We start from the raw sequence: 57671 nt of genomic DNA, 5'->3' as shown, positions 1-57671 counted from the left end.
ACATGGAGGAAAACCGGAAAAAACACCGCCGACATCACGTTAGCAGGCAAGAAGTATAACGGGGTATTTTTACGCCAGTGGGATTCGGTGAGAGAGAAGAACGTCATGACGTTTAGTGTGCTGAATACCAGCGGTGAGGCTGTATGGGGATCTAAATAAGATGGAGAAGCGCCTTCGAGGGAAGGTGTTTTTTTATGAGCTTTATTGACTATAAGAAACAGTTAAGTGGGAGGAAAAATTAGAACTGGAGGAGAGATTAAAGGCTTAAATAAAAAGTCCCTACTATGATTGTTTTCTCCTTTCATAGGGTGATGAGATCGTATTTTTAGCAATTTAGAACCAGTTCTATACCTCTCAAGACAATCCTTTTTACCTTTTTATCCAATATGACCCATCATGTAATATGAAAATAGTCTGTATTGTAAAGAATTTACACAGTTTGATAGAAACACGAGGTGTTGCGGCATGCATAGTGAAATGTTGTTACATTCGGTAAAAGCCGACTTACATGAAAAGCAGGAACAGATCCATCAATTAAAACGAGTGCTGCACGAAATTAGGCAAATCAAACACGATTTCTCTGAGGCCCAGCATCTCATTCACCGGCCTCATCTTAACCGGGAGGCATGGAGAGGAACACATGCTGAGCGGTTTGAAGATATTCGTGAAGGAATGAACAAAGCATATCAGCAAATCAAAAGCGATCAAGTCAGCGGAATCATCGAAAGCATAGAAGGAAAAATCCACTCATTAGAGGGCGATGTGTATTCTATAAGACGCCAAATCACGAGGATAGAGCATGAAATAGAGAAGGAAAAACATAAAAAGTGAGGTGAGCACAAATGGCACAGGAAATTAAAATGGTGTATGACACAGTGAAGCAAGGGCTTTCTCAGCTCAAGAATTCAGCTGAACTCAAGTCCTCATTGCCCGGTCATCTCTCAGGCAGAAACCATTTGAATGTTGTGAAGTCCATCGAGCAATTAAATAAGGACATCAAAGAGCTCACTGAAGCATATGCGTCTGTTCTGGCCAAGCATATCGCACAAACGGAAAGCGCGGTAAACGCCATGAAGGAAACGGACGAAAACATATCATCTTCCATGAAATAAAGCGCGGGAGGACAAGGGATTGAAAACATTAGATGTCCACGCTCTTCACGAGGGCATTCAGCATACGATTGAGAAACTGGACAAGCAAAAACAACAGCTGGAGAAGCTGGAAAAAAGCGTTGAGCATCTGGCAGGCATGAAGGATGCGCTGAAAGGAAAAGGCGGAGATGCCATCCGGACCTTTTACGAGGAGTGCCACAAGCCTTTTCTCCTTTTCTTTGGCATATTTATCGACGAATACAAAAAAGTGCTGAAACAAACACAGCATGCGATTTCCTCTGTAGAATCTAACTCCCACGGCATGATCGCAGAGGCTTTTCTCTCACACGATGCGAGACATGGGGTCAAGCATGCACGAGAAGTGACAGAGCAGCTCACTGACGCAGTCAATCGCCAGACATCAGCCATAGATCACATCGTCAGCCTGCCGACAGTCAATGATTCCTTTTTTCGGATGGAAACAGAACAGGCTGAGCGGCTGATTTCAGACACCCTGAATAAGCTCTTTCAATTTGACGGCCAGCAAACCCAAGCACTAGAAGCCGCAAAATCAGATTTTCAAACGATGAAAAAATACATTGATCAGCTCGAAACCATGTACACCGGCCCGAAAATTGAAATCACAGGCTACAAAAGCGGCTCCATCCTGAAATCACAGGAAGAAGAAAACATCAACCAAATCTTCGGCGCGATTAACCCGCAAATGAAGCAGGCGGATGATTCACCGATGGAGATGATGCTGAAGAAATTAGCCGAGAATGAAAAGTCTAAAGTGGATTCAGTTGTCAAAACGGGTGATTCTAAAAAGGTAAGTAAAAATATCATCGTTATCAATGGTAAAGTGTATAATACGAGTGAACATAGAGAACATATAAAAACTGATTTCTCAAATGCAGAGGTTAAGCAAGTCGTTTATAATGATACACTTTACAATGTATACATATCTGGTAATGACATGAAGCTTGAACCTGTCGTCTCGCTTTCGGACATTAAAGTGGATGAGAATGGATATGTGAAAATTTTAGAGACGGCTGTAGAACTTACCGGCGTGTATGATCTATTTAAAGCAGCCACGGGCAGAGATCCGGTATCAGGCGAAAAAGTCACAGGGAAAGACCGTGTTGTTGCCTCCATAAACTCAGTACCATTTGCCAAAATAGCTAAGTTAGAAAAGTTAATAGATATTAATAAACTTATTAATAATGGGAAAAAGGCTAAGAAGGCTTCGGAAGTTAAAAACGTTGCTAAGGATAAAGGGAAAATTGCGAATGATGTAAGTGGATCTGCTAATAAAATTAATTCTGATTTAATAAAAAAGTATGCTAGAGATATAGAACAACGCACAGGTAGAGAATTACCTAAAAATCAAATAGATAAATTAAAGGAAGCATTAAGAAATAAAGAATATAAAAAAATGTCACCAATAGAGACTGCAAAACACAGGACTAAATTTGATAAAGTAAAAAATAAAGTTATAAAAGAATGGGAAGAAAACACTGGACAAAAATGGCCTGTTTATAAGGAAAATGTTGTATCTGAAAAAACAGGTAAAATTATTAGAAAAAAAGGGGATAAGTATGATGCTCACCATATAATTGAAAATACTTTTGGCGGAGAACATGAATGGTGGAATATGCATCCAGCAAAATTTCCTAACGAGCATCAAGCTGGGATTCATGGTACAGGCTCACCAGCAAATGAATTATTTAAAGGAGGCAAAAAAAAATGAGTTATAATTTTATAAAATCAAACAAAGAAAATGATTTTTATCCAGTGAATCAAAGTGAGATTGAAGAGGTTGAAAAAAATTTAAACTTAAAATTACCTAGTGAATTAGTGAATTTTTATTTAGAAGTTGGCTATGGGTTTATTAAAGGATCAGAGTTTAATACTAATCGCATTTTGGATCCATATTCTGTAAGAGACTTTCGATTGAGGATAAATGACTTTGAATTTTATCCTGACATAGAAATATATGATGAGTTTGAGAATGATAAATTAATATTTTTTGAAGGTAGTGAATCGGCATTAATGTCAATTGAATTAAATGATAATAATAAAAATCCGATTTACTATTATGATATTCAAATTGCAACTTCTCTTACCGAGTTCTTAAGAAAAATAGAAGAGAATGATCAGTATTATCTTGATTTATTAGATGATGAATGATTTTAACATTATCCCGTTACCTCTCCCTTAAAGGAGCAAGATGACATGTTATTGATCAATAAACAGAAGGACCCTGTTTTTCAGTTTTTAGCTGGAACATTCCATCAAGATATTGAAACTCCTGATGACGCTATACAAGAGTTATTAATAGAGGAAAGTAAGGAATATTTGGAGGATGCTATTGTCTTTTTAACGGATTTTATTGAAAGTGAGCATTCAGACAATAAGAAAAACGATTACATTCAATCTTGCGCAGATGGCGTGTATCTTCCTGCGTTTAATTTAGAACCAATAGATTGGCTAAAGAATGTAATAGTACAGATAAAGAAGTCTTTAAAAAAATTTAAACGGTAACGATTCATAACCTTGATTGGAAAAAATGCCTTTCAAGGTTTTTAATTACAATAATTTTTTATTGAAGTTAATACTAAGTTCAAATCTTTATGATTACTTTTGTTCTAGAAACGATAGTCAACACCAAAAATGAAAGCGTTGACATCTCACGAATCTAGTGCTAAAGTATACCTACAAACAAATAAAACGACCCGTCAGGATTGTTACTGCGAAAGCAGGCAAAACCTAAATGGTGCAGGTGCAGGAGGAGACTCTCGCAATCTGTGTCATTTAGGTTTTTTTTATTCTCTTTTAGGAGGTGATGCAGCATTTGATACAAAAAAAGCTGGAAGAAAGGCGGCCACCTTTCTCCCAGCAGTCCCCCCATAAAAAGGAGGTATACACATGGATTATGATAAATTATCGAAGGACATATTACAACTCGTAGGCGGTGAAGACAACGTTCAGCGCGTGATTCACTGCATGACGAGGCTGCGTTTTAATCTTCATGACAATTCGAAGGCGGATCGCAGTCAGCTGGAGCAGCTGCCTGGAGTGATGGGCACCAATATCAGCGGCGAGCAGTTTCAAATCATTATCGGAAACGATGTGCCGAAGGTGTATCAGGCGATTGTGCGGCACAGCAATCTCAGTGATGAGAGGAGCGCTGGTTCATCCTCTAAGAAAAAGAATGTGCTGAGTGCGGTCTTTGATGTGATTTCTGGTGTGTTTACCCCGATTCTGCCTGCGATTGCGGGAGCGGGGATGATCAAAGGGCTTGTTGCGCTGGCAGTTACGTTTGGCTGGATGGCGGAGAAGAGCCAGGTTCATGTCATTTTGACGGCTGTCGGTGACGGTGCGTTCTACTTCCTGCCGCTCCTGCTAGCGATGAGTGCGGCGAGAAAATTCGGAAGCAATCCGTACGTAGCGGCAGCCATTGCGGCGGCGATTCTGCATCCGGATTTGACAGCCCTGCTCGGTGCGGGGAAACCGGTTTCCTTTATCGGGCTTCCTGTAACCGCTGCCACTTATTCGTCAACGGTCATCCCGATTTTGCTGGCGATTTGGATTGCTTCGTACGTAGAAAAATGGATTGACCGTTTTACACACGCATCTCTCAAATTGATTGTGGTTCCGACGTTGACATTATTGATTGTCGTGCCGCTGACATTGATTACAGTCGGTCCGCTTGGCGCTATTTTAGGAGAATACTTGTCTTCTGGGGTCAATTATTTGTTTGATCATGCAGGGCTTGTGGCGATGATTTTGCTGGCGGGTACATTCTCTTTAATCATTATGACGGGCATGCACTATGCCTTTGTGCCGATCATGATCAACAACATCGCTCAAAACGGCCACGATTATTTACTGCCGGCTATGTTTTTGGCGAATATGGGGCAGGCGGGAGCATCATTTGCCGTCTTCCTTCGCTCCAGAAACAAAAAATTTAAATCACTCGCGCTTACCACAAGCATCACGGCGCTGATGGGGATCACAGAACCTGCGATGTATGGCGTGAATATGCGATTGAAAAAGCCGTTTGCAGCCGCTTTGATTGGCGGTGCAGCCGGTGGCGCGTTTTACGGCATGACGGGTGTTGCTTCCTATATCGTCGGGGGGAATGCAGGTCTCCCGAGCATCCCTGTCTTTATCGGCCCAACGTTTATTTACGCGATAATCGGCCTTGTGATTGCGTTTGCGGCGGGAACAGCAGCTGCGTATTTGCTTGGATTCGAGGATGTGCCTTCTGACGGCAGCCAGCAGCCGGCAGTGCATGAAGGCAGCAGAGAGATCATTCACAGCCCGATTAAGGGAGAAGTGAAAGCATTAAGTGAAGTCAAAGACGGAGTGTTTTCTGCCGGGATCATGGGAAAAGGATTCGCCATTGAGCCTGAAGAAGGAGAAGTTGTGTCGCCTGTTCGTGGAAGCGTTACCACCATTTTTAAAACAAAACACGCAATTGGCATTACGAGTGATCAGGGAGCTGAAATACTCATACACATTGGATTGGACACGGTGAAGCTGGAGGGACAATGGTTCACGGCTCACGTCAAAGAAGGCGACAAGGTCGCACCGGGAGATCCGCTCGTGTCCTTTGATCTGGAGCAAATCAAAGCCGCGGGATATGACGTCATTACCCCGGTGATCGTGACCAACACAGACCAATATTCATTTTCGCCGGTAAAAGAGATCGGTAAAGTGCAGACAAAAGAAGCGCTGCTTGCTTTATCTTGAAAAAACTAATGGGGTGATCAATATGAGTTCAAACGCAAAACGATTTCCAGAAGGATTTTTATGGGGCGGCGCAGTTGCTGCCAACCAAGTGGAGGGTGCTTATAACGAGGGTGGTAAGGGGCTTTCGACAGCTGACGTATCGCCGAACGGGATCATGTCTCCATTTGATGAATCAATGACTTCCTTGAATCTGTATCACAACGGGATTGACTTTTATCATCGTTATAAAGAGGATATCGCCTTATTTGCAGAAATGGGATTTAAGGCGTTCCGCACATCGATTGCGTGGACGAGAATTTTTCCGAATGGCGATGAAGAGGAGCCCAATGAAGAAGGCCTCAGCTTTTATGATGATCTGTTTGATGAGCTGTTAAAGCATCATATTGAGCCTGTCGTAACCATCTCTCATTATGAAATGCCGCTCGGTTTAGTGAAAAATTATGGCGGCTGGAAGAATCGTAAAGTCATAGAGTTTTATGAACGCTATGCCAAAACGGTTTTCAAACGCTATCAACACAAAGTGAAGTATTGGATGACGTTTAATGAAATTAACGTGGTGCTCCATGCGCCATTTACCGGGGGCGGTCTTGTTTTTGAAGAAGGAGAAAACAAATTAAACGCGATGTACCAGGCGGCACACCACCAATTTGTGGCCAGTGCTCTTGCTGTCAAAGCGGGCCACGACATCATTCCTGATTCGAAAATCGGCTGTATGATAGCGGCAACGACAACCTATCCGATGACTTCTAAGCCGGAGGATGTCTTCGCGGCAATGGAGAATGAGCGCAAAACACTTTTCTTCTCAGATGTTCAGGCAAGAGGCGCATACCCGGGATATATGAAACGCTATCTGGCAGAAAACAATATTGAAATTGAAATGGCTGAAGGCGATGAAGAGCTCTTGAAAGAACATACGGTGGATTATATTGGATTCAGCTACTACATGTCGATGGCGGCGAGCACAGATCCGGAAGAGCTTGCAAAATCAGGGGGCAACCTGCTGGGCGGAGTCAAAAACCCTTACCTCAAATCATCAGAATGGGGCTGGCAGATTGATCCGAAAGGCTTGCGCATCACGCTCAACACCTTATACGACCGTTATCAGAAGCCGCTGTTCATCGTTGAAAACGGCCTTGGCGCTGTAGACAAGGTTGAAGAGGACGGCACGATTCAGGACGATTACAGAATCAACTATCTGCGTGATCATTTAATTGAAGCGCGCGAAGCCATTGCGGACGGCGTTGAATTAATCGGATACACATCATGGGGGCCAATTGACCTTGTCAGCGCATCTACTGCGGAAATGAAAAAACGCTACGGCTTCATTTATGTGGACCGGGACAATGAAGGACATGGAACATTTAACCGTATCAAGAAAAAAAGCTTCAACTGGTATCAGCAGGTTATCGCCACAAACGGAGAGAGTCTCTGACAATTTTTTGAAAACTCATGCGCTTCAATTGACAATAACGAAATGCAGGCGGACAATAAAAGAGAAAGATGAACCACCCACAGTCCGAAAGGCGGGAAGAGCATGTTTAACAAAATGTTAGTAGCGATTGACGGATCAGACATGAGTGCAAAAGCGCTTGATGCCGCAGTGCATTTGGCAAAAGAGCAGCAAGCGGAACTAAGCATTCTTCATGTGGGGAGAGAAGCCGTCGTCACGACTTCTTCTCTGACGGGAATTGTCTATGTGCCAGAACACTTTATTGATGAAATCAGGAACGAGGTTAAAAAAGAGGGCCTGAAAATCCTTGAAAATGCAAAAGAAAAAGCAGCCGAAAAAGGCGTTCAAGCTGAAACCATTTACGCGAATGGCGAGCCGGCGCATGAGATACTAAATCACGCAAAAGAGAAAGGCGTCAGCCTGATTGTAGTTGGCAGCCGGGGGATCAGCGGCCTGAAAGAAATGATGCTTGGAAGCGTCAGCCATAAAGTGTCTCAATTATCAACATGCCCGGTTTTGATTGTTCGATAGATTTGTAAAAAAAGCGCCCTTGGGCGCTTTTTTTTATTTAGAATAGAAGTGTTATAATATCTACATGTAAAAAAGAGGAATTCTATGTGTAGATTTCTGAATTCACAAAAAACAGTTTATGCTATGCAGTATTGGAGGTAGAATACGTTTGATGCAACAGGATCCTTCCATATCGTCAAAACAAAAATCAACAGCCGTAATCAAAATGGTCATCTCTATGGTGATTTTCGGCTCCATCGGCTTTTTCTCAGAGCATACCAATCTGCCGTCATTTGAATTGGTCTTTGTCCGCTGCCTTTGCGCGACGCTGTTTTTAGGCTTTTGCTGGCTGGCGTCCGGCCAGTATAAAACTGAAAAATGGAGCAAGAGAGACGTGCTGCAAACATTGGCGTGCGGTTTCTTTCTTGTATTCAACTGGGTGTTCTTATTTAAGTCTTTTGAAGAAACGTCCGTTACAATTGCCATCTCTGTTTATCATCTAGCGCCGGTGCTTGTTCTTCTTCTGGGGAGCTTCTTCTACAGAGAGAAATTAAATGTGATCTCCGTCAGCTCCATTATCATCTGCTTTCTTGGGACTGCGCTGATTTCCGGGATTAACGGCAGCACATCATTGACACAGCTGATGGGATCAGGGATCATATGGGCAGTTCTCGCCGCACTGTTTTATGCGTTCACCACTTTATTGGGAAAAGGCATTCACAATCTCAGTCCTTACATGACCACCTTCTTGCAGACAGGTTTAGGGGTTATCATCCTGATTCCGTTTATTCACTTTGGCGCTTTTGCGGACCTATCTCAGGGAAACTGGATTATGGTGGTATCTACCGGCATCATCCATACGGGTATTGTATATTTGCTGTTTTTTGACAGTTTACGATTTTTATCAACGAAATTTATTTCAATCATTGTATTTCTCGACCCCGCTGTCGCGATCGTGCTCGATACCGTCTTCACAGGCTTCCGCCCTGACCTCTATCAAACGCTTGGCATCGTAATGATCTTTGCGGGCATGGCCTTGACGCTTGTCAGGAGGCAGGGGAAGGCGAATGTGACAGCTGAGGGTACGGATATTGAACAAATACAATAAAAAATGTAAAAAGGCCTATGCGGCCTTTTTTTGTTTTAGGTCAATTGACTCTCGCTAATCCTTAAAATAAGATAAATTTTCTAGAAAAATATTGTAATGATATTTCAGTCTAGTTAAGATTATTGAGTAAATATTACTTTTATTACAAAAGGAGAGAGGAAATGAAAAAAAGAAAGAGGCGAAACTTTAAAAGGTTCATTGCAGCATTTTTAGTGTTGGCTTTAATGATTTCATTAGTGCCAGCCGATGTACTAGCAAAATCTACAGAAGAAGAGAATGGAAACCGTATTGCTGCCGATGATCCAGAAGAAACTCTTCAGAAAGAACAAACTGAGGAAGCTGTACCTTTTGATCCAAAAGATATAAACAAAGAGGGTGAGATCACCTCTGAAAGAACAGAAAATACAAAACTCTATTATGAAGGTGACGGTGTCTATAAACAGGAAGTATACCTTGATCCTATTCATACAAAGGAAACACCGGATGCCGACTGGGAAGACATTTCTCCTGAGTTAAAAGAGTCGACAAGCAAACAAGTCGAGACAGAGAACGCTATTTTGAATTCAGATTTTCAAAAGCAAATGAAGAACGGGCTTTATGCGACTTTTGAGCATAATGACCATAAGGTTACATATTCACTAGCAGAAGCGAAAGGCCCGAATAAAACTTCACTTACTCCGAAAGATACCTCAGCAGATTATAAGACTGACAGTAATGAGATTGTGTATCCGGATGTGTTTCCGAATATTGATCTTCAGACTTTCACATTCAATGAAAACATAAAAGAAGATTTAGTCCTTCATCAGTATAATGGATACAACACATTTACATTTCAGTTAAAAACCGATTTGCAGGCTAAAGAACAAGAGGATGGATCCATTGATTTTTCTGATGAAAAAGGAAAAGTTGTTTTTTCTGTGCCTAAGCCTTTTATGACGGATTCAAAACTAGATGAGCTTTCCGGCGAGGTTGAACGGTCAGACAAAGTCAGCTATAAGCTGGAAAAGAATGAAGAAGGGTATTTGCTTCATCTTACGGCAGACGAGAACTGGCTGAAAGACCCAGAACGCGTATATCCAGTATCTATCGACCCGTCAACTTCTTTATCTGTTTCATCGGATACGTTTGTCATGAGTGCCTACCCGACGACGAACTATTCGGCCTCCTCACAAAAATGGGATGCTAATTTAAAGGCCTATGTACTGAAAACGGGCTATTATGACAAAACAACAGGCACAAACTATGCGTTCATGAAATTTAACAACCTAAAGCCAATTCAAAATATGACTGTCACTAAAGCTACATTAAAAACATACGTAGCCCATTCCTATTATGGAACAAAGGCAACCGGCCTTTGGCTGGATACGGTCAACAGCAATTATGATAATGCAAAAGTGACATGGAACACCAAACCGGCATCTAAAAATATCGGAAAAGCCGACGTCCATAAAGGACAGTGGGCGAGTTATGATGTGACCGCTGCTGTAAAGTCATGGAACTCCGGCGGGGCCAACTATGGATTTAAGCTTCATACAAACGGAAACGGCAAGGAATATTGGAAAAAACTAATTTCTTCAGCGAACTCCGCCAATAAACCATATATTGAAGTGACGTATACCATTCCAAAGGGAAACACACCTACAATCAAAGCCTATCACAACGGCGATTCCACTGGTTATTTCGATATCAGCTGGAAAAAGGTTGAAGGCGCAAAAGGATATAAGGTATGGATTTACAATGGTAAGGAATATCAAGCGATTTCTGCAGGCAACGTCACGTCGTGGAGCACAAAAGGTAAAAAAATCTGGCCTACGAGCGCAGAAATTGCCTCCAAGAGATATAAACTGCATCTGGACGGCAAGGATGGAGCTGAATTGGCATTAGATCCATCCCCGGTCTATAAGAATTCCGGCGGAAGCTATGCTACAAGCAAAAACTATTGGATTGGCGTCAGTGCGATATTTGACCAAGGTGAAGGAGCGATGTCCGCACCGGCAAAGCCCGTTATCCCTAATGTAGGAAAAGCACAAGCACCGTCAGCAAAGGGCTACAATAATGGGAATGCCACAGGATACTTCGACCTTTCTTGGAAAGCTGTATCCGGTGCAACCGGCTATAAGGTTCAGGTGTTCAATGGGAAAGGCTTTGAGACACTTGATCTCGGAAATCAGACGTCTTGGACCACAAAAGGGAAAAAGATCTGGCCGACAAGTGCAGAAATCAAGGCGGGAAAATATGCTCTTCACCTAAAGGACGGAAGCGGAGCAGAGCTGCCGATCAATCCCGGACCAACCTATAAAAACGCCGGGGGAGATGGAGCCAAAAGAAATTACTCGTTTAAAATTATCGCATACAACAAAGACGGCGAAGCCATTGCATCCCCGGCTGCTACCCCGGCACTTCCTGATATCGCTAGGCCAAAGAATGTAACTGGCTATTTGTATACAAATACAAAATCGAGTCAAACGGGTTATGTGAATTTGATATGGGAAAAGGTTCAAAATGCGAAGGGCTATAAAGTTAACATTTACAACGGTAAAGAATATCAGTCCTTTGATGTTGGTGATGCTGATCATTGGACAACCCAAAATAAAAACATCTGGCCGACTTCTGAGGAAATCAAAGCCGGAAGCTATAAGCTTCATACAGATGGAAAAGGCGGGGAATTAGCCCTCGATCCATCACCTGTCTATAACAATGCAAATGGGAATTACAAAGGGAAGAAGAATTATTCTTTCACGCTTGTCGCCTATGATGCGAATGGTGAAACGATTCCAACGGCGCCCTTTAACCCAACGTTCCATGAAGGCGCAGAATTCCTAGGTACAGAAGAGTACTGGTCTATCATTGATATCCCAAGCGGCCAGTTAAATGGTGCGACAGGCAATGTCATTGTGAATGAAGAAGATTTGTCAATTGATGGACGCGGTCCGGGACTTGGCTTATCGAGAACCTACAACAGTCTTGACAGCTCTGATCACTTATTTGGACAAGGCTGGTATGCTGATGCAGAAACATCTGTCATCTCAACGGATGGCGGGGCAATGTATATCGATGAAGACGCTACGACACATCGATTCACGAAAAAAGCCGATGGCACGTATCAGCCGCCGACCGGTGTATATCTTGAATTAACAGAAACAGCTGATCAGTTCATATTAAAAACAAAGGATCAAACCAACGCTTATTTCAATAAAAAAGGCGGCAAACTCCAAAAGGTAGTGGATGGCCATAACAATGCAACTGTCTATACTTACAATGACAAAAATCAACTGACCGCCATTACAGATGCATCAGGCCGCAAGCTTACATTTACCTATGATGAAAACGGCCATGTGACGTCCATCACAGGACCTAAGAATAAGAAAGTCACCTACTCATATGAGAATGATTTGCTGAAGAAGGTTACAGATACAGACGGGACTGTCACAAGCTATGACTACGATAGTGAAGGGCGCCTTGTCAAACAATATTCAGCTAACAGTACCGAAGCAAAGCCTGTCTTTACCGAATATCAGTATAGCGGTCACCGTCTCGAAAAAGCGATCAACGCTAAAAAAGAAACATATGTCTACAGCTATGATGCTGATAAAAAGACGCTTCTCATGACACAGCCAAATGGCCGGAAAGTACAGTATGGCTATAATGAAGCGGGAAATCCGATTCAGGTCATTGATGATGCGGAAGGGTTAAAAATTACAACGAATACAAAGTATGAAGGCAACAATGTTGTAGAAGATGTAGATCCAAATGACGTCGGCACCGGAAAAGCAACGGAAAGCTATCAATATGACAAAGATGGCAACGTTACGTCGGTTAAAGATGCATATGGAACTGAGACATACGAATACAACAAAAACAACGATGTCACAAAGATGAAGGATACCGAGGGCAATGTCACGGATATTGCTTATGACGGACTGGATGCTGTATCCGAAACCGATCAGAGCGGAAAATCATCGTCAGCAGCTGTTTATGATAAATATGGAAACCAGATTCAATCGAGCAAAGATTTATCAGCTTCAACTAATATTTTGAAAGATGGAAGCTTTGAAGCTCAAAAATCCGGCTGGAATCTGACTGCCTCTAAAGACAGCGGCAAAATTTCAGTCATCGCCGATAAAAGCGGAGTTCTTTCCGGATCAAAGGCATTGGAGGTCTTGAGCCAATCAACGTCTGCCGGAACAGATCATGGGTATTCGTCAGCAACACAAACAGTTGAGCTGGAGCCGAATACAACCTATACATTAAGCGGGAAAATCAAAACAGATCTTGCGAAATCAAGAGCCTATTTTAACATTGATTTGCGAGACAAAGATCAAAAACGAATTCAATGGATTCACAATGAATACAGTGCATTAGCCGGAAAAAATGACTGGACAAAACGGCAAATCACTTTTACGACTCCAGCGAATGCAGGCAAAGCTGTTGTGTATATGGAAGTCGATCATAAAGATAAAGATGGCAAAGGAAAAGCATGGTTTGATGAAGTCCAGCTGGAAAAAGGCGAAGTATCATCAAGCTATAACCCAGTTCAAAACAGCAGCTTCACATCAGCAACGGAAAACTGGAATGTAAGCGGAGCATCCGTTGATTCTGAAGAAGGCTTTAATGATGATGTATCATTAAAAGCTGCCCGGACCAGTGCGTCCCAAGCCGGATCAGTAACAAAACAAACCGTTGTCTTAGGGCAAAGCGCAAATGACAAACCGGTTTATCTCACACTGACAGGAATGTCGAAAGCAAGCAGCGTCAAATTTACAGATGAAAAAGACTATTCTCTGCAGGCGAATGTCACTTACGCTGACGGCAGCACAGGCATCTACAATGCGAAATTCCCTTCTGGAACACAGGAATGGAACCGAGCAGCTGTCGTCATCCCTAAAACAAAGCCGATCAATAAAGTCGATATCAGTATTCTGTTCCAAAAGAGTGCGACAGGCACAGTCTGGTTTGATGATATCCGTTTGATTGAAGGAAGCCTTCTGACTAAAAGCACGTATGACAGTAATGGCAACTATGTGACCAAGGAAGAGGACGAACTAGGTTACGCCACTTCAACTGATTACGATGAAACTGGTAAGAAAACGTCTGAAACAGATGCAAAAGGTGAAAAAACAACCTATACGTATGATCAGGCAGACCAATTGACAAACATGACGCTCTCTAACGGCACGTCTATCCTTCACAGCTATGATAAGGAAGGCAATGAGGTAAGCAAAACCATCCGGGCAGGAGCAGATCAAACCTATAAATTCGAATATGATGTCATGGGCAAGCTTGTCAAAACAACTGACCCTCTCGGCAATGTGTTAGCAAGCGAATATGATGCCAACAGCAACCTGACCAAAACCATTTCACCAAATGGCAACGAAGTGTCTCTTTCTTATGATGGAACAGACCGGGTGAAATCAAAGTCGTATAACGGTACAGAAAAGTACATTTTCACGTATGACAAAAATGGAAATGAAACGTCGGTCGTCAATAAAGAGCAGAACACCACAAAGAAACGGACATTTGACAACAAAAACCGTTTAACCGAACTGACAGACCGCGGCGGCAGCCAAACTTGGACATATCCTAGTGACTCCGATAAGCTGAAAACCTTCTCGTGGATTCATGGGGACCAAAAAGGAACGAATCAATTTACGTATAACAAGCTGGATCAAATGATTGAGATGAAAGACAGTACATCCTCATATTCATTTGATTATGATGAAAATGGAAACGTCCAAACCTTTATTACGGGCAACGGCGGCGGAACAAGTTTTTCATATGACGAAAGAAACCTTGTAAGCTCGCTGCATATCGGTGACAAAAACGGCGGAGACATTCTGACGGAAAGCTATGAATATGATGCCAACGGCAACCGCACAACGATAAACAGCTCAGCAAGCGGCAAGGTGCAATATGAGTATGGGAAGCTGAATCAGCTTGTCAAAGAAACCCATGAAGACGGTACTGTTATTGAATACACATATGATGGATTCGGAAACCGGAAAACCGTTACAACTATAAAAGACGGCTCAAGCAAAACGGTGAACGCTTCCTTCAACATCATGAACCAGCTGACAAAAGTCAATGATGAAAGCATCTCTTACGATAAAAACGGCAACCGCACATCCGACGGCAAATTCACATATACGTGGGATGCAGAAGATAACCTGACCGCCGTTACCAAAAAAGGCGAAGACAAGCCATTCGCAACATATAAGTATGACGAAAAAGGAAACAGAATCCAAAAAACCGTCAACGGAAAAGTCACGAACTACTTCTACGACGGAGACAGCTTGAACGTCTTGTATGAAACAGACGCGGACAACAACGTCACAAAATCATACACGTACGGAGACAGCGGCCAGCTGTTATCCTACACAGAAAATGGTAAGAAATATTTCTATCACTACAACGCTCACGGCGACATCATCGCGATCTCAGACAGCACTGGAAAAACCGTTGCCAAGTATCAATACGACGCATGGGGAAATCCAACAAAAACCGAAGCAAGCGACGAAGTAAAAGACAATCGCTACCGCTACGCAGGCTACCAATACGACGAAGAAACCGGCCTGTACTATCTCATGGCCCGCTACTACGAGCCAAGAAACGGCGTGTTCCTATCGCTCGACCCAGACCCGGGCAGCGACGGAGATTCATTGGATCAGAATGGGTATGCTTATGGAAATAATAACCCAGTGATGAATGTTGATCCGGACGGGCATTGGGTATGGCTTGTGGTAAATGCCGGATTTGCAGCCTATGATGGATATAAGGCATATAAATCAGGTAAAGGATGGAAAGGTGCTGCTTGGGCAGCTGCTTCTAATTTTGGTCCTGGGAAGATATTTAAGGGTGCTAGTCGCGCCTATAAGTTTACGAAGAAGGCAGTTAAAATCACAGGTCATACAAGACATGGACTTAATCAATCTATAGGAAGAAATGGAGGCCGTGGAGTCAATTTAAGGGCCAAACTGAATGCTGTGCGAAGCCCTAAAAAAGTAATAAAACAACCTAATGGGGCAACGAAATATGTTGGAAAAAAAGCTACAGTTGTTTTAAATAAAAGGGGTAAAGTAATCACAGCTTATGGAAGTTCAAGAGCTAAGGGTTCTAAACACGTATTCCATACACACGGAAAAGGAAATAAATCTAAGAGAAGGCGTTAATAAGGTTAAGCGAGGGGGGGATGACAACTACCCTCACTTAAACTTTAAATGAGGAGGAAATATGGCCAAAATAAAAGATGATTGTATAGAACTTGAATTAACACCGAGAAGGTATCAAGAGTTGGACGATGATCCATTTATTTTATCTGTATTTGAATTGTTGGAAAATAAGAAAGCCGTCGTTCGCGATTTTTCTGCTGTTTTATTAGAAAGTGAATATAAGGTGTTGATATCTGGGATCGAAACTATGATAAAAGGAAATCAAGACAGTATCAGTTTAGAGACTATTGAACCATTCTTATTTCTTAGTATTGATCAAGAAAACGGAAATTACAGAATTAAGATTAAAATTATATTTGATGATTATAAAGAAAGTAAGTCGAACTCCAACTTGTTCGAAATTAATTGTAATGAAGAAAAGCTAGAGTCTTTTGTGACCGCTTTAAAATTAAATCTTGAAAATACAAAAAATCCTTCTAAACTTCCTTAATTATAAATAATTTCTGCATTGGATAAAAATGGGGCATTTATTGATGGAACATTAAATAAGAGATGTTACCATCCTCTCTTATTTGTATGACAAAAGAATCTAAAAATATAGAATTGATTGGGATGAAGAGGATTTGCCAAAAAGGTTCCCAGCGTTTTGTGAAAAGCCCACTGGGTGAGTTTTAAGCAGTTGAAGATAAAGCTTGTATCGATAAGCGATACAAGCTTTTTTAGAACAAATCTAAACATGAACGACAACGAAAACAAGAGAATGATGAATCAATTTAAAAGAAGTTGAGAAATTGACAGCGGAGGGAATGCGGCTCATGCAAAAAAGATTGATCGAAAAACTCGCCGAGAATAAAAGACGTTTATTGATGAGCGAAATCAAAGAAAAACTAGTCCCTTGTGCAGAAAGAGGCTTCACTTATCGTTTTGCTGATCTGGCGCAAAGCAGGCAATTGCTTGAGCTGGTTTTATCAAATTCAATACCAGCCAACACCCGTGAGGTTGATGCCCTCGAAAAAACGGAAGCGAAACAGCTGATCTGGAAAATATCTCAGTCATATGTTGCTTACGATGACCGGGACGTTCTGCTGTTTCATCAATACAGCAGCGAAATTGGTGCGTTAGTTTGTTCTTTTGGAAAATGTCTCGAGCACCTTGACTGCTTATTGGAGTGTATTGAGTTCGATGAAGGGATTCTCAATCATAGTTTTATTTTGGTTGAGCCTAAGTGCCAGTTTGGTTTATGTATATTGCACACGGAATACGGATGTGAGCTTGTTTATTGGTAGATTGGAAACCTTTTGGAACATATCTTTTACGGAAAAAGCTTCAATATCTAAATATCAGTACGGTGCTTTGCATACTAATAAAAAATCATTTAGTACTTGAATACGTGGTGATCAAATTGAGCGAGACAAATCTAATAGAATGCATAAATAAAATCAAAAGTGTCTTAAATGGACAAACAACAAGAGAAGAAGTGTCGGATTGGGCTGGAACTTATGTTTATGCGGATGACCCCGAAGTAGAAGACGATAGAGTCTGGGATATGTTAATCCTTCTAAGTGGGATTGATTTGAAAGATTCATCAGAAACTTATTTGCATTCAACAGATGATTTAAATGATTGGATCAAACAATATACGGAGTAATTTGTTTTCTGCTTGGTGGCAAGGCGTTATTGTTTAAAAAGAGGCAGGGGATGACAATGTATCAAACGATTAATGAATGGGTTGATTATATAGATAAGGGGTGCAGTGTCCTTCATTTAGATTTTAATGTGTTTAAAAAAGAACTCTCACTTGATATTAAGGTTTTTGAAGATGAAGGTGAATATACGCATAAAATTTCATTTCAAAATGTGGCATCCGCTTATTATAGTGCAGATGTTGGCGACATGAGATTGGAAAAAATAGATCCGGAAGAATACAATTGGCAAGTATTTGAGATGAGTTATCATCCAGAAGGAATCGGGAATCTATCAAATTCTATAATTCCGGAGTATCAATCAAATGCTAACTTTCTTATTGACATGAACAGAATGCTGATTGCTATAGAAGCTGAAACAGTTCGCTTTGATGATCAATCGTTTTATGCATACCAATTAAACACTAAATGATTTAAGGCTGAATTGGAAAGTAGATTTATCCCAAAACGATTAATGAAACTAGGTTGTCCGTTACTAATAGCTAATAAATGGTTTATTCTTATCATTTCATTTCGAACCTAGGAGCATAACCAATGAAAAAATTAAAATTGAATAAAATCATCAACGAGAACACCCAAGATTGTTTTTTCCATGCTGATCCACAGGGGCGTGTCTACATTGGAAAAGGGTTGAAAGGTGGTATCACCATTACAATCTATGATCCTTCCGGTGATGTTCGGGATTTTAGAGTGAAAGAGCAGATTTCATACAGTGATATTCTGCTCTTTCAACAATGTGCAGATGGCTATGTCTTCGTTTATTACGAATCGTACGAGCCGAAGGTAAAGGTTTTTTCAGAAGAGGGAAGGGTGAAAAGTGTTTTTCACTTGCCTTCAGGGGTTTCCTGCTGTCTTTTGGATTAGAAACAACAGCTTTGGGTCGGTTTATGTGATGAAGGGATTTATCATGATGAGAATCCCAACGGCCATAGTGTGTGGTGTTTTACGTTAGATGGTCAGCAGAAGGAAATACACATTGATAGAAAGCTTGAAGAAATGGATGCGCCTGCTGTAGATGATTGTTATGGACTTGCAGAAAAAAACGGCTTGATTTATATGCTGTATTACGGAGATGCAGTCATTGCCGCATTTGATGAAACGGTCGTGAGACGGGTGTGGATTCTGTCGGATAAAGAGCCGGACTCAGAAGCATTTGATCAGCTCGCGATATCCGAAGAAGGTTTTTTGGTTGGGACGTTCAATTGTTACAGTGCAGACCTTAAGTCGTCTCTTTATTTGATTTCTGCCGATGTGAGTCAAGAGATGGAAGAGATAACATGCTGTGATTCGAACGGTGAAGGCCTAGATGTTCAACAGCTGAAACTGACAAGTTACGCTGTTTACGCAGTGGCCTCTTCTGGTGTTTATAAGCAGGATATCCAATAAGGTGTAGGGATGAGATTATGATGAATTGGCGCGCTTTAAGTCAGACAAAACAAGACCGCATCTGGTCAGAAGTGAACAAGATCATAAAATGGAAGCCCGGAAGCAGATGTCATCACATCATCCCGCCTGATCCATATCGAGTGTTTGATATCTCAAGCGCGATGAGCAGTAAAGCTGGTCATAATGATGTGAGCGGAGTGCTAAGTGATTTAGAGACTTCTATTTTAAAAGCATTTCAATTAGGTACTGGAAAGAACGATGTAATGTACGCACTAGATTGGCAGCATGACGGATATACCTTTAGTCCTCATCAGGCAATGCCTAAGGATGAATTTGGCGAATGGCCTGTTCCCGTATTTCCAAATGGAGACTATTATTTCTTTTTTCATCAGGACTTCTCCTGGGGACTTTTGGGAGACCCGTGGAAATGTGCAATCACTGTGTTTGGTGAAGAGCTGTTGGAGGCGATAGATAATGATCCGCCTATTCTGTTTCGAAATAAATGAGATTATTGCGGAAGGGAGAGGATCAACGTGCTTCAAAAACTGAGAAAAAGACAGCGAGAGCTTGAAGAAAAGCAGTACCCTGATGAATTGTACGGCTTTGAAGCGGAAATCTATGAGTTTTTTATGCTTGTTGCTGGCAGTTTGGATTATGTGCTGGCGAATAAAAGGATACCCCGGCATCAGCGGCGTTCGTTGGAGAAAAGCTTTTTTGAGCTGTATCCTGACATACTTCCGGATATGATCAAAAACGATAAGGATCTGTATCATCACATTCTCTTGTATGAACAAGTCAGACAAGAGATTTGCGTTGCGCTATCCAACTGATAAGGGGAAGATTTTATGGAAATAACCTCTATAAGCAGTATTGGCAATTTGGACATGATCGAGCTTAAGCCTGACCAAACCGTTATGGCATGCGAACTTGAAGATGCAGAGTCGTTTTATCGTTTTTGGGCAGGGCTTGCCTACGATCGAATCATGATACAGGTAATAACGACTGGTTCATTTATAGAAGACCTGTCCGAGTATTTTGAAGGTCATGCTTACAAGGTGACGAAGCTGGCCAAAAGGGAATTCCATTTCCAATCCATATTACAGGAAGCAGACCGGGATATTGCAGATTTTCTCTTTCTGCTAGCTTCCATCAATGATGATGTTTTTCTGATCACTGATCCTCAACCGGATAAAAGCTATTTTTCAGAAGGGAAGCTCCAATGCCTAACGGACTCAGGCGAACGGATCATATGGTTTGAATACGATGCTGTGGACATTTATATGATTGGCGGTGAATCATATAAATAGAGGGAATTCATTTGAATATCACACAATACGAGAAATTGAAACAGCATCTTTCTGATGAGGATACAGGTCCATTTACATTAAACGAGTTTTCTTTCTATATGAAAGAAGATGATCGTTATATTCATATTCCTGTGTTTGAATGAAAACGATCTGCTCAAACCTGTGACATTCAATTGCGGTTTGAAAACATTAGTGCATCAAAGCTGGATGACCTTGAATCCATCGATTCGGTTGCATTGGAGATTGTACCGACTGACGATCAATGGGAAAGACTCCGTTATTATGTGTATGACGAAGAAAACCAAATAAGCTTCTATTGCGGAGGTTGGGATGTGATCAAGTGTGACAAGAAGTCACACTGATTTTCCCCTTCTTGAGACTCTCCCCTCATTTTTATTCCTCAACGCAATTTTTTTCTTAATTCAGTCATCATAAAGAAACAATCACCGAGTATGCATTAATGTATTCGTTTTCATAGAGGGGGAGTCTTGATGAAAAAATGGATGGCAGCGGTTATTGTGATGATGTTGATGCTGGGTTTTGGAGGGATTGAGAAAGTGAAGGCGGCGGAGCCGAAGGTGTATCAATTTGACTTTGGAAGCGGTTCGGTGGAGCCTGGTTATATTGGTGTCAGGGCGTCTGATCGATATGATCGGTCAAAGGGCTACGGTTTTCAAACACCGGAGAATATGAGGGATGTGGCGGCATCCGGGGCTGGTGTGAAGAGTGATGCGGTTCAGTTTTTAGCGTATGGGACGAAAAGCAATAACACGTTTAATGTTGATCTCCCGAATGGCCTTTATGAGGTGAAGGTGACGCTTGGCAATACGGCAAGGGCCAGTGTGGCGGCGGAGGGCGTGTTTCAGGTTATTAATATGACAGGGGATGGCGCGGAGGATACGTTCCAAATTCCTGTCACCGACGGGCAGCTGAATCTGCTGGTGACAGAGGGAAAGGCAGGCACCGCTTTTACGCTCAGCGCCTTGAAAATAAAGAAATTGTCTGATCAGCCGGTGACGAACCGAACCATTTATGTCGGCGGCGACTCGACGGTGTGCAATTATTATCCGCTCAACAGCAGCAAGCAGGCGGGCTGGGGGCAGATGCTGCCTCACTATATCGATAAACACACCTTTCAAGTGAGAAACATGGCGTCTGGCGGGCAGATCGCGAGAGGGTTCAGAAATGATGGACAGCTTGAGGCGATCTTGAAGTACATCAAGCCGGGGGATTATTTTATGTTGCAGCTCGGCATTAATGACACAAATCCGAAGCATAATGAATCTGAAGCGGAATTTAAAGAGATGATGCGTGATATGATTCGTCAGGTGAAAGCGAAAGGAGCGGACGTCATCCTATCAACACCCCAGGGCCGGGCGACCGATTTTACTTCTGAAGGCATCCATTCGTCTGTCAACAGATGGTACAGGGCCTCTATTTTAGCTTTGGCCGAAGAGGAAAAAACACATCTCATTGACTTAAATGTCCTCAGCTCGGCATACTTTACATCGATCGGTCCGGAAAAAACACTCGCGCTTTATATGGACGGAGATACGCTTCATCCGAACCGCGCTGGGGCTGACGCACTGGCGCGATTGGCTGTTCAGGAGCTAAAACGCCAGGGAATCGATGGCTTTTAATACATCATTTTTCGTCAAAACACATATGCCTTCGTCAATTAGAGTATAATGAGAACATCTGCAAGAGACAGGAGTTTATACATGAGTCATTTTAAAAACTATCAAATCAGTCATGACATTTTACGAGCATTGGAAGGACTGGGATATACAGAACCGACCAAGGTGCAGCAGAGCGTGATCCCCGCTGCCCTTGAACGAAAGGATCTTGTCGTCAAATCACAGACGGGAAGCGGGAAAACGGCTTCGTTCGGGATTCCTCTCTGTGAGCTGGCGGATTGGGATGAAAACAAGCCGCAGGCGCTTATTTTAACTCCAACCCGTGAGCTTGCGGTGCAAGTAAAGGAAGATATCACGAACATCGGACGATTTAAACGGATCAAAGCGACAGCCGTATTTGGAAAATCCTCCTTTGATAAACAAAAAGCTGAGCTTAAGCAAAAAAGCCACATTGTTGTCGGCACGCCGGGACGTGTTCTGGATCATATCGAAAAAGGCACGCTGCCGTTGGATCGTCTCTCTTATTTGGTCATTGATGAAGCGGATGAGATGCTGAATATGGGCTTCATCGAGCAGGTGGAGGCGATTATCAAGCATCTGCCGACTGAGCGTACGACGATGCTGTTTTCGGCGACGCTTCCGCAGGATATCGAGAAGCTGAGCCGTCAATATATGCAAAACCCTGAGCATATCGAAATCAAAGCGGCCGGGCTTACCACAAGAAATATTGAACATGCGGTGATTCAAGTAAGAGAAGAGCATAAATTTTCATTGCTGAAAGATGTGCTGATGACGGAGAATCCCGACAGCTGCATCATTTTCTGCCGAACGAAGGAGCACGTCAATCAGCTGACCGATGAATTGGATGACTTAGGATATCCATGCGATAAAATTCACGGCGGAATGATTCAGGAAGACCGATTCGACGTCATGAATGAATTTAAACGTGGCGAGTACCGTTACTTAGTCGCGACGGATGTCGCCGCGCGCGGGATTGATATTGAAAATATCTCCCTTGTCATCAACTATGATCTGCCGCTTGAAAAGGAAAGCTATGTCCACCGCACGGGCCGAACGGGACGCGCAGGGAACAAAGGAAAGGCCATTTCGTTTGTCACGGCCTTCGAAAAACGGTTTTTAGCCGACATTGAAGAATATATCGGATTTGAGATTCAAAAAATAGAAGCCCCTTCTCAAGAGGAAGTGGCAAGGAAGAAACCAGAATTTCTAGCTAAAATGAATGACCGTCCGGAAAGCAAAAAAGACAAAAGCGAAGAGCTGAATAAAGACATTATGAAGCTGTATTTTAACGGCGGAAAGAAAAAGAAAATCAGAGCCGTTGATTTTGTAGGAACGATTGCCAAAATTGACGGTGTGTCAGCTGACGACATCGGCATCATTACGATCATGGATAACGCCTCATACGTTGAGATTTTAAATGGTAAAGGCCCTCATGTTCTCAAAGTGATGAAGAACACAACCGTCAAAGGGAAACAGCTGAAGGTGAATAAAGCGAATAAATGATGAATGACCTGCTCCCAGTTAAAGGGGCAGGTCATTTTGCTGCTGGCTGACATCGGCGCTGGTCTCCTCCGGAACAAAGGCAAGAATCACAATACCAATTACAAACAAAATGATCAGACTGAACACCGCAGTCGAGGATTTCCCGGTCAGCTGGGCTGTCACGGCAATGAGCAGCGGCCCCATAATTGAGGCGAATTTTCCGAAAATGTTGTAAAAACCGAAGAATTCATTGGCGTGGCGCTTTGGCACAAGCTTGGCGAAATAGGAACGGCTTAGGGCTTGAATACCGCCCTGCGAGGTGGCGACAAGCATAGCCAGTATCCAGAAATCAAGCGTTGTCTCCATAAAATAGGCATACACGCAGACGATCATATAAATGACGATCCCGACGTACAGCATTGTCTTCCCCGTTAAGCGTTCTGCCAGTTTTCCGTATATAATCGAAAACGGCGCGGCGACTACCTGGGTGACAAATAGGATGATCAGAAGGCTTGAGGAGCCGATCCCTAAATCTGATCCATAGGATGTCGACATCGTAATAATCGTGCCGACTCCGTCGATATAAAAGAAATAAGCGAGCAAGAAGAGGAAAAGTGCCCGGTATTGCCTGATCCGTTTCATCGTTTGGCCGAGCCGCTTAAAGCTGTTGATGACAATATGAGGTTCTTTTTTGATGTAATAGCGTTGATGGACATGTTTAATCATTGGGATGGTGAACAGCCCCCACCAGGCAGCCGTTATGAAGAAGGACAGCTGGCTTGCGGCCGATACAGACACTGGAATCGTCTCTGCTTGTGCGAGCAGGATGACAGCAATACTGATGATAAATGGAATCGTGCTTCCAATGTATCCTAAGCCAAAACCCCGTGCTGAGACGAGATTCATCCGCTTCTCAGGCGTGACGTCCACGAGAAAGGCATCATAAAACACATTGGCGCCGGAAAAACCGATAGCCGATATCGTATAAAACAGCAACAATAGCAGCCAATGTTCACTAGGGATAAAGGCGAGCATCGCGGTGCTGGCGACACCGGCTGACACAAAGAAACCGAAGAACTTTTTCTTGCACCCTTCATAGTCGGCGATTGTGCCTAAAATAGGGCCGAGCATCGCAAGAATAAACGTTGAAATCGCAATGGTATAGCCCAGATAGGCAGTCGATTGAGCGGCGCTGACACCGCTTTCCGCAGCTGCTGATTTATAAAATAACGGAAAAACCGCGGTGGTCACGACAATTGAGTAAGCAGAATTTGCCCAGTCATATAACACCCAGCTGTTTTCTTGTTTCGTAAAACGTTTCATCATCAGAGCCCCTCTCCGGTAACGATACTTCTATTGTACGAGAAATGGGCCTGAAAAGAATGGAATGCACGACAATTTTTACAAAATATTTATGTTTTTTCGCTTCAAATCATACTTTTGATTTATTGCTGGGGTTAGGTACATCTGGTACCATTTAACTATATTTTATGGTATTTTCCAGAAAGGATTCAGCAGAGAGGAGACAGAGCATGAGGCAAATAGGCTTGTGTATAAGCCTGCTGGTCACAGTTCTTGTGATGAGCGCATGCGAAAGTGAAGGTGAGGCTCAGATGTTCGCAGACTGTGATCAAAAGACAGTAAAACAAACCGCAGCCAAACCGATGAGCAGTAAGAAAAAGCAGGATTTCCAAGCCCTCGCAAGCGACAGGCAGCTGGCCATTGTGTTCAGTTCCATTATACAAGTGAGCGAAGCATTTGATTATGGAATCGGCAATCCAGAATACTTCGTGCAAATCAGCATGACTGAAGAAGAAGCAGACATTGCGAAGGAGAATCTCGAATCGATTAAGCTTGAGAACAAATCGCTCAAAAAACAAAACAGCGAGGCGGTTGCCTTGCTACAAAAAACGCGTAATCAAGACATGAGCCGCATCGAAATTCAGCAGCTGACAGAAAATAGAGCCGCTTTTTTTGAGGCCGCAGACAGTATGATCAAACTCATCGGCCAAGTCACACCGAAAAACGCGAAGAAGACAAGACAGCAGCTGGATCAGCTGAAAAAACAATATACACAATACAGCGCTGAAAGCATTAAAATCATGAACAGCATTGTCAAAAAGCAGAAAGCTGACAAGGCATCATTTGAACGCCATCTGGAGGCGCTGCTTCAAAAACAGCCCGGGCAGCAGGTACGGAGTGAATTGTACTGACCAGCTTCCGTCTTTCCCTGATGATATTGACCTAGTACAAAAAGAATGTACAATCAAGATATAGTCTGTTCTTAGTTGATTGGAGGGACATGTCATGAAAATTGCGAAGGTGATCAACAATAATGTGATCAGCGTGGTCAATGAACAGGGGAAAGAATTGGTCGTCATGGGCAGGGGGCTCGCGTTTCAGAAAAAGTCCGGCGATGATGTCGATGAAGCCCGCATTGAGAAAGTGTTCACGCTCGATAACAAGGATGTATCAGAAAAGTTCAAAACCCTTTTGTATGATATACCGATCGAGTGTATGGAAGTATCCGAAGAGATTATCAGCTACGCAAAATTACAGCTCGGCAAAAAGCTCAACGACAGCATCTATGTGTCGCTGACCGACCATATTAACTTTGCCATCCAGCGCAACCAGAAAGGGCTTGATATCAAAAACGCCTTGCTGTGGGAAACAAAACGGCTGTACAAAGACGAATTTGCGATCGGCAAAGAAGCGTTGGTTATGGTAAAAAACAAGACAGGTGTGTCTCTGCCAGAGGATGAAGCAGGCTTTATTGCTCTGCATATTGTAAATGCCGAGCTGAATGAAGAGATGCCCAATATTATCAACATTACAAAAGTCATGCAAGAGATTTTGAGTATTGTAAAATACCATTTTAAGATTGAATTCAACGAAGAATCGCTTCACTATTATCGGTTCGTCACCCACTTAAAATTTTTCGCGCAACGTCTATTTAACGGCACTCACATGGAAAGCCAGGACGATTTTTTGCTGGATACAGTGAAAGAAAAGTATCATCGCGCGTATGAATGCACGAAGAAAATCCAAACCTACATTGAGCGGGAGTATGAGCACAAGCTCACAAGTGACGAGCTGCTGTATTTAACCATTCACATAGAAAGGGTAGTTAAACAAGCATAATGAGAGCGCTGACATTTGTGTTTCCTTGTGTTCACTTTTTCTTACATTCACATATGAAAATGGCAGGATTGTTACTGATAAAGCAGGCAAAACCTAAATTACAATGAGTGCGGATCATCTCTGTCTGTGCTGATGGTAATTTAGGTTTTTATTTTTTTCAGAGGGAAGATGATGATAGTTACAGGATTCAAGTCAGTAAGATTCGATATTATCATTATTTTGACCGATGTTCCCTTTTAGAAGAATCATGTAAGATCAACATAGAAAACGCTTTCGATGAAAGGGGAATGCCAATATGCCTTATCTGAAACGAGTGTTGCTGCTTCTTGTCACTGGATTGTTTATGAGTTTGTTTGCAGTCACTTCTACTGCCTCGGCTCAAACAGGTGGATCGTTTTTTGACCCTTTTAACGGCTATAACTCCGGTTTTTGGCAAAAAGCAGATGGTTATTCGAATGGAAATATGTTCAACTGCACGTGGCGGGCTAATAACGTATCAATGACGTCATTGGGTGAAATGCGTTTAGCGCTAACAAGCCCATCTTATAACAAGTTTGACTGCGGGGAAAACCGTTCTGTTCAAACATATGGCTATGGACTTTATGAAGTCAGAATGAAACCAGCTAAAAACACAGGGATCGTTTCATCGTTCTTCACTTACACAGGTCCAACAGATGGAACTCCTTGGGATGAGATTGATATCGAATTTTTAGGAAAAGACACAACGAAGGTTCAATTTAACTATTATACAAATGGTGCAGGAAACCATGAGAAGATTGTTGATCTCGGGTTTGATGCAGCCAATGCCTATCATACGTATGCATTCGATTGGCAGCAAAACTCTATTAAATGGTATGTCGACGGGCAATTAAAACATACTGCAACAAACCAAATTCCGACAACACCTGGAAAGATCATGATGAACTTGTGGAATGGCACGGGTGTCGATGAATGGCTTGGCTCCTACAATGGTGTAAATCCGCTATACGCTCATTATGACTGGGTGCGCTATACAAAAAAATAATGCCAAATGTGAAAGAGCCTGCTGCAATATAGCAGGCTCTTATGATTGTAATGAGAAGTTGTTGGCGTGAATCTTCTATTCACTCATAATATCCTATTTGATCTTCTCCCCTCTGTAAATCACGTACTCACTCAATGCTACGATCAAGCTCATACATTTAGAAAGAAATAATCCCAATCAAAAGTGCGGCAATCGTCATCACAATCGTTGTTCCTACGGCCCATTTAATAGTGAATTTTTGATGGTCGCCAAAGCTGACGCCTGCCATTCCTACCAATAGATAGGTGGAAGGCACAAGCGGGCTGAGCAGATGCACAGGCTGCCCCAGCAAGGAGGCCCTTCCGATTTCAGCGGCGTCTATTCCGTAAGCGGAAGCGGCTTCGGCGATGATGGGAAGGACACCGAAGTAAAAGGCGTCATTCGACATGAAAAAGGTGAAGGGCATGCTGACGATCGCAGTGATCAACGGCAGGTGCGGGCCCATGGCATCAGGGATGAGTGAAACGAGAGAATGCGCCATGGCATCCACCATTTTTGTGCCGGAGAGAATGCCTGTGAATATGCCCGCAGCAAACACCATCGAGACAACGTTTAACGCATTACCCGCATGCGCCGAGATTCGTTTCTGCTGCTCTTTGACATTTGGATAGTTAACCATCAAGGCAACGGCGAACGCAGTCATAAAAAGAACAGGAAGCGGCAGCAGGCTGGTGATCAGTGCGGCCATCAGAGCGACAGTCAGCAGCAGGTTAAACCATTGAAGAGCGGGACGCTTGAGCGGTGCGGCCTCCGGATCGGAAGACGGTGCGTGATCAATCGAAATGACGCCGAGCCGCTTCCGCTCTTTCTTTCCGAGGATATAAGCAACGGCGATCACCCAGAGAATGCCGGCGATCATAGCGGGAATCAGCGGCGTGAAAACCTCTGACGTGTCCAATTTTAAGGAGGCCAAAACCCTCGCAGTCGGCCCGCCCCACGGGATAATATTCATAACCCCCGAACCGAGCATCGCTATTCCCGCTAACACCAAACGGTTCATGCCGAGCCGTTTGTAGAGAGGCAGCATTGCTGCAATGGTAATCATATAGGTTGTTGTCCCATCTCCGTCCAGCGAAATGGTCATGGTCAGAACCGCTGTGCCTACGGCGATTTTTAACGGATCTCCTTTGACAAACGATAAGATTTTGGCAATGAGAGGATCAAACAGGCCTGAGTCAATCATAATGCCGAAATACAGGATGGCGAATAACAGCATGATACCGGTAGGGGCGAGGTCTGTAACGCCCTGAATCATCATCTCGCCGAGATCTTTGCCAAATCCGCTGATCAGGGCGAACACAATAGGAACGACAATCAAAGCAATAAGAGCGGAAAGCCGGTTAGACATAATAAGGTACATAAAGACAATCATCATCACAAAACCGAGTATGGCAAGCATGATATGACCTCCCCTATTCAACAGCTTTTTTAGTAAGCGCTTCCATCCTTTCTTTCTGTGAAGAAGGCTTATTTCAAATGTGTATGACCGCATATTTATATGTAGACCAAAAATCCTAATGAGCGGATTAGCAGTTTATATGAAGAACGCCACGGGTAAATGTGCTGTAGAATGTTTCGTTTTAAAAAGGGGGAGCAGACATGAGTGATGACCAAAACAAACGTGTAAATGAACACTCAAAGGACGAGCAGCTTGAGCAGTACAGGACCGATAACAGCGGGAAGAAAATGACGACAAACCAAGGCTTGCGAGTGTCAGAGGATGAGCATTCGTTAAAAGCCGGGGTTCGCGGTCCGACGCTGATGGAGGATTTTCACTTTCGGGAGAAAATGACGCACTTTGACCATGAGAGGATTCCGGAGCGCGTTGTGCATGCGCGCGGGTATGGCGTGCATGGCTTTTTTCAGGTTTACGAACCAATGACGGAATATACACGGGCCAAATTTCTTCAGGACCCTTCGGTGAAGACACCGGTATTTGTCCGTTTTTCTACGGTCGCGGGTTCTAAAGGCTCCGCAGACACGGTGCGGGATGCCAGAGGCTTTGCGACAAAATTTTATACTGAAGAAGGAAACTATGACCTTGTGGGAAATAACATTCCGGTGTTTTTCATTCAGGATGCGATCAAATTTCCGGATTTGGTTCATGCGTTTAAGCCTGAGCCACACAATGAAATGCCTCAGGCCGCGACTGCTCACGATACGTTTTGGGATTTTGTCGCCAATAACCCTGAGTCGGCTCACATGGTGATGTGGACGATGTCAGACAGAGGCATCCCGCGCAGCTACAGAATGATGGAAGGCTTCGGCGTTCACACGTTCCGTTTTGTCAATGAACAAGGAAAGGCACGTTTCGTGAAATTTCACTGGAAGCCGGTGCTCGGCGTGCATTCTCTCGTATGGGATGAAGCGCAAAAAATTGCCGGGAAAGATCCAGATTTCCACCGCCGTGACCTGTGGGAAACAATTGAAAACGGCGGCAAGGTTGAATACGAGCTCGGCGTGCAGATGATTGATGAGGAAGATGAATTCAAGTTTGATTTTGATATTCTTGACCCAACTAAGCTGTGGCCGGAAGAGCTTGTGCCGGTGAAGATCATTGGAAAAATGACGCTGAACCGCAATCAGGATAATGTGTTTGCGGAAACAGAACAAGTCGCATTCCACCCGGGAAATGTCGTGCCGGGCATCGATTTTACCAATGACCCGCTATTGCAGGGGCGGCTTTTCTCTTATACGGATACACAGCTCATCCGTCTTGGCGGCCCGAACTTCCATGAGATTCCGATTAACCGGCCGGTCTGTCCATTCCATAACAACCAATACGACGGCTATCACCGGATGACGATCAATAAGGGACCTGTCGCTTATCATAAAAACTCACTGCAAAACAATGATCCGTCGCCTGCGACAGCTGAAGAAGGCGGCTACGTCCACTATCAGGAAAAAGTCGAGGGCAAAAAAATCCGCCAGCGAAGCGACAGCTTCAACGATTATTACTCACAGGCGAAGCTTTTCTGGAACAGCATGTCTCCTGTGGAGAAACAGCACATCATTTCTGCTTTCTGCTTCGAGGTCGGGAAGGTCAAAAGCAAAGACGTACAGCGGCAGGTCGTTGATGTCTTCAGCAATGTCGATGCAGATTTAGCAGAAGAAATCGCCAAAGGAGTAGGCGTGGCGGCGCCCGCGAAGCGTAAAGCATCTAAAGAAATTCTTACTTCGCCTGCGTTAAGCCAAGCCCGTACAGTGAAAACCGCGTCAACAAGAAAAGTCGCTGTACTCGCCGGAAACGGATTTCATGAAAAAGAGCTGCAAACAGTGCTGGAAGCCTTAAAGCAAGAAGGAGTCACAGTAGATATCATCAGTCAAAATCTGGGGTATATGACAAGCGGCAGCGGACAGCAGCTTGAGGCCAGCGGCACGTTCCTGACGGTTGATTCTGTTCTGTATGATGCCGTCTATGCCGCAGGAGGGCTGGAGTTAAAAGACAACAAACAAGCGATGGCGTTTATCAGAGAAGCTTACAATCACTACAAGGCGATCGGTGCGGCAAATGAAGGAATTGACCTTCTTCAATCCTCTGTCGGGACAACAGAGGGACCAGGCATCGTAACGGCTAAAGAAGAACCTGACTACACCGCATTCAGCAAGGCATTTATCGATGCGGTTGCCGCTCATCGCCATTGGGATAGACGAATTTGATCGGCTCCTGTATCTTTAAGGAAGATACTTTTCATAAGGAGCATGACAAATGAACGAAAAACAGCTCGCTGAAGCTTACGAACGCGATGAAAATATGATGATTTTGGTGTTTGCCCAATGGTGCGTGAACCATGATCTTGATCCGATGGAGCTGTACGCCAAAGCGTATCCGCAGCAAAAGCTGAATGAAAGCTTGAAAAAAACCATGGACGATCTTGTCGTGCCAAAACACGAAGCAGAGCACATTCCGGACCAGACTGTCATTGCGGTATTAGAGATGTTCGGAAATACAGATTTGGCACAGGCCGTTCATGAAGCGATTTCTGGGCGCAAACAGTAAAAAAAGAGACATCCTGTGTCTCTTTTTTTATTGGAAAAATCATGCTGTTAGACCTAGAAACTTCTTTCAATTTAATCAGTCTATAAAAGTGTGTATTGCTTAAATAAGAGAATGTTAAACAACGACATCAAAGGAGGAGATCGTATGAAATGGAATAACATGCTGAAAGCAGCGGGGATTGCAGTCTTGCTTTTTTCCATAGTTGCATATGCGGCCCCATCTCTAAAAGCAGTTCAAACGAAAACACCGACTGTCAGCACCCATACGTACAAAAAGATCAAGGAGTTAACGTATCCACAAGTGCATCACGTCGGGAATGCCGCGTTTGAAAAGAAAATCAATCAAGAGCTGAAAGCCTACATTGAACAATCGTATCAGGAATACCTGAAAAACAAAAAAGCAGGCGAACAGCAGGGCTTTAAAACGGAATATCAAACATCCTTCAGCGTCAAATACAATGCGGCAGGCAAGCTCAGCATTCAAACACTCAATTATATCTATTCAGGGGGCGCCCACGGTCTAACGTCTGTCCAGTCCTTCAACTATGACTTGAAAGCACAAAAGCGGGTGACGCTGGATCAGATTCTGAACACCAAAACAAAAGTCAGCAAAACGAGAGATTATCTATATAGCTATATCAAAAAACACGATGAGCTGTTTTTCCCTGATGTTAAGAAAGAGGATATAACCCTAAACAAAGACACAATGTTTTACTTTACGGCAAACGGGATCGCCATCGTCTTTGGCCAGTATGACTTGGGGCCTTATGCAGCGGGAATCCGGAATGTGCAGGTGCCAGCCTCTATTTATCAATAATGAAAAGAGCCATATCCGAAAAGGGATATGGCTCAATGTTTCTACCACACAAACAGGCCGACAATCGCAGCACTTAATAAAGATACCGCAATTCCGCTGACGAGCAGCTTCCACACGTTTTTCCCGATGACCGTTGACTTTTCTCCGTCAAGGATCGAATTGTACGTGCCGTAAATCATGCCGACAGTACTGAAGTTTGCAAAGGACGTCAGGAATGTCGTCGCCACCGCAACGGTGTGAGGCGGAAGGGATTTGAGATTGTTTTTCAAGTCAAGCATCGCAACAAACTCGTTCGTTGCTAATTTCATGCCCATCAGCTGAGCAACATACATCGCATCGTGCACTGGCAATCCAAGCAGGAATGCGAACGGACTGAACAGGTAAGCAAAAATCGTCTGGATGGTCAGGCCGTGTACGAAAACGCCAAGAATGCCATTAACTGCTGACGTTAATGCGACATATCCGATCACCATTGCCAAAATAACGATAACCATGTTCATGCCGACAAGCATACTGTTAGAAATCGTAGAGAAAAAGTCTTTCTTCTCTTCTTTAGGCGGTGTATAGATGATATCTTCATCCTCCGGCACGTGAACAGGATTCAGCAGGTTTGCGATAATCAGCGCGTTTAAGCAGTTCAAAGGAATCGCTGTAAACACGTATGTCGCAGGCACCATTGACAGATAAGATCCGATAATGGAGCCGCTGATGCTGCTCATGCTCATTAAGCCGAATGTGAGCAGGCGGTTGTTGCTTAAAACCGTTAGCTGCTGGCGGATAACCGCAAGTGCTTCGGTATTTCCCAGGAACATCATTTGAATAGAGAAAAAGCTTTCTAATTTCGGCAAGCGGGAAGCCTTAGAAATCACCCATCCGATTTTATCAATCAGCCAAGGCAAAATGCCGAAATACGTTAAAATATCAAAGAATGTGACGATAAAGATAATTGGAAGAAGCGCACTAAAGAAAAAGTCTACTGTTTCATTCGCCATCACTGACGGAAAGGCAAACGCGATACCGTCACTGGCGCAAGCAATCAGCCAAGTGAAGAAATCACCGATTTTACCGATGGCCCAGCTTCCGACTTTTGTTCCCAGCATAAACCAAGTAATCAGCAATTCCAGAACAATTAACGTAATGATCGGGCGCCACTTGATTTTCTTTTTCTGCGGAGAACATAGGAATACAACTGCCATAATCACAATGAGACCGACAAGGTTTAGTAAAAAGTACATGATAGCAACTCCTATGAGGGTTATTATGGAAACAAAAAAAGCTCTTATCCTTCACAAATTCTGGAAGTGCAGAAAGTGTGAAAAATAAGAGCAAACAGAAAAGAACTTGTCCTTTTCAACTCGTTCAAATTTATTCAAACTTTCTTGTAGTCTAGTTTTTTACGGTTACTAGGTAGAAACAATCAGACCATATTACTGATCATATACAAGAATGTCTTTTTCTAAGATGATAGCAGTATTTTATCCTTTCACTTTTTGAAAATCAACCTTTTTAACTATTTTCACAATAATAAAATTTATATTCTGAAATGAGAAAATAAAGGAAAAACATGCTGGATTGCTATGCTGATATGATGTTGGCGGGATACCAGCATGACAGTACTGATTTTTCTTCACTATAAGGTTCTAGCTCCTGGAGATTTGTTGTATAATGGAAATGGGGAAACCCATACAGCAGAAAGGGAGTTTTTTTCATGATTATCCAATTCATTCGTTATAGATAATGACAGGTGTAGACAAACTGCCAGACCTGGCCAATTTTTGAGATAGGCCTAGGTTTATTTGTCTATGCCTTTTTCATTTATCTAAAAATGAATGAATGGGGTGTTTTTTATCATGAAGCGAACAGTTGATTTCAGCATGTTTCGATGCCCGCTCTGCGATTCTTCTATGGATGCGGCATCAGGGAAAAGCTTGATTTGTACAGAACGAAGACATACATTTGATCTATCTCGGCACGGCTACGTGAACTTTCTGACGAAGCCGGTCAAAACCAGTTACAGTGCCGAGCTTTTTGAAGCGAGGAGCAGGCTGATTGGAGAATGTGGTTTTTTTGACCCGCTCCATGATGCGATTGCAGAACTCATCAGTCATCCCAAATCTGGTCATGAGGCATTCACCATCCTGGACAGCGGTTGCGGTGAGGGTTCTCATTTGAATGCGCTTTGCGGGTTTGATTATGCAGGGAAAGCAGCGATAGGAACCGGCATAGATCTTTCGAAGGATGGGATCTTAAAAGCTTCTAAGGCATTCAAAGATCAGATGTGGGCGGTTGCCGATGTGGCGCGTGCTCCTTTTCATGATCGCCAATTTGATGTTGTTCTGTCTATTTTTTCGCCGTCCAATTATGCAGAGTTTCATAGACTGCTGAAGAATGATGGCATGCTCGTAAAAGTAGTGCCGCGAAGCGACTATTTAATAGAATTAAGGCAATTTTTATATACTGATTCACCAAGGCGCACGTATTCCAATGCGGCAGCTGTTGAGCGTTTTACAGCAAATGCAGCACACAGCCGTCCTGTCAGGCTGCGCTATGTTAAAACGCTTGACCAGCAGGCGATCCACTGGCTTCTCAAGATGACGCCGCTTGCCTGGTCGGCGCCGAAAGATCGAGTCAGCCTCCTGAAAGAGATGAAATCAGCCGATATTACGGTTGATGTTGATATCCTAATAGGAATGAAATGAATGGCAGAGGAAAGCTCCGAAAAAAGGAGCTTTCCTTTTTTAATCGGAATAGTTGGCCCACGCTTCTCGTACATATGGAAAGGGGACGGAAACAGCCGATGCGGACAGGTTTATGTAAACGCTTTCTAGTTCGCAGAAACGGGGGATGTGTGTGGAACTGATCATCATTCTATTGGCGTTAGGTTTGCTGATGTTTACGGCGTATCGGGGATTTTCTGTCATATTGTTTGCGCCGATTTGCGCGTTATTCGCGGTGCTGCTGACAGATCCAAGCCATGTGCTTCCTTTTTTTTCATCAATTTTTATGGAGAAGATGGCGGGTTTTATTAAGCTGTATTTCCCAGTGTTTTTGCTCGGTGCTATTTTTGGAAAGGTCGTTGAAATGGCCGGGCTTGCGGCATCAATCGCGAAAACAATTGTCCGGCTTGTCGGGGCAAAAAGAGCGATACTTGCCATTGTGCTGATGGGTGCTGTCTTGACGTACAGCGGTGTCAGCCTGTTTGTTGTCGTATTTGCTGTATATCCTTTTGCGAAAAACATGTTCCAAGAAGCAAACATACCAAAACGCCTCATCCCGGGTACGATTGCTTTAGGAGCTTTTACGTTTACGATGGACGCACTTCCGGGAACGCCGCAAATCCAAAATGTCATCCCGACGTCGTTTTTCAAAACAGACATTTATGCCGCCCCTTGGCTGGGTTTGATGGGCGCAGTGATTGTGCTGGCAGCTGGGATGCTCTATTTGGAATCAAGGCGGAAGAAAGCGCAGGCATCTGGCGAAGGCTATGGCGGTTTTGATTCGCAGAATGCTCCTGCTCCTGAATCGATTGAGTCCGCGGCTGAACCGGACAAAAGCCCGATTCGGCACGCGCTTGCCTTTGTCCCGCTTATTCTCGTCGGTGCAGTGAATAAATATTTCACCATTTACCTGCCAAAGTGGTATCCGAATGGATTTGATTTTTCTTCCATAGGATTAAAGGAGTTCGGCAGGCTTGATATTTCTTCAGCGGCTGCTATTTGGTCGGTGGAGATTGCTTTAGTGATTGGCATCATCACAACGATATTATTTGATTGGAGAAGTGTGTTTGCCCAATTGAAGGAAGGGCTGAATGAAGGAATTGGCGGCGCCTTGCTGGCATCTATGAATACGGGTGCTGAGTACGGGTTCGGCGGCATTATCGCCGCGCTGCCGGGGTTTCATAAGCTGAGCAGCGGAATTTCACATACTTTTACCGATCCGCTTGTAAATGGCGCCGTTACGACAACTGCGCTGGCGGGAATCACCGGCTCGGCTTCGGGAGGAATGGGCATTGCGTTAAGCGCGATGTCAGAACAATACTTACAGGCGATTCAGGCTTACAATATTCCGCCAGAGGTGATGCATCGGGTCATTTCAATGGCATCAGGCGGGATGGATACACTGCCGCATAATGGCGCCGTTATCACGCTTCTGGCCGTGACGGGTTTGACCCACCGGCAATCCTATCGCGATATTTTTGCGATCACGCTCATTAAAACGGCTGCCGTATTTGCTGTGATCGCGATTTACAGCCTGACTGGTCTAGTGTAGAAGAAAACGAAAGGGGCATCAATATGGGAAAAGTGCTGTCATCAAGCAAGGAAGCTGCGAAACTGATTCATGATGGGGATACGCTGATCGCGGGAGGGTTTGGGCTGTGCGGCATCCCTGAACAGCTCATTTTGTCTATAAGAGATCAGGGAGTAAAGGATTTAACCGTTGTCAGCAATAACTGCGGAGTCGATGACTGGGGGCTTGGTTTGCTTCTGGCTAACAAGCAAATCAAGAAAATGATCGCTTCCTATGTCGGTGAAAATAAAATTTTTGAGCGGCAGTTTTTAAGCGGAGAGCTTGAGGTAGAGCTTGTTCCCCAAGGAACGCTCGCTGAGAGAATTCGTGCAGGCGGTGCAGGCATACCGGGATTTTATACGGCGACAGGCGTCGGCACCTCCATAGCCGAGGGAAAAGAACATAAAACATTCGGCGGCCGGACTTATGTGCTGGAGCGAGGCATTACCGGCGATGTGGCGATCGTCAAAGCGTGGAAAGCGGACACCATGGGCAATTTGATTTTTAGGAAAACGGCGAGAAATTTCAATCCCATTGCCGCCATGGCAGGCAAGATCACGATTGCCGAGGCGGAAGAAATCGTGGAAGCAGGAGAGCTCGATCCAGATCACATCCATACGCCGGGAATTTACGTACAGCATGTCGTGCTTGGCGCGAGCCAAGAAAAACGGATTGAAAAACGAACAGTTCAGCAAGCATCGGGAAAGGGTGAGGCCAAGTGAAGGAAGCGAGAAAACGAATGGTCAAACGGGCTGTACAAGAAATCAAGGACGGCATGAATGTGAATCTCGGGATTGGAATGCCGACGCTTGTCGCAAATGAGATACCCGATGGCGTTCACGTCATGCTTCAGTCGGAAAACGGCTTGCTCGGAATTGGCCCCTATCCTCTGGAAGGAACGGAAGACGCGGATTTGATCAATGCGGGAAAGGAAACGATCACTGAAGTGACAGGCGCCTCTTATTTTGACAGCGCTGAGTCATTCGCGATGATAAGAGGCGGGCATATCGATTTAGCTATTCTCGGCGGAATGGAGGTTTCGGAGCAGGGGGATTTGGCCAATTGGATGATCCCGGGCAAAATGGTAAAAGGGATGGGCGGCGCCATGGATCTCGTCAACGGGGCGAAACGAATCGTTGTCATCATGGAGCACGTCAATAAGCATGATGAATCAAAGGTGAAAAAAACATGCTCCCTTCCGCTGACAGGCCAGAAAGTCGTACACAGGCTGATTACGGATTTGGCTGTATTTGATTTTGTGAACGGCCGCATGACACTGACGGAGCTTCAGGATGGTGTCACAATTGAAGAGGTTTATGAAAAAACAGAAGCTGATTTCGCTGTAAGCCAGTCTGTACTCAATTCTTAATGGGAAGGTGTTTGACATGAGAAAACAAGTCGCTTTGGTGACAGGGGCTGCCGGCGGAATCGGATTCGAAATCGCAAGAGAATTCGCCCGGGAAGGTGCCAGCGTCATCGTTTCAGACCTCCGTCCGGAAGCATGTGAAAAAGCAGCCTCCAAGCTTGCAGAAGAAGGCTTTGACGCGGCGGCCATTCCGTATGATGTGACAAAGGAAGCGCAAGTTGCTGATACGGTGAACGTCATCCAAAAACAATACGGCCGCTTGGATATTCTGGTGAACAATGCCGGTATTCAGCACGTCGCTCCGATTGAAGAGTTTCCGACAGACACCTTTGAACAGCTGATCAAGGTCATGCTGACGGCTCCCTTTATTGCAATGAAGCATGTTTTTCCGATCATGAAAAAACAGCAGTTTGGCAGAATCATTAATATTGCGTCTGTTAATGGATTAGTGGGCTTTGCAGGGAAATCCGCTTATAATAGCGCCAAGCACGGCGTCATTGGACTCACAAAAGTAGGGGCGCTGGAAGGCGCGCCCCACGGCATAACAGTCAATGCGCTCTGTCCGGGTTATGTCGATACCCAGCTTGTACGCAATCAGCTTAGCGATCTATCGAAAACTAGAAATGTCCCTTACGACTCTGTACTTGAACAAGTCATTTTTCCGCTTGTGCCGCAAAAGCGACTGCTTTCCGTCAAGGAAATTGCGGATTATGCCGTGTTTTTGGCAAGCGAGAAGGCGAAGGGCGTCACTGGGCAGGCTGTCGTCCTTGATGGGGGCTACACCGCACAATGACATAAAAAACACACTTGCTCCGCTAGGGAATCAAGTGTGTTTTTTTCTTTGCTTATTTCCAAACATCATTAGCGATCTCAACCACATGGCGGAGCTTCGCCCATTGCTGTTCTTCAGTCAGCTTGTTGCCTTCCTCAGTTGAAGCGAATCCGCATTGAGGGCTGAGGCAAAGCTGGTCTAAGCTTACATAACGGGACGCTTCTTCGATACGGCGTTTCACGTCATCCGGATTTTCAAGCTCACCGAATTTAGATGTCACTAAGCCAAGAACAAGCTGAAGATCAGACCGTTTTACGTAACGGAGCGGCTCAAATCCGCCTGAGCGTGAATCATCATACTCTAAGAAAAGTCCGTCAAGATTCAAGCCGTCAAAAATGGTTTCGGCTGCTGCGTCATAGCCGCCTTCCGCTGTCCAAGTGGACTGGAAGTTGCCGCGGCAAATATGCATGGTTACCGTCAAGTCATCCGGGCGGTCTGCAATCGCGTCGTTAATGGATTTCGCAAACAGCTGGCGAAGCTCGTCAGGCGTTGTTCCGAACGCTTCGATTTGTTTTAAGCCTTTTTCTGATAAGAAAACGGCCCACGCTGTATCATCAAGCTGGAGGTAGCGGCAGCCTCTGTCATAAAACGCTTGAATCGCTTTTTTATATGCTTTGGATACATCGTGCTGGAAAAGTTGATAATCGTTTTTGTATTCATCCTTTTCCAGTTTTCCGCGGAAAAACAGCATATTCGGACTTGGAATCGTCATCTTTGGCGTCGCGTCACCGGCAATGCTATGGAGAAATGAGTAATCTTCAAGCATTGGGTGAGTTGAAAAGTCGATATCGCCTGTGACTTTAATGCCGCGTGCTTTTGTCTGTACGTTATGGAATTGAATGCCTTGCTCAGGAGTAAACGGCTCAACGCCATCTAAGTTTTCCAGGAAATCAAAGTGCCACCATGCTCTGCGGAATTCACCGTCTGTCACGACGTTCAGGCCGGTTTCCTTCTGTTTTTCCACAATGCGGATGATTTCGTCGTTTTCAATTTGGCGAAGCTGCTCAGCGGTCATTTCGCCGGCCGCTTTTTGCAGCCGCGCTTTTTTGACGGGCTCAGATCTTAGCAGGCTTCCGACTTGATCCGCGCGAAACGGCGGTTTTTTTCTTTGAAGTGATTTTTGTTCTGCGGGTGTTGTTTGTTGTGACATGTTGTCCATTCCTTCTTTCCATTCAAATATAAAAAAGCTCTTCCTTTGGATAAGGAAGAGCTTGCGTGACAATCTCAACCTTATCTTCAAGAGCAATCATTGCTCTAAAGGATTTAGCACCATTCTGTTAAACAGCGGTTGCCGGGTATCGCAGGGCCAGTCCCTCCACCTCTCTTGATAAGGAAAACCTTTTTATTAAATTTTCTGATAGTATCTATTATTCACACATTTTCTATTTCTGTCAATGATAGATTATCTCCACACATCGTTGGCAATGTCGATGACATGGCGCAGCTTTGCCCATTGCTGCTCCTCTGTCAGAAGGTTGCCTTCTTCTGTAGAGGCGAAACCGCACTGCGGGCTCAGGCATAGCTGGTCCAAGCTGACAAAACGCGCGGCTTCATTGATACGGCGTTTCACATCCTCAGGATTTTCAAGCTCGCCGTATTTCGATGTGATCAAGCCGAGCACAATTTGCAGATCCTTGCGCTTCACAAAACGGAGCGGATCAAAGTTTCCGGAGCGGTCATCATCGTATTCCAAGAAAAGGCCGTCAAGGTTTAAGCCGTCCAAAATCGTTTCCGCTACAGCGTCGTACCCTCCTGATGCCGCCCAGGTTGAGCGGAAGTTGCCGCGGCAAATGTGCATTGTGATCGTTAAATCGTCAGGCCGGTCTGCGACGGCATCGTTAATTGTTTTGGCAAATATGGCTGGCAATGTTTCTGGATCACCGCCGAGCGCCCGGACAACCTCTCTGCCTTTGTCCTCAAAGAAGAGAGACCATGACGTATCATCAAGCTGGAGATAACGGCAGCCAGCATCATAGAAGGCTTTGATTGCTTTTTTGTACGCTTGGGCCATATCATGAAAGTAGTCCTCTTGATCGTCATAAATCCCTTTATCCGCCTTTTCGCCAAAAAACAGCATATTTGGACTGGGAATGGTCAATTTTGGCGTCGCGTTACCGGCAATCTCATGTAAAAATTGATAATCACCGAGCGCTGGGTGGCTCGTAAAATCGAGTTTTCCCGTCACTTTGATGCTGCGCGCTTTCGTTTTTGTGTTATGGAACTGAATCCCCTCAGCCGGGATGAACGGTTCCACACCGTCAAGCCCTTCCAGGAAGTCATAATGCCACCAGGAACGCCGGAATTCCCCGTCTGTTACCACATCGAGACCGATTTCTTTTTGTTTTTCCACGATGCGGGTGATCTCTTGATTTTCGATATCACGAAGCTGTTCCGCTGTCATCTCACCAGCCGCTTTTTTTTGCCGGGCTTCCTTTACCGGAACGGAACGAAGCAAGCTGCCGACATGATCGGCGCGGAAAGGTGCTTTGCGTTGTTTTTCTGTTTTTTGTCCTGCAACATTCGTTTGTTGAGCCATGTTATTCGCCTCTTTTCTGAAATATTAAGCATGTAAAAAGCTCTTCCTTTGTGTAAGGAAGAGCTTGAACGATCAAATCTCCGCCTCATCTGCAAGAACGCAATGTTCTTAAGGATTTAGCACCATTCTGTTTGAAACAGCGGTTGCCGGGTATCATAGGGCCAGTCCCTCCACCTCTCTTGATAAGGTACAACTTCATATTCAGATTTCAATTATCTTAATATTATTACTTTTGGATCAATTGTCAATGCTTTTTAGAAAATACTTTCATCTTCATCGTTATATAAAACCATATCAAGCACGATAGCGATGGCAGTGCAAATCAGAACATCTTCCTCGTATGCAATCTGCAAGTGATAGGAATCACCCCAACTGAGCCACTTTTTGCTCACTGACATCCGGACATTTTCCCCGTCCGTCAGCTGGAATTCATCCCTCCATAAATCACCATCGATTTCCCAGTTAAGCCCGGAAATCACAAATTTCGGTTTGAAAAACGTTACTTTCTTCGTTACCTCACAAACTGTTTTCCCGCCAATTGAAATCTCATAGCGCGGCAATAAAGACATTAGTTTTTGTTCTATGGAAACGAGCGTTTTCCCGGATGAGTCTGTCATTTGTAATGAGTCTCCTAACGAAAAAAAACGCCCCTCCACCTTGAATGTTTCTTGTTCATCCCGGTTATAAATGTGAAATGCATCTTTAAATGAGAACATTTTTTGTTTCATAAATAACTCGATCATTGCTGAAGTCTCCTTTGGATTTGCCTTGTATGAAATTACGGATAGGTGGCGAAAAGGTTTCAGGCTCTAAATCAAAACAATTTTAAAAGGCTGCGTGATTCAGCAGCCTTTTCGTTTGAAATATAGAATTAGGAAAGGTGCATCCGACGTTTTTGGCGGATGGCGTCAAGGTCGATTAGGTTGTTGTGATGAGGTGCGGCTGCTGGCAGAGGGCTTGTCTTTTGCGGTTTGCGGCGATTGTCCTTGCTGAAAGAAAAAAGAAGATAGCCGCATAATGCGATGATAATAAATAGGATCATATTACATACCTCCCAAAAAAAGTTTTGGTACTCTCTATTGTACGGATAAAAAGTCAAAAAGTATTCAAAAAATTCTAAATCAATAAATAACAAGAAACTGTCCCTCTAAAACAGTATAACCTGATGACCTGAAAATAGTCTTGAATCACGCTGTTTGCTCTTGTTGATGATTGGTTCTATAGTTACTATCGACGATAAAATAATTTCCTTTATATAACTTTTAACCTAAGTTTACGTAATTCGAATTACCTGTTTTTGGGTGCTGTTTTCTTGCTTGTTTGGTTTATACCCTATTTTGCGGAATTGAACACAAAAAACCCAAATTACGGAGCATTTGGGCGGTACGGGTGAATACGGATTGTATTTAGGGGATTTGAATGTTTTATTTGAAGAAGCGCTTGAACATTTTTCTGATTTTTTGAAATGGGCTGGATTTCTTTTGCATGTTAAGCGGCCTGGAAATGATCCATTTTTTCAAGAGACTCTTGGCAGCGATTGCATGTTTTGTCATTGTTTTTCCTCCTCATTTGTTAATACTTGTTTTACGGAGGACGTGTTTAAAATGTTTCATTTTCACACAAAAAAGCCAGTCCTTTTTTGGACTGGTTTTTTGGCACTATGCTTGCGCTTCAAACTGCTTTGCAATCTCAACGATGACATTTACGGCTTTGACCATGTTGTCAACTGAGATGTATTCAAATTTGCCGTGGAAATTTTCCCCGCCTGTAAAGATGTTTGGCGTCGGAAGCCCCATGTAGGACAGCTGCGATCCGTCGGTGCCGCCGCGGATGGGAGAAATCTTCGGTTCGATGCCGAGGTTTTCCATCGCTTGCTTGGCAATGTTGACGATTTCGATGACAGGTTCAATTTTCTCTCTCATGTTGTAGTATTGGTCGTTCATATCCAGCAGAATCCTGTCTTGCCCGTATTCGTTTTGAAGTTCTTCAACGACACGCTTCATTGTTTCTTTTCTGTTTTGGAAATTCTCTTTGTCAAAGTCTCTAATAATGTAGTGGAGCTTTGTTTCCTCTACGTCTCCTTGAATCGACAGCAGGTGGTAGAAGCCTTCATAGCCTTCCGTATATTCAGGCGCTTCGTCTGCCGGCAGCAGGCTGTTCAGCTTCATCGCGATTTTCGCAGAGTTGATCATTTTTCCTTTAGCTGTTCCGGGATGTACGTTGTTGCCTTTAATCGTAATTTTTGCGGCAGCGGCATTGAAGCTTTCATATTCAAGCTCGCCGAGCGGCCCGCCGTCAACCGTGTAGGCAAAGGAAGCATTGAACCGTTTCACATCAAATTTGTGCGGCCCTCTTCCGATTTCTTCATCAGGCGTAAAGGCGACTCTGATTGTGCCGTGCTTGATTTCAGGGTGTTTGATGAGGTAATCCATGGCTGTCATAATTTCAGCGATACCGGCCTTATTGTCTGCGCCGAGAAGGGTGGTGCCGTCTGTGGTGATGAGTGTATGGCCCTTATAGCCAGACAGCTCAGGGAATTGATCAGGTGACAGGGTGACCTGCAGCTTTTCGTTAAGAACGATGTCTTTTCCATCATAGCTTTCGATGATTTGCGGATTCACGTTTTTGCCGGTAAAGTCTGTAGCGGTGTCGACGTGAGCGAGAAAGCCGATTGTCGGCACGTCTTTTTCAGTATTGGAGGGAAGAGTTGCCATGACATAGCCGTTTTCATCAATGGCTGCATCCTGCATGCCGATGGACTTCAATTCATCAACGAGCATGTTTCCTAATGTCAATTGGCCGGGTGTGGAAGGACACGTGTCAACGGATTCATCGGACTGTGTGTCGACTTTTACATATGTAGTAAACCGTTCAATGATTTCTTCTTTCATTTCCAATCATCTCCTTTGTCTTATTTTAGCATGGCGGGATGAGAGATTTCTATTGCACAATACCGTTTCGAATGGCAAATACGACTGCCTGTGTCCGGTCTTGGGCATTGCATTTTTGCAGGATGCGGTGCACGTGGGTTTTCACAGTGCTTTCACTGACGAAAAGCTTTTCAGCAATATCCTCATTTCTCAGTCCGTAGGCCATTTGCTGAAGAACCTCAAGCTCTCTTTTGGTGAACGGCTCTGCCAGTTCTTCTGCATGAGGCTGTTGCTTCGCTCGAAATGTCTCACTGATAATTTTAGCAGCTGTGACTGTACGGAAAATCGCCTCGCCTCTCGCCGCAGCGCGAATCGCATCTATCAACTCCTCAGGAAGTGTATCCTTCAGCAGATAGCCGACTGCGCCCGCACGGATGCCTTCAAATACGTATTCTTCCGTGTCAAAGGTGGTTAAAATGACTATCTTTGTATTTGGAAGTGCGGACATAATGTCTTTCGCCGCTTCGATGCCTGAGCAACGCGGCATCTGGACATCCATGAGGATGACATCGGGTTTTGTTTGTTTTGCGAGTGCTATAATATCGTGACCGTCGCCGGCCTCGCCAGAAACCGTCATATCCGTCTGTGCGTTGATGACGTAGCGGAAGCCTTCACGCACAAGCGGCTGATCATCGGCAAGCGCGACGCGTATGTTATCTTTGTTCATCTTTTTGCTCCTTATTCGTTGTCATGAGCGGCAATGACAGCTCAATTTTCAGGCCGCTCGGCTGTACGGCACTGAAAGTAAGGGAACCGCCTGCTTTTTCTGCGCGCTCTTTCATTCCTGTCAGGCCAAATCCATAAGTAAGGATGCCGGTGAATTGTCCGTCGTCGGTGATTGTGACATAGAGATGGGACTTGTCATTAGAAATGACGGCCGCCGCATGAGAAGCGTCAGCGTGACGAATGATATTGGTCAGCGCTTCCTGCAAGATGCGGTAGATCGTTTCGCTCACGTTTGGAGGCCAAGACTCTTCTGACAGTCCGGCAGTATCTAAAGAAACGTGCAAGCCGCTCCGTTCCTCCACTTGATGAATGAGCCCCCGCAAAGCGGTAAGCCCCACCATCGATTCACTACGGCCCATTTGGTGAACGACAGACCGCACTTCTTGAAGACACTCCCTGGCGACACTCAGTACATTTTGAATGACTTTTTCTGAATCCTCCTTGCTGCTTTTAAGGATATAGGGAAGGGATTGAAGCTGAACAATAACAGAAGTCAGCTCGTGACCGATGCTGTCATGAATGTCGCGGGCAATTCTTGTACGTTCCTCAAGGACCGCGTACCTTAATGAAAGAACAGAAGCCTCCTGCAGCTCTGCATGCGCTTTCTGGAGTTCTTTATGAGCATGCTCCAGCTGCACATGCATTTTTGCCAATTCAGCATGATTCCGTTCAGCCTCCCTTCTCGCTTCTCGTCTGAAACGCATGGAGGAGAAGAGGACGTACAGCCCGAGCATGATCGAGATGTTGCTGATGATGGTATTCAAGCTTCCCCCTTGTGAGGATAGGAGTAATATGTTGCCTCCAATTAAACATGCTGTGAAGATCAAGGATAGCCGTGAAGGGAGTCTAAAGGCGGCATATATCATTAAAAATACAATCAAAAAATAGGCGGCACCCTGCTCTTGGCCGGAAACAGCCCAAAGAAAAACGGTCAGGATCCAAAGCCCGACGAATATGCTCAAATGAACAGCGGTGGATGCCACATAGGGAATGATCCAAATGAATGCTAAGTATACCGCAAATACAAATGCTAACAAAATGGGATCAGCCTTAGTTGGATGAGATAAAAATTGTATGCAATTCAAAATGAGAATAAGGCTCGGCACAAGCTTCTTGTAGTAGTGCCGAGCCGGAGTTTGTCCGTTCATGCTGGTCCTTCTTTCGGTTATGGAATGGATACTTTGCCGGCGGTCAGCCGTCTGTATGCTTTGTAAAGCATGATGTTGCGGGCTGTGATGGTGCCGAGGGGAACGAAGAACATAGAATGAATAATGGCAATAAACATCTCGTTGCTCTCAGGCAGCCATGTTCTCGCGGCCATGCGCAAAGAAAGTATCACTAGAATGAGGATAACACTCCCAAGTGAGCCGCGTGAAGTGACCTTTCCGGTTTCCGGGTGAATCCGCACATTTACCATCTTCCCAATGCCAAACCCGCAGGCCAGCCCGATTAATAATAAAATGCCGCTGATCGCCACATGTAATACGGAATGAAAATACGCCGGCTGAAACGATGCTGATACGCCCCATAAGAGCAGCAGCGGAATGATCAGCAACTTCCCGGGTCTGACAGCTCTCTCTCGGTACATCGATAAAATAATAAGAATCAATACAATAAAAATATATGGGCTCATCGCCATGTCATCAAATCCTTTCTGCATTAAGCATAGCGAAAAAGGGAAAGAAAAACGTCAACCGGCAGATTGATTTTTCAGCTGCTATACTTGTTCGCGCTGCATAAAGGTATGAAAATGCTGATAATATATGAAAAAACTATTAATAAACGATTAAACTTCTTAAAAATGGATGTGGACCGGTTCTAAACACTATATAATGAAAACAGGTCATTTTTTAGGAGGGTTACATCATGGCAATACTTGTTACTGGCGGTGCCGGGTACATTGGCAGCCACACATGTGTTGAACTATTGAACAGCGGCTACGAGATTGTTGTTCTTGATAATCTGTCCAACAGTTCAGCTGAAGCGCTGAACCGTGTCAAGGAGATTACAGGAAAAGATTTAACGTTCTACGAAGCGGATTTATTGGACCGGGAAGCGGTAGATTCCGTTTTTGCTGAAAATGAAATCGAAGCTGTGATTCATTTTGCAGGGTTAAAAGCAGTCGGCGAATCTGTGGCGATTCCCCTCAAATATTATCATAACAATTTGACAGGAACGTTTATTTTATGCGAGGCCATGGAGAAATACGGCGTCAAGAAAATCGTATTCAGTTCATCTGCGACAGTATACGGCGTTCCGGAAACATCGCCGATTACGGAAGACTTTCCATTAGGCGCGACAAATCCTTATGGGCAGACGAAGCTCATGCTTGAACAAATATTGCGTGATTTGCATACAGCCGACAATGAGTGGAGCGTTGCGCTGCTTCGTTACTTTAACCCGTTCGGCGCGCATCCAAGCGGACGGATCGGTGAAGACCCGAACGGAATCCCAAATAACCTTATGCCGTATGTGGCACAGGTAGCAGTCGGGAAGCTCGAGCAATTAAGCGTATTCGGAAATGACTATCCGACAAAAGACGGGACAGGCGTACGCGATTATATTCACGTCGTTGATCTCGCAGAAGGCCACGTCAAGGCGCTGGAAAAAGTATTGAACTCTACAGGAGCCGATGCATACAACCTTGGAACAGGCACAGGCTACAGCGTGCTGGAAATGGTCAAAGCCTTTGAAAAAGTGTCAGGGAAAGAGGTTCCATACCGTTTTGCGGACCGCCGTCCGGGAGACATCGCCACATGCTTTGCAGATCCTGCGAAAGCCAAGCGGGAACTGGGCTGGGAAGCGAAACGCGGCCTTGAGGAAATGTGTGCTGATTCCTGGAGATGGCAGTCTTCAAATGTGAATGGGTATAAGAGTGCGGAATAAGAATGGAGGCCTTCTCAATAGAGAAGGCCTTTAAAGAACAAGGGTGCCTGAACAGGCACCCTTGTTAGCTGTTATTTGATTTTCACAATAACATCATTACTGAATTTTAGTTTCCAAGTGCCTTTTGCATAAGCTTCCTTGTCAACTTCAAATGCTTTTACACCTGTTACTTTAATATTAGGATTTAGATCACTCAAAATTTTAGAGTTATCAACTTTTGTCTCAGTTGCATAGTTTACAGAAGCATCAATATCAGAATCATAAGAAGTACCATCAGCATCAACTAATTTAACAGTTGGAATTGAAAAAGAGCTAATCGGTTTTTTAGATACGTTTTTAATTGTATATTGAACAGCTACAATAGTACCTCCCTCAGATGCTTTCTTTTCAACATATTGAGTACCGACAGTATCTCTGTCCTCTACCTTCGTAACTGTCACTTCAGTTTTTTCAGTTTTTACAGTATCACCGATATTGTATGTTTTTTCAGTTTCTGCTTTGCTGCTGCTTGATGTTTTGGAAGTGGCTTCTGAACCGCCTCCGCCAATCATATTACCGATAATAATGATGACAACAACTGCGAGAATAAACGTAATGATTTTATGTCGCATAAAAAAGTTACGTTGATCCTTACCGCAGTTAGGACATTTTTTTACACCCTTTGCAATTTCTTGACCGCAAGCTTTACAGGGTACTAGTTTTCCTGCCATTATATTTCCTCCTATGTAATAAAATGTACGAAACATATGTACTATAATGCCTATATTATTTCACTTAGTCAATATAAAATTATGAATTTCTCATAATTGTTATCATTTATAGTTAAATTTACTTGTAAAATATATGCTTTTTTTCTTATCGGCTATATCTGTTCTTTTTTAATAGATAAATCGTTTTTTTCTTCCAGCTTATCTGATGAAAACTCCGTAAATACCCCTTGAACCAATTCGAACCGTCCCTTATAATGCTAATATTGGAAAGTGAAAAGGATATGATAAAAACAGTGGTTTTCTAGGGTTCCGCAATGCAAATTGGACTGTGACCGAGAGAAAACACATAGCAGCTTGGCTGTTATGACACGGTGGGATAAAAGCCCAGGAGTTTCTGCTCTTTTTCGAGAGCGTTCTCCTGGGTTTTTTTATTTGCTAGAACAGAACAATGAGAAGGAGTGTTTTCGTGATGAAAAAGAGAATGTTGGATGTACTTATGCTTGTGATTGGCGCTTTTTTCTTCGCGCTTGCGGTTAATTTATTTGCGATTCCCAATGATCTTGGGGAAGGCGGAGTCACTGGGATTACGCTGATTTTGTATTATCTGTTTCAATGGTCTCCTGGTGTCACGAACTTTATCTTAAATGCGTTTTTGCTTTTAATCGGCTACAAGTTTCTGGATGGAAAAACAACGGTTTATACGATCATTGCGGTTGCGGCAAATTCGCTTTTTCTTCATCTGACACATGGGTGGAGCATTCCGTCTGATGAATTGATCATTAATACGATTTTCGCAGGTGTATTTGCGGGAGTCGGGATCGGCATGATTATCCGGGTCGGCGGGACGACAGCCGGTTCCGCGATTTTGGCCAGAATTGCTAATAAATATTTAGACTGGAATATCAGCTATGCACTCTTGTTTTTTGATTTAATCGTAGTATTTAGCTCTTATTTTATTATTGGTGCAGAAAAAATGATGTTTACGATCGTGATGCTGTATATCGGTACCAAAGTGATGGACTTCATTATTGAAGGTTTGAATACGAAAAAAGCCATTACGGTCATTTCAGAAAATAAGAGTGAGATTGCAGAGCAGGTAAATACCTTGATGGATCGGGGCGTGACGATTTTATCAGGGAAGGGAAATTATACGGGCCAGTCAAAAGAGATTTTGTATATCGTCATTAACAAACAGGAGCTGTCTATGCTGAAAAAAATCATTAGAAGCTGCGACAAAAAAGCGTTTGTGATCGTACATGACGTACGCGATGTGTTTGGCGAAGGGTTTGTGGATATATCTAAATAAAGAAAAATCCCTCTGTACTTGAAACAGAGGGATTTTTTCATTTAGAACGGATATTTGCGGTATTGCTTCTGTATCGAAATCCATTTTGTCACGGTAAATTCCTCGACGACCCACGGATTGCCGAAGCGGCCGACACCGCTTGCTTTGTTGCCGCCAAAGGCAATATTCGGCGAATCATTGACGGACTGGTCGTTGACATGGGTCATGCCGCTGTCAATTTGCAGGGCGAACTTTTCGCCTTTTTCTAAATCAGAAGTGAAAACCGCAGAGCTGAGGCCGTATTCAGTATCATTTGCCATGTCAATCGCTTCCTGGTCGCTGCCAGCTTTAATAATGGTTGCGATTGGGGCAAACAGCTCCGTTTGGGCAATTTTGCTGTTGTTGTCCGCACCGACAAAGACGTACGGCGTCAGTACGTTTCCGACGCGTTTTCCTTCAACCGCAAGCTCTATGCCGTCTGCCTTTGCCTGCTCAATGATCTCCAGCGCTTTCTCGATTTGGCGCTCGTTGATCAGCGGGCCGACAACGGTTTTCGGATCGGTTTGATCGCCGTACGGAAGCTGTTTGACACGGGAGGTGAATTTTTCTACAAACTCATCGTATACATCTTGATGAACGATGATCCTGTTGATAATCATACAGATTTGTCCCTGGTGAATAAATTTTCCGAAAATCGCGGCATCCACAGCACGATCGACATCCGCATCTGAAAGAACGGCAAATGGATTGTTGCCGCCGAGCTCAAGTGCCATTCGTTTGAAGGCACGCCCGGCGATTTCACCGATGTGGCGCCCGACTGCTGTTGATCCTGTAAAGCTGATTAATCTCGGGATTGGATTGGTGAGCATGCCGTCCCCGATTTCCTTTACATCCGTCAGCATGACGTTAAGGACACCGGCAGGAAGACCGGCGTGTTCAAACGCTTTCGCAATGATGGTCCCGCCGGAAATAGCAGTTTGGATATCAGGCTTGTGAACAACACTGTTACCCAGCGCAATTGCGGGCGCAATGGATCTCATAGATAAATTCATTGGAAAATTAAATGGAGAAATCGATGAAATGACACCTAGCGGAAGGCGGTAAATCTTATTGGTTTTCCCTTCAATGTCGGATGGCACCTCTTTGACGCCGCCTAATTCACCAGTATACGTCATGGCTTCATCTAAAATCGCAATCGTTTGTTCCAGCTCGATCGTTGATTTAATAATCGTTCCGCCAGTTTCGCGGGCGATCATCATAATGATGTCTTCACGGTTTTCCTGTAAATAGCCGCGCGCTTTTTGCAGGACGGCTTTTCGGTCTTCCGTTGTGCTCTTGGTCCACTCTTTTTGGGCTTTCTGTGCAATGTCAAACGCATCCTCCAGCTGTTTGCCCGTTGCCAAAGATGCTGCTGTGATCACAGACTGGTCATACGGATTCAAAATGTCCTCCGTACGTCCGCTTTCTCCCTCAGTCCATTTTCCGTTGATAAAACTTTTGTTTAACGTTTCGAAACTCATAAGATGGCCCTCCTTTGGTCCTGCATATCCTCTTCTATTTCCGCTGAAGCCAATATGTAAACGAATGAGGTTTCCCTTTCAGTTTCTCGTCTATCTATACCGGATATACTCTTTTTTAGTGGAGAACATGTGTGTTTCGCCTTATACTGAATATACAGATCCTTACATAAGAGAGGAGACTCTATGAAATCGCTGCTGGCTATTTATCCCGGTTCGATTGTGTCTGAGGAGCTTTGCATAAGGGAAGGCTGTCTATGTTTTTTTGATGAGAGCAATCAGAGATATATCTCCATTCCGAAAACAGAGATCAGTGAAAAAGAAGTATTGGTGCTGCAGGCATTTTTGACGCCTGCGGATGAGGGCAATCAAATGTCTATGAAATCACCTGAGGAAAACAAGTGGTTTTCGTTCCTTTTTTCCAGAGGGGAATTGCCGGCGTACATAAAGAAACGGACGAGATTTGTTCACTTTCATTTATTCGGCAAAATAGAAAGGACGTCCTTTACGGAAGCGGTTCGCCATTTTTGGCCGGTGTCTTTTGTGATTGTGTGGATCCATGAGGACAGAGGCGTGATTGTCGAGCAGGAAAGTGAAGCGGCGGCGGAGAAGGGCGAACTGGAATCGCTCGCAAAGGTTCTTGAAAGTGATTTCTACTTCAGTGTCCGTTTTTACGCCGGAAGATTTTACGAGCCGGATGAGTGTCTGCGAAAACATTATGCTCGTGAACAGGCGTATTTCCTGTTTGCTGAAAAACGGCTGCCTCAGGTGCAGAGTGTGACCTTTGAGATGATCTTTCCTTTTCTATTATTAGAAACAGAAAAAGAAAAACTGGAAACGCTGCTCTCTGAAGAAGCTGAGCTTTTATTTGGAAGTGAAGCTGAGCTAAGGAAGACCATTAAGCTGTTTATTGAAAACAACTCAAACGTCACATTAACAGCGAAAAAGCTGCATCTGCATCGCAACAGCCTGCAATATCGGATTGATAAATTTATTGAGCGGTCAGGGATAGATATCAAATCGTACAAAGGCGCGCTTCTTGCCTATTTTATCTGCCTGCAAAATGAAAGTTCAGAATAAATTGGAAATATGCACGAAAAATGGCTGGGTGATTTTATGAACGCTGCCCATTTTAGCGAGAGGGAATTGCTGTTACACTCAATATAAGAAAGCGTTTACAATAACAAAGGAGGATGTTAGATGGCTGAATTGCGGATGGAGCACATTTATAAATTTTATGATCAAAAGGAACCGGCGGTTGATGACTTTAACCTTCATATTGCCGATAAGGAATTTATCGTATTCGTCGGCCCGTCCGGCTGCGGGAAATCAACGACGCTGCGAATGGTCGCAGGACTTGAAGAAATTTCGAAAGGCGATTTTTATATTGAAGGAAAACGGGTCAATGATGTAGCGCCAAAGGACAGGGATATCGCGATGGTATTTCAGAACTACGCGCTCTATCCGCATATGACGGTCTACGATAATATCGCGTTCGGGCTCAAACTTCGGAAAATGCCGAAGCCTGAAATCAAAAAAAGAGTAGAAGAAGCCGCTAAAATTCTCGGGCTTGAGGAATATTTGCACCGTAAACCGAAAGCGCTGTCAGGCGGTCAGAGACAGCGTGTTGCGCTGGGCCGGGCAATCGTGCGGGATGCAAAGGTGTTCCTGATGGATGAGCCTTTGTCAAACCTGGACGCGAAGCTGAGGGTGCAAATGCGGGCGGAAATCATTAAGCTCCACCAGAGACTGCAAACTACAACGATTTATGTGACACATGACCAGACAGAAGCGCTGACGATGGCGACACGGATCGTAGTCATGAAAGATGGGAAAATTCAGCAGATCGGGACGCCGAAGGATGTTTATGAATTCCCTGAAAACGTCTTTGTCGGCGGGTTTATCGGATCACCGGCGATGAACTTTTTCAAAGGGAAGCTCACGGATGGCTTAATCAAAATCGGTTCTGCGGCATTAACCGTCCCGGAAGGAAAAATGAAAGTGCTGCGTGAAAAAGGCTACATCGGCAAAGAGGTCATCTTTGGCATCCGTCCTGAGGATATACATGATGAATTGATTGTCGTGGAATCATATAAGAACTCTTCGATTAAGGCGAAGATCAATGTTGCAGAGCTGCTCGGTTCTGAAATCATGATTTATTCGCAGATCGACAACCAAGACTTTATTGCGCGGATCGACGCCCGCCTCGATATTCAATCGGGCGATGAACTGACGGTTGCATTTGATATGAATAAAGGCCATTTCTTTGACAGTGAGACAGAAGTGAGAATCCGATAAGATCAAAAAAACCGGACATGGGGATGTCCGGTTTTTTGCTATTGAAAATTTCAGAATCAAACCGATGAAAAAGGAGGAAGAAATAGACAGAAAGCAGGAGAACGATGAAACGATTGTTTTTAAGCATCTTTCTTTTGGGCAGCTGTTTGGCTCTTGCGGCTTGCGCTGATCAAGAGGCGAATGCAGAGCAGCCGATGCCAAAAGCGGAACAAATGAAACCGGAAAAAAAGGCAGTACAAGTTCAGAAAAAAGAAAACGATACATCAGCATGGATCAAAACAGAGAAACCGGCAAAGCTACCGATTTTGATGTACCACAGCATTTCTTCAGGAAACAGCCTCCGTGTGCCAAAGAAAGAATTCGAGGCGCATATGAAGTGGCTTCATGATAACGGCTATCAGACATTAACACCGAAAGAGGCATATCTCATGCTGACTCAGGATAAAAAACCGAGTGAGAAATGCGTGCTGATCACATTTGATGACGGGTACACCGACAATTATCAAGATGCGTATCCGGTGCTGAAAAAGTACGGGATGAAGGCAACGATTTTTATGATCGGCAAATCGATCGGACATAGGCACCATCTGACAGAGGAACAAATGAAGGAAATGGCACAGCATGGCATATCGATTGAAAGCCATACGATTGACCACGTTGAGCTGAACGGATTAACGCCTCAACAGCAGCAAAGCGAGATGGCTGATTCGAAAAAGCTGTTCGACAACATGTTTCGTCAGCAAACCTCCCTCATCAGCTATCCGGTAGGGCGCTACAATGAGGAGACGCTGAAGACCGCTGAAAAAACAGGCTATCAAATGGGCGTGACGACAGAACCGGGCGCGGCTTCAAGAGACCAGGGAATGTATGCCCTCCATCGTGTGCGCGTGTCCCCAGGCATGTCAGGCTCGGCTTTTGGTGCGTACATCGAATCAATGAAATAAAAAAAGGCGGCGTTTAATCGCCGCCCCCTCCGCCGCCACAGCCGGAATCGCCGCCCCCTCCGCCGCCACAGCCGGAATCGCTGAAACCTCCGTCACTGCTGCATCCATCATGGTGTGAGCCGTTGTCTGAATAACCGAAATACCCGCTGTCCGCCTGCTGGCGGCTTTTATTTTCCGATGGCTGCGGCTGAATGACTGAAAGAAAAACAATAATAGATATAAACAATAAGATGATCACAATCACTTCGCGTCACTCCCTTTTTTCACCATATCTGTTATGCGGATGAAACGCTGACCGGTTTCATTTCAAAGTGATCGATTCTTTCAGGCGGTCTCTGAGCCAGCGCTTCAGCACCCCATGTCCTTTGTTTGACAATAAAGTGCCGACACGCCAATACATAGGGGGATGAGGAGCGAACTGAAAATCAATCAATCTGAAAAACCAGCTTTTATCACGGGTGAGAGAATCAATTTGAAGCTCGTCTTCACCTGCTTCAGAGCTGTAGGCACTTTGTTTCTGTATGTCCTCATCCTGCCGAACCGCCAAGATTCTCAAGGCTTCAGCCATTTGTTTGTAACCGCCCCCCAGCAATGATGCGCCAAGGTTGTCAGCACGCACCTCCATCCATTGTGAACAAAAGGATTGATAGAGCTGGAACAGGATAATGATTGCCATAATGAAAGCCCAAAGCGCAATTTTGTGGGCCTCGGGATGGGTGATATGCTGCTCAAATAAGAGGAAAATCCCAACGACAGCTCCAAGATATAGAAAACGCAAAAGCTGTGATGACAGAACGTCACGTTTTTTGATATGAATCGCCTCATGGGCCAGAATGCCTTCAATGACACGCTGTGGAAGTGTTAGTGTGGCGCTTGTTAGGATGACCATTGACCTCCCGACATTCATGCCTACTGCCATTCCGTTGTAATCATCACTCTCCGTTTCGTATATGCGGACATGGGAAATGCCGGCCGATCGGAAAATCTTATCGGCCGCTGCCTGTACATGCGGATGATGACAAGGCTTGGCGTCCATTGCCGCCCGTAACACACGGTCTGACATATACATGTTGAATACCCAATATAGGATTACGGCAACAGCCATGACCCATGGAGAGGCGTGTAATGCGTATAACGCGAGCACCAATAAGGCGTAAGCGGATACCCCTTTTACGCTGGCGGCAAAATAAAGCTTCCCGAGCAGCCGCTTCACATTTTTTCTATGATAAAACGGCAAAACAGAAATCACATTGTCCACATTGTTTTCTGCATCTGTGTATTCCTGGAGAATTGTTTTCCATTTTTGCGGTTCCTTCACCGTCAGAAACAGTGTTTCGCCGGGAAGAGACAGTTTAATGACTTGCTGAAAGCTTGTTGTCAAATCTAAACGGGATGAATACATCGTCAGAAGCGGATGGAGCTTTAAGAGATCTGCCGTTGATTCAAGCTGAATATCCTTCAAATCGGAAAGCGGGTATGTACGGGTTTCATAGTGTGAGCTGATATGCAATTTTTCTAAGGCAGCTGAATAAAAAACCTTTACGCTGAAAACATTCAGTATACGCTTCACCAGTGCCCCTCCGCCGGAGATCATGCCGAAAAGGATTACATATTTGAGGGGGCTTGGGTCAGGTCCATAGATGAAAAAAATGACAGCGCCCGCAAACACAACGGCGGTCAGTGCAATGTCTGACAGGAGGCGTGTTTTGTTTCTGGCCAGCTCGATCTCCTGCCAGTCTCCCGAAGGTTTTTCCGCACGCTCTGAAACAATGAGATCCATTGCGGTCCAATAGCAGTAGAACATTGTCGCGATTGAGACAATGCCGTCCATGAATGAGAGGTGAGAGAAGATGTAAACTGCAGCGCCGACCCATAGAACAATATCAATCCAGAAGTCTATGGCCGGAATGAGTTTTGCAGCCAGGGCTGATATCAAATAAAATCCAAGCCCGAGAAGCATAAAGAGAAATAGATGAGTTCCCATAGGCATGCCAGATTCCTTTCTATCTAGTATTTCCAACTATTACTATAGCATGGGATGGGAACTTGCAAAAACACGGACATGCAAAAAAGCAAGCTCTTTCGTTTTCCGAAGAACTTGCTCCGAGGTGTATCAATAAAATTGGTGCAGCAGCAATAAGGTTAAGGATACTGTAATCGCGCCCCCGATGCGGGTAGACACCTGGGCGAACGGCATCAGCTCAAGCCTTTCAGCGGCGCTTAAAATGGCAACGTCACCCGTGCCGCCTTGTCCAGAATGGCACGCATTGATAATGGCGGTTTCAATCGGATACATGTTCAGCCATTTTCCAGTGAAGAAGCCAACGGCCATCATGGTCACAACGACAGACAGAATCGTAATAATATTACTGAGGTTAAAAGCGGCGACAAGCTTGTCCCACGGCGTCATGGATACCCCAATCGCAAAGAGAAGCGGGTAGGTCACAGCTGTTGAAAAGAAGCGGGACACTCCAAACGCGCCATTTTCAATTGAGGCAGGCACCAATCTGAACAGCTTGATTAGAACAGCCAGTAACAGCATGGCAACGGGTGCCGGAAAACCGAAAAAATCGTGAGCGAGCATGCCGACTAAGTATAAAGAAACAGCAAGGATACCGCCTGACGCAAATAAAGAAAGGTTGAACATTTGTTGTCCGCTTTGTGATTCCTCCAGCGCAGGGGACTCTTCTTCGGAGCGGTCCACTTTGCCGTTGC

Annotated in this window: 56 protein-coding genes and 4 riboswitches (2 of these 60 only partly in view); of the genes, 39 read left to right on the top strand and 17 right to left on the bottom strand. The window is 44.3% G+C overall.

Translation table 11 applies throughout. From position 1 onward, the window contains the following. From abnB to dbpA, 23 genes are all read left to right on the top strand, one after another. On the top strand, positions 1-159 hold the 3' portion of the coding sequence (abnB, locus tag bslm_RS19355) for an arabinan endo-1,5-alpha-L-arabinosidase AbnB (RefSeq protein ID WP_003244268.1). It extends 1251 nt beyond the left edge of the window; only the last 159 of its 1410 coding nucleotides appear in the window; the start codon falls outside the window, past its left edge; the stop codon is at positions 157-159. A 306-nt stretch (positions 160-465) separates the two neighbouring features. After that, positions 466-831 (top strand): YwqH-like family protein, encoded by a 366-nt coding sequence (locus tag bslm_RS19350; protein ID WP_009968400.1) that lies wholly within the window; start codon positions 466-468, stop codon positions 829-831. Positions 832-842: 11 nt separating this feature from the next. Continuing rightward, positions 843-1112, top strand: coding sequence for a YwqI/YxiC family protein (locus tag bslm_RS19345; protein WP_003244193.1), 270 nt, complete (start codon positions 843-845; stop codon positions 1110-1112). A 19-nt stretch (positions 1113-1131) separates the two neighbouring features. Beyond that, a complete protein-coding gene (yxiD, locus tag bslm_RS19340; RefSeq protein ID WP_003244234.1) occupies positions 1132-2841 on the top strand; it encodes an LXG family T7SS effector ribonuclease toxin YxiD in 1710 nt (569 codons plus the stop codon). Beyond that, on the top strand, positions 2838-3281 hold the full coding sequence (gene yxxD, locus bslm_RS19335) for a type II toxin-antitoxin system antitoxin YxxD (protein WP_003244256.1): 444 nt from the start codon (positions 2838-2840) through the stop codon (positions 3279-3281). The genes yxiD and yxxD overlap by 4 nt, the downstream gene beginning before the upstream one ends. A gap of 45 nt (positions 3282-3326) precedes the next feature. Further along, positions 3327-3635, top strand: a complete 309-nt coding sequence (locus bslm_RS19330) for a contact-dependent growth inhibition system immunity protein (protein ID WP_003242733.1) — start codon at positions 3327-3329, stop codon at positions 3633-3635. A gap of 384 nt (positions 3636-4019) precedes the next feature. After that, the gene (gene bglP, locus bslm_RS19325; RefSeq protein WP_046381451.1) at positions 4020-5849 is read left to right on the top strand and encodes a PTS beta-glucoside transporter subunit IIABC; all 1830 of its coding nucleotides are present in this window, start codon (positions 4020-4022) and stop codon (positions 5847-5849) included. A 22-nt stretch (positions 5850-5871) separates the two neighbouring features. Next, positions 5872-7281, top strand: coding sequence for an aryl-phospho-beta-d-glucosidase (gene bglH / locus bslm_RS19320; RefSeq protein ID WP_024571837.1), 1410 nt, complete (start codon positions 5872-5874; stop codon positions 7279-7281). Between the two features lie 102 nt (positions 7282-7383). Continuing rightward, complete coding sequence (locus bslm_RS19315) at positions 7384-7830, top strand: universal stress protein (RefSeq protein ID WP_003227162.1); 447 nt, start codon at positions 7384-7386, stop codon at positions 7828-7830. Between the two features lie 151 nt (positions 7831-7981). Beyond that, on the top strand, positions 7982-8917 hold the full coding sequence (locus tag bslm_RS19310; RefSeq protein ID WP_046381518.1) for a DMT family transporter: 936 nt from the start codon (positions 7982-7984) through the stop codon (positions 8915-8917). 161 nt (positions 8918-9078) lie between these two features. Then, a complete protein-coding gene (gene wapA, locus bslm_RS19305; RefSeq protein WP_003243665.1) occupies positions 9079-16083 on the top strand; it encodes a tRNA nuclease WapA in 7005 nt (2334 codons plus the stop codon). Between the two features lie 61 nt (positions 16084-16144). Next, positions 16145-16573 (top strand): immunity protein WapI, encoded by a 429-nt coding sequence (wapI, locus tag bslm_RS19300; protein ID WP_003227169.1) that lies wholly within the window; start codon positions 16145-16147, stop codon positions 16571-16573. 325 nt (positions 16574-16898) lie between these two features. Further along, positions 16899-17369, top strand: coding sequence for a YxiF family protein (locus bslm_RS19295; protein WP_003243092.1), 471 nt, complete (start codon positions 16899-16901; stop codon positions 17367-17369). Next, complete coding sequence (locus bslm_RS19290; RefSeq protein ID WP_009968394.1) at positions 17363-17731, top strand: hypothetical protein; 369 nt, start codon at positions 17363-17365, stop codon at positions 17729-17731. The genes bslm_RS19295 and bslm_RS19290 overlap by 7 nt, the downstream gene beginning before the upstream one ends. Before the next feature lie 50 nt (positions 17732-17781). Then, positions 17782-18198 (top strand): YxiG family protein, encoded by a 417-nt coding sequence (locus tag bslm_RS19285; protein ID WP_003227174.1) that lies wholly within the window; start codon positions 17782-17784, stop codon positions 18196-18198. A 122-nt stretch (positions 18199-18320) separates the two neighbouring features. Beyond that, positions 18321-18650, top strand: a complete 330-nt coding sequence (locus bslm_RS19280; RefSeq protein WP_003227176.1) for an NHL repeat-containing protein — start codon at positions 18321-18323, stop codon at positions 18648-18650. Positions 18651-18719: 69 nt separating this feature from the next. Next, entirely contained in the window at positions 18720-19172 is a 453-nt protein-coding gene (locus bslm_RS19275) for a hypothetical protein (protein ID WP_003227178.1), read from the top strand. Positions 19173-19189: 17 nt separating this feature from the next. Then, positions 19190-19678 carry a DUF2716 domain-containing protein gene (locus bslm_RS19270; protein ID WP_010886642.1) on the top strand — a complete coding sequence of 163 codons (489 nt, stop codon included), beginning with the start codon at positions 19190-19192 and terminating at the stop codon, positions 19676-19678. A 27-nt stretch (positions 19679-19705) separates the two neighbouring features. Continuing rightward, positions 19706-20002: a YxiJ family protein gene (locus tag bslm_RS19265; RefSeq protein ID WP_003227182.1), complete on the top strand. Its 297-nt coding sequence runs from the start codon at positions 19706-19708 to the stop codon at positions 20000-20002. Between the two features lie 15 nt (positions 20003-20017). Continuing rightward, positions 20018-20479, top strand: a complete 462-nt coding sequence (locus tag bslm_RS19260; protein ID WP_003243382.1) for a hypothetical protein — start codon at positions 20018-20020, stop codon at positions 20477-20479. A gap of 11 nt (positions 20480-20490) precedes the next feature. Next, positions 20491-20622, top strand: coding sequence for a hypothetical protein (locus bslm_RS21170; RefSeq protein WP_003227186.1), 132 nt, complete (start codon positions 20491-20493; stop codon positions 20620-20622). A gap of 348 nt (positions 20623-20970) precedes the next feature. After that, positions 20971-22119 carry a rhamnogalacturonan acetylesterase gene (locus bslm_RS19255; protein ID WP_046381450.1) on the top strand — a complete coding sequence of 383 codons (1149 nt, stop codon included), beginning with the start codon at positions 20971-20973 and terminating at the stop codon, positions 22117-22119. 81 nt (positions 22120-22200) lie between these two features. Further along, a complete protein-coding gene (gene dbpA / locus bslm_RS19250) occupies positions 22201-23640 on the top strand; it encodes an ATP-dependent RNA helicase DbpA (protein ID WP_015250888.1) in 1440 nt (479 codons plus the stop codon). An 18-nt stretch (positions 23641-23658) separates the two neighbouring features. Here the strand turns inward: dbpA and bslm_RS19245 are convergent, their stop codons facing one another. Continuing rightward, complete coding sequence (locus bslm_RS19245) at positions 23659-24945, bottom strand: MFS transporter (RefSeq protein WP_082098085.1); 1287 nt, start codon at positions 24943-24945, stop codon at positions 23659-23661. A 206-nt stretch (positions 24946-25151) separates the two neighbouring features. Here bslm_RS19245 and bslm_RS19240 point away from each other — a divergent pair, with 206 nt between their 5' ends. The 3 genes from bslm_RS19240 (at position 25152) to bglS (ending at position 27784) form a co-directional block, all read left to right on the top strand. Further along, complete coding sequence (locus bslm_RS19240) at positions 25152-25832, top strand: hypothetical protein (RefSeq protein WP_019712852.1); 681 nt, start codon at positions 25152-25154, stop codon at positions 25830-25832. A 94-nt stretch (positions 25833-25926) separates the two neighbouring features. Continuing rightward, positions 25927-26760: a transcriptional antiterminator LicT gene (gene licT / locus bslm_RS19235; protein ID WP_003242598.1), complete on the top strand. Its 834-nt coding sequence runs from the start codon at positions 25927-25929 to the stop codon at positions 26758-26760. Positions 26761-27055: 295 nt separating this feature from the next. Further along, complete coding sequence (gene bglS, locus bslm_RS19230) at positions 27056-27784, top strand: beta-glucanase (RefSeq protein WP_014481343.1); 729 nt, start codon at positions 27056-27058, stop codon at positions 27782-27784. Between the two features lie 157 nt (positions 27785-27941). Here the strand turns inward: bglS and citH are convergent, their stop codons facing one another. Next, entirely contained in the window at positions 27942-29222 is a 1281-nt protein-coding gene (gene citH, locus bslm_RS19225) for a citrate transporter CitH (protein WP_003227205.1), read from the bottom strand. Positions 29223-29422: 200 nt separating this feature from the next. On the opposite strand from citH, the gene bslm_RS19220 reads away from it, so the two are divergent. The 3 genes from bslm_RS19220 to bslm_RS19210 all read left to right on the top strand — a co-directional run bounded on the left by bslm_RS19220 (position 29423) and on the right by bslm_RS19210 (position 32639). Then, positions 29423-31483: a catalase gene (locus bslm_RS19220; protein WP_046161020.1), complete on the top strand. Its 2061-nt coding sequence runs from the start codon at positions 29423-29425 to the stop codon at positions 31481-31483. A gap of 49 nt (positions 31484-31532) precedes the next feature. Then, complete coding sequence (locus tag bslm_RS19215) at positions 31533-31823, top strand: hypothetical protein (RefSeq protein ID WP_014478421.1); 291 nt, start codon at positions 31533-31535, stop codon at positions 31821-31823. A gap of 144 nt (positions 31824-31967) precedes the next feature. Next, positions 31968-32639, top strand: coding sequence for a DUF3298 and DUF4163 domain-containing protein (locus tag bslm_RS19210; RefSeq protein ID WP_029318620.1), 672 nt, complete (start codon positions 31968-31970; stop codon positions 32637-32639). 41 nt (positions 32640-32680) lie between these two features. On the opposite strand, the gene bslm_RS19205 is transcribed toward bslm_RS19210, so the two are convergent. Beyond that, entirely contained in the window at positions 32681-33874 is a 1194-nt protein-coding gene (locus tag bslm_RS19205; RefSeq protein WP_032725087.1) for a NupC/NupG family nucleoside CNT transporter, read from the bottom strand. A 127-nt stretch (positions 33875-34001) separates the two neighbouring features. Next, a riboswitch (purine riboswitch) is annotated at positions 34002-34103 on the bottom strand. A gap of 386 nt (positions 34104-34489) precedes the next feature. Here bslm_RS19205 and bslm_RS19200 point away from each other — a divergent pair. The 5 genes from bslm_RS19200 to bslm_RS19180 all read left to right on the top strand — a co-directional run bounded on the left by bslm_RS19200 (position 34490) and on the right by bslm_RS19180 (position 39085). Then, entirely contained in the window at positions 34490-35338 is an 849-nt protein-coding gene (locus tag bslm_RS19200; RefSeq protein WP_046381448.1) for a methyltransferase domain-containing protein, read from the top strand. A 151-nt stretch (positions 35339-35489) separates the two neighbouring features. After that, a complete protein-coding gene (locus bslm_RS19195) occupies positions 35490-36908 on the top strand; it encodes a GntP family permease (protein WP_003243205.1) in 1419 nt (472 codons plus the stop codon). Positions 36909-36931: 23 nt separating this feature from the next. Next, complete coding sequence (locus bslm_RS19190; protein WP_003244373.1) at positions 36932-37648, top strand: CoA transferase subunit A; 717 nt, start codon at positions 36932-36934, stop codon at positions 37646-37648. Continuing rightward, complete coding sequence (locus bslm_RS19185; protein WP_046161018.1) at positions 37645-38295, top strand: 3-oxoacid CoA-transferase subunit B; 651 nt, start codon at positions 37645-37647, stop codon at positions 38293-38295. The genes bslm_RS19190 and bslm_RS19185 overlap by 4 nt, the downstream gene beginning before the upstream one ends. 16 nt (positions 38296-38311) lie before the next feature. Further along, positions 38312-39085 (top strand): 3-hydroxybutyrate dehydrogenase, encoded by a 774-nt coding sequence (locus bslm_RS19180; RefSeq protein WP_003244042.1) that lies wholly within the window; start codon positions 38312-38314, stop codon positions 39083-39085. Positions 39086-39137: 52 nt separating this feature from the next. Here the strand turns inward: bslm_RS19180 and bslm_RS19175 are convergent, their stop codons facing one another. From bslm_RS19175 to bslm_RS19145, 9 genes are all read right to left on the bottom strand, one after another. Beyond that, positions 39138-40274 carry a 5-methyltetrahydropteroyltriglutamate--homocysteine S-methyltransferase gene (locus bslm_RS19175; RefSeq protein WP_003244221.1) on the bottom strand — a complete coding sequence of 379 codons (1137 nt, stop codon included), beginning with the start codon at positions 40272-40274 and terminating at the stop codon, positions 39138-39140. A gap of 77 nt (positions 40275-40351) precedes the next feature. Beyond that, positions 40352-40458, bottom strand: a riboswitch (SAM riboswitch). A 68-nt stretch (positions 40459-40526) separates the two neighbouring features. Next, on the bottom strand, positions 40527-41660 hold the full coding sequence (locus bslm_RS19170; RefSeq protein ID WP_046381447.1) for a 5-methyltetrahydropteroyltriglutamate--homocysteine S-methyltransferase: 1134 nt from the start codon (positions 41658-41660) through the stop codon (positions 40527-40529). Between the two features lie 82 nt (positions 41661-41742). Then, positions 41743-41849, bottom strand: a riboswitch (SAM riboswitch). A 65-nt stretch (positions 41850-41914) separates the two neighbouring features. Further along, complete coding sequence (locus tag bslm_RS19165) at positions 41915-42403, bottom strand: LURP-one-related/scramblase family protein (protein WP_046161015.1); 489 nt, start codon at positions 42401-42403, stop codon at positions 41915-41917. 128 nt (positions 42404-42531) lie between these two features. Then, complete coding sequence (locus bslm_RS21160; RefSeq protein WP_072173222.1) at positions 42532-42795, bottom strand: hypothetical protein; 264 nt, start codon at positions 42793-42795, stop codon at positions 42532-42534. Between the two features lie 289 nt (positions 42796-43084). Beyond that, entirely contained in the window at positions 43085-43213 is a 129-nt protein-coding gene (locus bslm_RS21790; protein ID WP_003227241.1) for a hypothetical protein, read from the bottom strand. Between the two features lie 105 nt (positions 43214-43318). Continuing rightward, positions 43319-44551 (bottom strand): peptidase T, encoded by a 1233-nt coding sequence (pepT, locus tag bslm_RS19160; protein ID WP_046161014.1) that lies wholly within the window; start codon positions 44549-44551, stop codon positions 43319-43321. A gap of 49 nt (positions 44552-44600) precedes the next feature. Continuing rightward, the gene (yxjL, locus tag bslm_RS19155; RefSeq protein WP_046161013.1) at positions 44601-45257 is read right to left on the bottom strand and encodes a two-component system response regulator YxJL; all 657 of its coding nucleotides are present in this window, start codon (positions 45255-45257) and stop codon (positions 44601-44603) included. Then, positions 45244-46464: a two-component system sensor histidine kinase YxjM gene (yxjM, locus tag bslm_RS19150; protein WP_046381446.1), complete on the bottom strand. Its 1221-nt coding sequence runs from the start codon at positions 46462-46464 to the stop codon at positions 45244-45246. Before yxjM ends, yxjL begins: the two co-directional genes overlap by 14 nt. Before the next feature lie 17 nt (positions 46465-46481). Beyond that, positions 46482-46955: a DUF1453 family protein gene (locus tag bslm_RS19145; protein ID WP_015714958.1), complete on the bottom strand. Its 474-nt coding sequence runs from the start codon at positions 46953-46955 to the stop codon at positions 46482-46484. 227 nt (positions 46956-47182) lie between these two features. Here bslm_RS19145 and galE point away from each other — a divergent pair, with 227 nt between their 5' ends. Next, positions 47183-48202, top strand: a complete 1020-nt coding sequence (galE, locus tag bslm_RS19140) for a UDP-glucose 4-epimerase GalE (RefSeq protein WP_003244356.1) — start codon at positions 47183-47185, stop codon at positions 48200-48202. A gap of 71 nt (positions 48203-48273) precedes the next feature. On the opposite strand, the gene bslm_RS19135 is transcribed toward galE, so the two are convergent. Continuing rightward, on the bottom strand, positions 48274-48813 hold the full coding sequence (locus bslm_RS19135) for a DUF4352 domain-containing protein (protein WP_121549361.1): 540 nt from the start codon (positions 48811-48813) through the stop codon (positions 48274-48276). 389 nt (positions 48814-49202) lie between these two features. Continuing rightward, a riboswitch (guanidine-I (ykkC/yxkD leader) is annotated at positions 49203-49305 on the top strand. Between the two features lie 76 nt (positions 49306-49381). Between bslm_RS19135 and bslm_RS19130 the strand changes: the two genes are divergently transcribed. Continuing rightward, the gene (locus tag bslm_RS19130; protein WP_003242615.1) at positions 49382-50218 is read left to right on the top strand and encodes a YitT family protein; all 837 of its coding nucleotides are present in this window, start codon (positions 49382-49384) and stop codon (positions 50216-50218) included. A 41-nt stretch (positions 50219-50259) separates the two neighbouring features. On the opposite strand, the gene bslm_RS19125 is transcribed toward bslm_RS19130, so the two are convergent. Then, on the bottom strand, positions 50260-51717 hold the full coding sequence (locus bslm_RS19125) for an aldehyde dehydrogenase family protein (RefSeq protein ID WP_038429860.1): 1458 nt from the start codon (positions 51715-51717) through the stop codon (positions 50260-50262). Positions 51718-51900: 183 nt separating this feature from the next. Here bslm_RS19125 and bslm_RS19120 point away from each other — a divergent pair, with 183 nt between their 5' ends. The 3 genes from bslm_RS19120 to bslm_RS19110 all read left to right on the top strand — a co-directional run bounded on the left by bslm_RS19120 (position 51901) and on the right by bslm_RS19110 (position 54956). Then, complete coding sequence (locus bslm_RS19120; RefSeq protein WP_019712848.1) at positions 51901-52794, top strand: PucR family transcriptional regulator; 894 nt, start codon at positions 51901-51903, stop codon at positions 52792-52794. Positions 52795-52914: 120 nt separating this feature from the next. After that, positions 52915-54012, top strand: coding sequence for a maltodextrin ABC transporter ATP-binding protein MsmX (gene msmX / locus bslm_RS19115; RefSeq protein WP_003242648.1), 1098 nt, complete (start codon positions 52915-52917; stop codon positions 54010-54012). A gap of 104 nt (positions 54013-54116) precedes the next feature. Beyond that, on the top strand, positions 54117-54956 hold the full coding sequence (locus bslm_RS19110; protein WP_046381445.1) for a polysaccharide deacetylase family protein: 840 nt from the start codon (positions 54117-54119) through the stop codon (positions 54954-54956). Between the two features lie 13 nt (positions 54957-54969). On the opposite strand, the gene bslm_RS19105 is transcribed toward bslm_RS19110, so the two are convergent. The 3 genes from bslm_RS19105 to cimH all read right to left on the bottom strand — a co-directional run. Continuing rightward, positions 54970-55200, bottom strand: coding sequence for a hypothetical protein (locus bslm_RS19105; protein ID WP_046161008.1), 231 nt, complete (start codon positions 55198-55200; stop codon positions 54970-54972). 57 nt (positions 55201-55257) lie between these two features. After that, positions 55258-56946, bottom strand: a complete 1689-nt coding sequence (locus bslm_RS19100; RefSeq protein ID WP_080262575.1) for a M56 family metallopeptidase — start codon at positions 56944-56946, stop codon at positions 55258-55260. A gap of 123 nt (positions 56947-57069) precedes the next feature. Continuing rightward, on the bottom strand, positions 57070-57671 hold the end of the coding sequence (gene cimH, locus bslm_RS19095; RefSeq protein WP_003227271.1) for a citrate/malate transporter CimH. It continues 751 nt past the right edge of the window; the window shows 602 of its 1353 coding nt (coding positions 752-1353); the start codon falls outside the window, past its right edge — the gene reads right to left on this strand; its stop codon occupies positions 57070-57072.

This window comes from Bacillus sp. LM 4-2, assembly GCF_000978495.1.
GTDB classification, from domain to species: Bacteria; Bacillota; Bacilli; order Bacillales; family Bacillaceae; genus Bacillus; species Bacillus subtilis.
Note: the sequence above shows the minus strand (reverse complement) of the source record. Positions and strands in the feature narration are given on the sequence as shown.

Coding starts and splice junctions, on each gene's coding strand:
- bslm_RS19350 (WP_009968400.1), top strand. CDS start 466: ATGCATAGTGAAATGTTGTTACATTCGGTAAAAGCCGACTTACATGAA.
- bslm_RS19345 (WP_003244193.1), top strand. CDS start 843: ATGGCACAGGAAATTAAAATGGTGTATGACACAGTGAAGCAAGGGCTT.
- yxxD (WP_003244256.1), top strand. CDS start 2,838: ATGAGTTATAATTTTATAAAATCAAACAAAGAAAATGATTTTTATCCA.
- bslm_RS19330 (WP_003242733.1), top strand. CDS start 3,327: ATGTTATTGATCAATAAACAGAAGGACCCTGTTTTTCAGTTTTTAGCT.
- bglP (WP_046381451.1), top strand. CDS start 4,020: ATGGATTATGATAAATTATCGAAGGACATATTACAACTCGTAGGCGGT.
- bglH (WP_024571837.1), top strand. CDS start 5,872: ATGAGTTCAAACGCAAAACGATTTCCAGAAGGATTTTTATGGGGCGGC.
- bslm_RS19315 (WP_003227162.1), top strand. CDS start 7,384: ATGTTTAACAAAATGTTAGTAGCGATTGACGGATCAGACATGAGTGCA.
- bslm_RS19310 (WP_046381518.1), top strand. CDS start 7,982: ATGCAACAGGATCCTTCCATATCGTCAAAACAAAAATCAACAGCCGTA.
- wapA (WP_003243665.1), top strand. CDS start 9,079: ATGAAAAAAAGAAAGAGGCGAAACTTTAAAAGGTTCATTGCAGCATTT.
- wapI (WP_003227169.1), top strand. CDS start 16,145: ATGGCCAAAATAAAAGATGATTGTATAGAACTTGAATTAACACCGAGA.
- bslm_RS19295 (WP_003243092.1), top strand. CDS start 16,899: ATGCAAAAAAGATTGATCGAAAAACTCGCCGAGAATAAAAGACGTTTA.
- bslm_RS19285 (WP_003227174.1), top strand. CDS start 17,782: ATGACAATGTATCAAACGATTAATGAATGGGTTGATTATATAGATAAG.
- bslm_RS19280 (WP_003227176.1), top strand. CDS start 18,321: ATGAAAAAATTAAAATTGAATAAAATCATCAACGAGAACACCCAAGAT.
- bslm_RS19270 (WP_010886642.1), top strand. CDS start 19,190: ATGATGAATTGGCGCGCTTTAAGTCAGACAAAACAAGACCGCATCTGG.
- bslm_RS19260 (WP_003243382.1), top strand. CDS start 20,018: ATGGAAATAACCTCTATAAGCAGTATTGGCAATTTGGACATGATCGAG.
- bslm_RS19255 (WP_046381450.1), top strand. CDS start 20,971: ATGAAAAAATGGATGGCAGCGGTTATTGTGATGATGTTGATGCTGGGT.
- dbpA (WP_015250888.1), top strand. CDS start 22,201: ATGAGTCATTTTAAAAACTATCAAATCAGTCATGACATTTTACGAGCA.
- bslm_RS19245 (WP_082098085.1), bottom strand. CDS start 24,945: ATGATGAAACGTTTTACGAAACAAGAAAACAGCTGGGTGTTATATGAC.
- bslm_RS19240 (WP_019712852.1), top strand. CDS start 25,152: ATGAGGCAAATAGGCTTGTGTATAAGCCTGCTGGTCACAGTTCTTGTG.
- licT (WP_003242598.1), top strand. CDS start 25,927: ATGAAAATTGCGAAGGTGATCAACAATAATGTGATCAGCGTGGTCAAT.
- bglS (WP_014481343.1), top strand. CDS start 27,056: ATGCCTTATCTGAAACGAGTGTTGCTGCTTCTTGTCACTGGATTGTTT.
- citH (WP_003227205.1), bottom strand. CDS start 29,222: ATGCTTGCCATACTCGGTTTTGTGATGATGATTGTCTTTATGTACCTT.
- bslm_RS19220 (WP_046161020.1), top strand. CDS start 29,423: ATGAGTGATGACCAAAACAAACGTGTAAATGAACACTCAAAGGACGAG.
- bslm_RS19215 (WP_014478421.1), top strand. CDS start 31,533: ATGAACGAAAAACAGCTCGCTGAAGCTTACGAACGCGATGAAAATATG.
- bslm_RS19210 (WP_029318620.1), top strand. CDS start 31,968: ATGAAATGGAATAACATGCTGAAAGCAGCGGGGATTGCAGTCTTGCTT.
- bslm_RS19205 (WP_032725087.1), bottom strand. CDS start 33,874: ATGTACTTTTTACTAAACCTTGTCGGTCTCATTGTGATTATGGCAGTT.
- bslm_RS19200 (WP_046381448.1), top strand. CDS start 34,490: ATGAAGCGAACAGTTGATTTCAGCATGTTTCGATGCCCGCTCTGCGAT.
- bslm_RS19190 (WP_003244373.1), top strand. CDS start 36,932: ATGGGAAAAGTGCTGTCATCAAGCAAGGAAGCTGCGAAACTGATTCAT.
- bslm_RS19180 (WP_003244042.1), top strand. CDS start 38,312: ATGAGAAAACAAGTCGCTTTGGTGACAGGGGCTGCCGGCGGAATCGGA.
- bslm_RS19175 (WP_003244221.1), bottom strand. CDS start 40,274: ATGTCACAACAAACAACACCCGCAGAACAAAAATCACTTCAAAGAAAA.
- bslm_RS19170 (WP_046381447.1), bottom strand. CDS start 41,660: ATGGCTCAACAAACGAATGTTGCAGGACAAAAAACAGAAAAACAACGC.
- bslm_RS19165 (WP_046161015.1), bottom strand. CDS start 42,403: ATGATCGAGTTATTTATGAAACAAAAAATGTTCTCATTTAAAGATGCA.
- bslm_RS21790 (WP_003227241.1), bottom strand. CDS start 43,213: ATGACAAAACATGCAATCGCTGCCAAGAGTCTCTTGAAAAAATGGATC.
- pepT (WP_046161014.1), bottom strand. CDS start 44,551: ATGAAAGAAGAAATCATTGAACGGTTTACTACATATGTAAAAGTCGAC.
- yxjL (WP_046161013.1), bottom strand. CDS start 45,257: ATGAACAAAGATAACATACGCGTCGCGCTTGCCGATGATCAGCCGCTT.
- yxjM (WP_046381446.1), bottom strand. CDS start 46,464: ATGAACGGACAAACTCCGGCTCGGCACTACTACAAGAAGCTTGTGCCG.
- bslm_RS19145 (WP_015714958.1), bottom strand. CDS start 46,955: ATGGCGATGAGCCCATATATTTTTATTGTATTGATTCTTATTATTTTA.
- galE (WP_003244356.1), top strand. CDS start 47,183: ATGGCAATACTTGTTACTGGCGGTGCCGGGTACATTGGCAGCCACACA.
- bslm_RS19135 (WP_121549361.1), bottom strand. CDS start 48,813: ATGCGACATAAAATCATTACGTTTATTCTCGCAGTTGTTGTCATCATT.
- bslm_RS19130 (WP_003242615.1), top strand. CDS start 49,382: ATGAAAAAGAGAATGTTGGATGTACTTATGCTTGTGATTGGCGCTTTT.
- bslm_RS19125 (WP_038429860.1), bottom strand. CDS start 51,717: ATGAGTTTCGAAACGTTAAACAAAAGTTTTATCAACGGAAAATGGACT.
- bslm_RS19120 (WP_019712848.1), top strand. CDS start 51,901: ATGAAATCGCTGCTGGCTATTTATCCCGGTTCGATTGTGTCTGAGGAG.
- msmX (WP_003242648.1), top strand. CDS start 52,915: ATGGCTGAATTGCGGATGGAGCACATTTATAAATTTTATGATCAAAAG.
- bslm_RS19110 (WP_046381445.1), top strand. CDS start 54,117: ATGAAACGATTGTTTTTAAGCATCTTTCTTTTGGGCAGCTGTTTGGCT.
- bslm_RS19100 (WP_080262575.1), bottom strand. CDS start 56,946: ATGCCTATGGGAACTCATCTATTTCTCTTTATGCTTCTCGGGCTTGGA.